Raw genomic sequence first — 45652 nt, forward strand, 5'->3', positions numbered from 1 at the left:
TGGTGTCCGCTCTGCCGGCCCATCGCTACCTGCACTATGCGGGGCATAGTGTTCATGATCTCGCCAACCTGGGGGCTGGGTGGGCTCTGTCTGCGTGACGGAGACCTGACAGGCCTGGAACTCGCCGCCTTGCGGCTGCCCGGCGCGTCAATGGCTAGCTCTCCTCCTGCGAGGGAGTCCTCGGCGGTACGGGCACCCCCGACGAACCCCTCACCATCGCCTTCGGGTTGCGTTCGGGCAGGTTCCGTCACGCTGTCGACGCCCCGTGGGCGGTCGACGATCAGTCCTCCGCCGAGGTCACCGAAGCGTTCTACCGAGAACTCACTGCCTCGGGCCACCAGGTCCCCGATCCCGAAAGGGCCGCGACGGCCCTCCACGCGATGCTCCTGAACCTACGGCGCGTCCGTCCTCCCGCGGGGTGGGCCCGCTTACATGCACCTGGGCGCATGAAGTCTACAACTAACCGAGCGGCTCTCGATCAATTGCATGCTGCGTGCACTGCTGAGGGTCGCTTAACTCTCTACTGCCTTTGTTCTCTATCTATATGGATGCTAAGAGGCTGAGTCGAGTTGATCGAATATCTCACGTCTGGTTTGTTCTGCTGCAGTTAGAAACCCGGTGAATGCTTCGGGGATCTGCTCGACCAGCGTTCGATAGATAGCGATCGCTTCATCTGCAGCGGTGGCAGCTTGGGCGAGGTCGATACCGTGTGCATTCCTGATCCATGCGCTAGCCCAGAGCGACATGGCCAAGTTGGAAAGGTGGGCGGCGGGCCCACCCTCCGCCAACCGTCGGCGGATCTCTACGGCCTCGCGGACCAGTTCCAACGCTGCGCTCACCTCCCCCACCTCCGCCAAGCTGATGCTGAGGTTATTCAGGGCGCTGGCGAGACCGGGAAGATAGGCGGCGGGCTCACCCTCCGCCAACCGTCGGCGGATCTCTACGGTTTCGCGGGCTGGCTCCAAAGCGGCCCGCTTCTCACCCCCCTCCGCTAGGCGGACTCCCAGATTGTTCAGACTCAGGGCGAGATCGGGGAGGTGGGCGGCGGGCTCAGCCTCGGCCAAGCTTCGGTAGATGCCCGTCGCCTCGCGGGTGACCTCCAACGCGGCACGCCTCTCACCCACCTCCGCAAGGCGGACGCCAAGGTTACTCAGGGTGCTAGCGAGACCGGGGAGGTGGGCGGCGGGCTCGACCTCGGCCAAGCTTCGGTAGATGTCTGTGGCTTCGCGGGTAGCCTCCAGCGCCGCTCTCACGTCCCCCACTCCCGCCAAGCTGTTGCCAAGGTTACTTAGGGCGCTGGCGAGACTCGGGAGATGGGCGGCGGGCTCGACCTCGGCCAAGCTCCGGTAGATATCTGTGGCTTCGCGGGTAGCCTCCAGCGCCGCTCTCACGTCCCCCACTCCCGCCAGGCGGACTCCGAGGTTGTTCAGACTCAGGGCGAGATCGGGGAGGTGGGCGGCGGGCTCGGCCTCGGCCATGCTCCGGTAGATGTCTGTGGCTTCGCGGGTGGCCTCCAGCGCCGCTCTCACGTCCCCCACTCGCGCCAGGCTGTTGCCGAGGTTGTTCAGACTCACGGCGAGATCAGGAAGGTGACTATGAGACCCAGCTTCGACCAGATTTCGATAAAGGTCTACCGCCTCCGTGCTCGCTTCAAGGGCCGACCGTACATCACCCGTTTTTGCCAGACGGACGCCTAGCTGATCTAGGGCAGTGGCGAGATCGATGCGCGTGGCCAGATCGTTACCAAGGCGATCCCGAAGGACGTGAATGTGTCGTTCTAGCTCACGATCATTCATCCGTACCTGACCCTTCGTCTGTACGGCTGGGTTCACCCGATCCATGAGCCGTTCTCAACCATTGATCAATATAGCCAGGCTGAAGTGCGACCTCATCACTGTAGATTTTGAAGTCTATTGTCCTACTTGGATCAGTTATCCTTACGTGTACGGCAGGCTTATCAGGCGCTCTAGAGTCTCGTGTTTGCTCTCCAGGATGGGTAAGCATCACTAAAAGGCCACTCATCAACGTCAGCACGACTACGGCACTCCATCTAAGGGTGCTTGCCTCAGTTGTTGCAAAGTTGATGGCCACATTCGTCGCAGTCGCCAAAACGGCCGCAAGGACGGCGGTGAAGATACCTCTTCGCAGGGACCTTCGAGTAGCCGTCACTGTCATGGACCTTACCCAAACGTGTTCTTGCCAGTGCCGCAACACGCTTCGTGGCTTTGATCCCTAGATCCCTGGCCAGGGTATACCGGCTTCCCTCGTCCGCACGCACGTAGCACCCTCCGCACAGATCTGGAGGGTGCATTCGCGCGAACGGCGCGAAACCCGTGACAGACCGTCTCGCGCGAATGTGCCCTCCGGACCAAGGAGGGGTCTGGGGAACCACGGGGTTCCCCGTTCACCCCATGATCAACCGGCATCACGGATGCAGAACGCAGGCATTACGGGTCGGTGGTACCGGTCCGTAGTGTCCTGCGGCGGGTTGAGCGTGTTGCCCGTGTCGGGGGACGGATGCGGCAGAAGATGCTCTGCCGTCGGGCTGAGAGCGCATCTTGGGGTGTTGACCGAGGTCTTCACCCCGGAACTGGTGGACAGCGCGATCGCCCAGCACGATCCGGGGTGAGCGGCAGTGCAGGCTGCTGCCATCTCGGCTGGTGGTCTACTTCGTGCTCGCGTTGTGCCTGTCCGCCCGCGAGTCGTACGAGGAGATCCTGCAGTTGCTCACCGGAGGTCTGCCCGGGAGTACGGCTCTGGTGAGGGCGAACCGGTCCTCATTGTTTCGGGCCAGGGCCCGGCTCGGGCCCGAAGTGCTGGAGACGCTGTTCCGTCAGGTCGCGGGACCGTTAGCCACCCCGCAAACGCCCGGGGCATGGTGGCTGCGGCTGCGGCTGCTGGCGCGTTGGACGGCACGCAGATCGACGTTCCCGACTCGGTCAGCAACGGCAAGACCTTCGACGGCCCGGCCACCATGCAGCACACACCGCTGGGATTCCCGCAGGTGAGGGCCGTGGTGCTGGGAGAGGTCGCAGTCGTAGAGATTGTCCAGTCGTCGGTTACCTCGACGCGCCCGATCTTTCTCCAGGTATCGACGGCCTTGTTAACAAGCATGCTGAAGAGCCACCGGTGCTGGCTCTCTGGCCGCATCGAACCGACGGTCTCCCACTGAGCGCAAGCGTCGGTGAACGCATCGTGTACGAGATCTTCTGCCTGGTGGCAGTCGCCTTGGGCGAGAATCTTGGCGCGGATCAACAGCGAAGGGCTGGTAGCTCTGCAAAGAACGTCCACGTCCAGCCGAGAACTGCATCTGTCACCTGGCCCCCTTCCTAGTGTCGGCGGCGGCGGCCTGCTGGTCACTGCGCGCCGACCGGTTCGGCGCCCCGTGGCTGGCCGGGTCGGTGAGGGTGGCGATGATGCTGTGTTCGCGGCCCTTCTCATCGATGCCGACACCGTAGTTCGGACTCTTGCAGTCTGGGAAGCGGGTTGGTGGGGGTCGCGGTGATCGGCGTTCGGCCAGCCCGTCGGCCATAGCGCGCGCCACACCGTAGGCGCCTGTACCGAGATCGCTGCGGGCCGTGCACCTTGAACGTCGGCACCGTGTCGCCTAGCCCGCCCAGATACCCGGGGTAGGTGCCGTGGCTCTTCGACCACCGATGACGGCTCATATACGGCCACAGCAGCTCGATGCAGGCGGCGACACCACTGAAATCCCACTCACGTCCAGGCGGGCGAACATGACCCTCGGTGTTCAACTGGTCCGCGAGACACTCCATATCATCGCCGGTCTCGCGGTTGAGCTGAGCGAGCCGGCGTACGGCCGTCCGGTGGTATCCGGCGGCTTCAGCGGCGGCGAAGTCAGCCATCCGCAACGCCGCGGACACCCGTTCCTGCGCCAGCCGTTCGCGTTCGGCGCGGACGCGTAGCGCTTCACGTTCCTCAGCGCTCCTGGCCCAGGGCCCGACCGCCGGGCCCCCAACCACTCGTCGCGGCATGGTCGCCATATTGCCCCAGATCGACGCTCGAAGGCCGTGGGCCGCTGATGACCACCCGCACGCCAAGATACGGCCCCGAGTTCACGGGACACGGTCTAGTTGTGGATGACTGTTGAGGCGGGCGGCTGGCAGGCAAGGGTTGGCATGGACATGAGCTGGGTGAAGGCACCGGATGTCGACAGCAGTGGCACCCAATCAGGCAGAGGGCAGCTGGTGGTGTTAAGGAGAACATGGCCGTCGGCCGAGATGTTTGCGGACGGGCCCGGCCCGGGCGATGTGGTGACGATCGTGAGGTCGCCTCGGTGGTGGGCTGAGGATCTGCGGAACTCTTCGACCTCGTCGGTGCAACTGACGAGGACGTTCTGAGACGAAGCGTGGCGAGCTAGGAGATTGCGCGTGTGTTCAGAGTCGTCCGTGAGGGCGAGCCCAGGAATTCGTTCCTCCCGCAGGGTGTCGGCATCGATGCCGAAGAGTCGCCGGGCGTCGGACCGGCTGAGTACGACGCGATTTCTTCGGCTGGTCAGGGCATCAATGGCCAGGTGGCGGACGGCGTTTTCGGCTCCCGGGCCTGTGAGGGAGATCCCCGTTGCGCTGAGCAAGGTCTCTTGGCGTGCGGCGAGAGCTGCGGGGCCGGCCCGGGTTGCGAGCCCTGGCGTCGCCTCGTGCTTCATGCGGTTGAGCATGGACAGCACCGCCGGGGTGAGGGTTCGCCGTCTTCTGCACGCGTGAATGGCACCGCCGATCAGGGCGAGGAGTGTTGCCGCTCCGCCGCCCGAGACAGCCAGCCACGGTGCGCCGTCATCTGGCTCGCGACGCGGCTTTGGGGGATGTTCGTCTTTGTGCTGGGGTGGTTTCGCCGTCTGTGCTGTGGCGGGAATCCATTCCGGTGAAGGGGAATGGCCATCACCTCGGGCTGCGGGTTGGTCGAGTCCCGAGGTGGGCGGAGTCGGGTTCGCGTGGCGCTTCTTGGTGTGATGCCCCGGACTTTTTGAAGGCCGATGGCGTCGCGGAGGCTTCGACGCCCTCGGAATGGAGTCGCGGATGACGTCGTCCCAGTCCGGGTCGCGACCGCTTCTGATGCTCCGCAGTACCTCTTTGCGGGCGCGGCGGCAGGCTTTGTCTCTGTCGACGTACCTCTTGGCGACTGGGCCGATAGGGCCACATGCTGCGACGTTCTGAATGCTCGGCGGATCGGCGTTCTCGTGGGGAAGGTGGCTGAGGGTGACGACTGCGACCATGAGGAAGGCGCTGTTCACGGATAGCGCCAGCCAGTGTGGACGACGAGTGGGCCGGGGTTGTGGCTTCTCCAGGTTGCCAGGCACTTCAGCGGTCGGTGTACTAGGCACCCGGGCCCCGTCCGTAAATGTGGCTCTCGTGATTGGCGCGGTGTTCTGCGGGGCGGCGTTGGAGGGACGTCGGGCGCGGAGCTGGGTTGCGGCGGGGCCATCGGATGGCGAGGAAGAGCGCGATGGGCCAGCCGAAGACGGTGGTGCAGCAGATCGCATTGAACAGCATGATGATGGCGATGTCGTCGACGCCGCGGGCTAGGGCGATGAGCGTGGGTAGTACCGCCAGGAAGGCGAGAAGGCCGATCAGCGCGAGCCAGAAGTAGATGCTGTTCTGGAGGGCGGACATCATCCTGCTCCTTCCGCTCGATTAGAGGTTGCGTCGTCGGTTGCGGTCGGGGACCTGGGGCTGTGTTCGCCGGGCGCGCGAGACTTCGATGGGCTGTTCTGCGGACATCTCGAGTGCCTCGTCGATGGAGTACGGGAAGTCTTCGGCCGCCTTGGCTACGTCTGCGCTTCGGTCGGGGTACGAATGCGGGGCTTCCGGGACGGCCTTGGCGATGATGTGGTCTGGCAGGTTTGTGGTGGTTTCCAGGACTGTTCGCAGCTCGGCGGCGTGGGGCTCGCGCCCCTGGAATTCGAGCTTGGCGCGTAGCTCGTCGGCGAGCTGGCTCGCGCGCTGCTCGAGCCGGGCCTGTTCCCACTCGTCGCGGTCCGGGCCATGGACGCGTGCGGCCCATTCGGCGCCGGTACCTTCGGGGAGTTCTCCGCGTTGGGGTGCCGGACCGCCGGTGCGGACGTTCGGGTCTCGGATGAAGAACGGCGCGGCGCGGGCCATGGCGCCGAGTGGATCCTTGCCTTCACCGCGGAGCCGGTCGTAGTGGCTCATCCCGTGTGGGTGCAGGCGGCGCAGTTGCTCCTCGCATTGGCGGACGGCGAGGGCCGCGGAAGCGTTCTCGGCAGCGTAGGGGACGGCCGCCCCCCACGCTTCGGCGACGTCGACCAGGTTCGCCTTGCGAAGCCACTTACCGTCGTGGGCACGGGCCCAGCGGGAGCGCGCTTCGGCCATGGCTGCTCGCTGTGCTTTGGCTTCTGCCCGTGCGACCTCTCGGTCCATGGCCTGCTGCGCAGCTTCTAACCGGTGCTTGCGCTGGGCGAGAAGTTGCTGTCCGGCTGCGGCGACGGACACGAGTTGCACGAGTCGTTGCCCGCCATGGTGGAGTCCTTCGGCGATCGGGTCTGGATGGTTCTGGGTCATGCCGTCCTCCGGGTGGTGGGCTTTGGCGAGGTGGCGCGAGGCGAATGCCTGGTGCCGGTTTCCTGCTGACCAGAGCTAAGGGGCGGGGGAGACGATGCGTCCGGGTCCGGGCTGATCACCGATGTGACGAGGGCGGTGATCTCAGCGGGCGGCATGCCGACTCTGGTGGCGACGCGGGCGACTTGCCGGGCGATCTGATCGTGCGGCAGCTCGGCGATCAGTTTGGCCGCGGACTGAGCGGCGGCAAATCGGGACTCGACGAACTCCAGCCGTCCCCCGGACCTGTGGATTCTCTCATCTATCACCAGGTCAGCAAGAGGAGTTACTGACAGTAATGCATCACGGACAGTCGATTGTCCCGTCGGGGAGAGTAGCTCTGCCGGGTCTCGGCCGTGGGGTAGGACGGCCGCCTCGATCCGGGCGGCGATGGGGTGGATGGCATGCCAGGCTCGGATCGCTCCGGCTCGTCCAGCAGGGTCACCGTCGAGCGCGATCACCAGGCCGGTGGTTCCGAGGTCGGCATGGGCACCGAGCGCGTTGACCTGGGCCGAAGTGACCGCCGTCCCGCACGGTGCGACCGCAGCGTATTCCTCCGGCAGGGTGGTGTTGACGGCGATCGCGTCGAGTGGGCCTTCGACGAGGAGAGGACGTGCCATGCTCGCGACCTGCGCGCGTGCCTCGTGGAGTCCGAACAGGATCTCGCCCTTGCGGAAGAGCTCTGTCTCGGGAGTGTTGAGATACTTCGGCCCTTGGGCATCGTCCCGGCGGCGGCCGATGAAGGCGACGATCTGTCCGTCCTGGTCTCGGAGTGGGAACAGGACACGGTCTCGGAGGAGGTCGAAGGGCTCTCCGCCGTCTTTCCGCTTCGCCAGGCCGGCATGGATCAGGGTCTCATCGCGGTGCCCCAGGGCGCGCAGGTGTTGCAGCAGGGCGCTATGGGAGCGCGGGGCGAAGCCGATCTCCCACTGCTCCTGCACCTCCGAGTTGAAACCACGACCCGCGAGGTAGCGGGCTCCCCAGCTTCCATTCAGTTGTCGTCTGTAGAAGCCGTGGGCGTCGGCTAGCACGGCGTGGAGTTGGGATGGACGTTCACCAAGCCGTCGTCGATGGGGGGCTGTGCTTTGGGACCGCAATGCCTGCCGAGGCTCGGTCTCTTGGGTTGGCGCACCGGTTGCTTGAGGCCCCGGGTCGGCTGCCTCGGCGAGGCTTCGCAGCTGACGCCGTAGTCGCGTGCTCGTACGGACGATCTGATCTCCCACCGCTCGGATGGCGGCGGGCGAGTCGGTGCGGCCATCCGTCCCCGCCCACTGCTGGGCTGGCGGAAAGGACAGATGCATGACCGGCAACCCCAGCTCCGCCAGGACGAGGTAGGCGACCGAATCCGCGAGGACGCGTCGGACGCCGTGACAGGGGGCGGCGTCTACGCCTGCTGTATCGAGATGCCCGCCGGGTCGCAGTGCGTGCGCGAGCTGGTGGACGAGCAGTGACGTTGCGGCGGTGTCGTCCAGTTCCGGAGGTATCGGGATACGACGGCCGGGCCGCCCAAGGTAGGTCCATCCTTGCCCGCGGTCGATGTAGAACCCGAGTTTGGCGGCGACCTGGGAGACCTGCCGCAGTCCCTCGGCCGGGGAGAGGGGCTGTTTCTCGATCGCGTCGCCATCGGTCTGTTCGATGTCGAAGACGGCGCGCGGTCTGCCACGGGTCGAGATGATCCGGATTCCAGTTTCGCCGCCGCGGACCTGCCGCCCCGCCTTCTGCCACGCGTCATAAGACCGGACGTCGGTCGCGGAGCGCCGCTGTGCCGGGATCAGCAGCGTGTTAGTGAATCCGTATCGTCCATGCCGGCTCGCATGAACCAGCCACGCGTCCCACTGGAGACGGCCGTCGGCCAGCTGGGCGACCACGTGATCGGCGATCCCTTGAAGGACGTCGAGCCGGCGTCGTTGCTGCTTCTCGTCGGGCGTCATCGTGAGTCCCTCTGGGCGGACTCTTCACGGACGGCGGCGATCATCTGCGTGAGCCGATGATTGGCGATGGTGAAACCCAGCTCGCGCAAGCGGCGGCCGAGCTGGTCCCGGCTGAGCAGGACACCTTCGCGTTCCATTTCTCGCTGAAGCTGCCGGGCGACGGCCATGAGGTGGTCGTCCTGCCGCGTCTCCTCGGTCGCGTCGTAGTCGGGAGCCGGACGTGGCGATTGCTGGGCGGCGGGCAACCTGTGGAGAGCGAGACGGTCGGCCAGCGGCGCTCTCCAACGCCATGACCATCTGCCGTAGTCCTGCTGGAGTTGAGAGACGGCCAGGAGGTGGCGGTGCTCCAGGTCGAGGCCCTGCCGATACTCGGTGATGTGCCAAAGGATCATGCGTCGCCACAGCAGCAGGCTGGACACCGGCGCGAGCAACCAGCGAGTGGTCGGGATCCTTTCGATCCTGCTGGCTGAGGTGAGTCCGACCCACCGGCGGATGAGATGCCGGACGCCTTCGACGACCGTGATGAACAGCACGGGCATCGCCGCGTTCATCACGCTGCCGGCCAGGCTCCCGCGCGCGGCGGACACGTTCACTAGGACGGTACCGGCGATGTAGATCCAGGCGACCCAGCGCAGCATTGGCCAGGGCAGATCCAGGTACTCCATCAGGAGATCCCAGGCCAGAAGGGTCAAGATGCCGACATCCATGCCGACCGGCACGATCCACGCCAGCCCACCGAAGTGCGGCTCGGCCATCTCCCGGATGGTGGTGAACGACCCGAGTCCACCGAGGACGGCCAATGCCACGATCAGCGGAGCGACTCCGATGGTCACCCATTTGACGACTGCGGGTTGTGTCCTCCGCGCCCCGCCCCTCGGCGAGTCCGCGGCCCGGAACTGCTGGACGGTCGTCACCGTGTGCGCCTCTCCAGCATCCAGAACAGCAGCCGCGCGACGTACCGGGCCTCATCGGCGGTGCCGAGCAGCCGACCGTGAGCGGTCACGTAGGCGTACGCGCCCTCGGCCCCGGCGCACAGGACGGTCTCGGACCACCCGTCGTGGCGGATCCGCAAGCGCCAACGCCCGTTGCGCGGTTTGCGCACTCGGACGCTGACGCCGATGTGCTGCAGCTCGTAGCGAAGCCGCAGGAGGCGGGCACGCCGTTCCGCCAGCTCATCCTGTGTGGTGGTCGCCTGCGACTCCATCGTTCCCCCCGGTGATGTCAGCCGATGAACCGACCCGGCCATCAACTAAAGTCTTTGATCAAGAACATGCATCACACTTCGGGGATGGTCAATTACAGAGTGCGAGTCGGCGTGTTGTTGCCTAAGAAGGTCGTCGGCCGCGGTGACGGTCTCCCGATGGGTGCTGCGAAGTGGGCGGCGTTCTGACCGGGACAGCGCCGAGAACGGGAGCCCAACGGCTGGGGAATCCGGCGATGGCCAACTGTGCCTGCGAACGCGCTGGGAGTTCGTCCCACCGAGTCCTTCGGTGACCCTCAGCGGCGGTTTGCGCTCGCTCAAGATGGCGGTACGCATGACGCGCAGCGGCGGCCTGCGCCTGGCGCTGCTGGAGCCTGCGGATCTGCGCGACGGTCTCCAGCAATGTGATCAGACGCCCCACCAGCGCAAGGACAGACAGCGTCATGCGGTCCTGGACACCGGCCAGCGTCAGCAGCCGAGCGGAAGTGCGCAGGGCGTTCCCTTCAGATGTTGGGCGCGGGATGCGGCCGTACGGTGCTCGGGCCGCTCGGTCATAGGTGTCGGCAGCACGGCGAAGGTGACGATTTCCGGTGACCTCGGCGGCCACATGCAGCACATCGGACGCGGCCCAGCAGGCGTCTTCGGCGGCAAGAGGGTTGGTCACCAGATGCCGCCGAACATGGGACGTGGCGTAGGCAGCGGCGCGGGCCGCATCGTCGTAGAACGCCTGACGCTCCTCGTGAGTCAGGTTGTCTGCCGGCAACGTTTCGTTGCCTGCCGGGTCATCCCATCCTCGCCGGAGGCGCGGCAATGTGAGGTCGTCGGCGAGCCGGCCGCCGCTGTACCAGACGGGTTCATCGGAGTCAGCGAGCGCGACGGCATAGCCGGTGATCTGCTCCGGATCGGTCTTGCTGTACCGAAGCCGGACGAGCAACCCTTGCTGTTCGAGTCGGCGGACGAACTCATTGGTCGTCTGGGATTCGCCCGCCGCGCGGCGGACGGCCGTCCGCAACACCCCGCGCACCGTCCGCGCCGACAAGAGCGGTCCGGACGGCGACCGAGGCCCTGGACGATCAGCACCCTCCGGCGCCCATCGACGCCGCAACTTGGGCAGGGTCAGATCAGCGGCCAGCCTTCCGCCGCCGAACCAAACCGGCCGTCCGGACGCTTCGACGTCATCGACCAATGCGACGGCGTAGCCGGTGACGCCGTCAGCGGCCCGCGTGCTGTAACGCTTGCGGACCAGAACACCCTCGGCCCCTAATGCGCCGAAGAATTCAGCCTCCGTCCGCGCTCCCGCCGCAGCAACTGAGACATGCCGCCGCAGGACACCGCGAGCCGGCTCTACACGCCCGACCCGCGCGGCCTTCTCGGTCTCGGCGCGCTTGGGTCGCCGCGCCGCCGTCCGGTCCGCCGGCGCCGTCCGCCGCAGCCCGAACCGCCGCTCCATCTCCCGGCACGCGTCCCGAATCCGGTACCCGTCATTCCACACTTCCGGTCGGACACCGTCCGCGCGCGCCAAAGTGGCCACGATGTGCACGTGGTCATCGGCATGCCGGACGGCGATCCAGCGGACGGCATCCTCGTCCCCATCCCCGGCCAATCCGGTACGGGACATCATCTCTTGCGCGACCTCGGCCCACTGCCGATCACTCAGAATCGGGTCTTCCGGCGCCGCCCGCGCTGACAGATGCCACACCGGCTTGCGGTAATTCCGCTCACCCAGCAAAGCCAGAGGCTGAGTGAGCAGACCGTCCAGCCGCCGAAAATCACGCCTGCCATCCGCACGCAGCGCCGGCTCCAACTCAGCCGGGCTCCGAAACCCCGCCACGATGTGCGGATCGTGATGCTCTCCGCACCGGCCAGGCCCGTACAGATACCGGATCAGCCCCTGCACCCGCTTGCCCCGCAACACCTTCCCGATCAACGTTCGCCGACCACGCTAAGGAAGACGCCTGCGCAGCTCGTCAGCCAGGTCATCAAGATTCCGGACAGTCCGCGCCGCCGCTTCGGCATACCACCGCAGCTGCGGCTGCGGCTCCCCCGAATGCAGCGCCGCAACCGCCTGGTTGAGGTTCACCCCGATACGCCGAGCCTGCCCGGCAGCGTGCATCACCGTCGCCAGCGTCTCCCGCAGCAACGCATACTGCGGTTGGACGCTGCCCCGCGCCGCCACCAGCACCGCCTGCGCCGCGTACGCCCCGACCGCCAGCCGCTCGCCCCTGGCAGCCGAGACCACCAGCGCATGCTCCTCATCCGATAGCGAGAACCTCACCGACCGCCCTCGACGCGGCCTCCGATGCGCCCGCCGATTCAGCCGCGCCGCCCTCACCCCTTGCTGTGCCCCGTCTTCTTCGGCTACGGCTCCCACCTCCCCCGGATCGCGCTCGATCCTCCTTGCCAGACAGGACCGCGCCCGGTCCTGTCGCCATAAGTGCACGATTTCCATTTCTTGCCCCGCGCCAACGGAGCCCTCCGGCCAAAGAACCCGCAGGCGGGACGAGCCGTCCGTGAACCCACCGCACTCTCGGCACTCGGATGGCAGTGGCCGGATGGTGTCCAGACGAAGCTCAGGCTCCGCGGCTAGGCGTGGCACAGAATCTCAACATGATCGACCTGACCGACGAGTTCCTCACGACCATGCCCGCCACGCTCTGCTACTGGCCGGCCGACCTTGCCAGCCCAACCGGCGTACACCCGAGATCGTTGGGAGTTAGTCGGCGGGCACCGAGCCCAGGACCGATCTTTCCCAAGCTCGCTGCCCGGGGCCGGGCGAGCGCTCGCAGCCGCCGGATAGAGGACCCGTGAACAACTCGCCCAGGCCAGAGAGACCGACCTCGCGGCACTACACGGGATGGGCCCGATTGCGATACGAATTTCGCGCCAGGCCTTTTCCGAACACGGCCTGTACTTCCACATCGATGATGGCGGCGCCTGACTCAGCCAGGCCTGCCCCGGGGCCGCACTTGGCTCACCGACCACGGCGCGGATGCGGCGGATGTGGTGGCGAGCGAAGCTCCGGAGTCGCGTCCGTGGCAGGATCCGGGCTCGGCAGTACGTCGCCGATCGCTTTGGGGAAGTCCTCGCTCGCCTGCCCCTTCTGAGCGTTCTCCCCCTCTGCCAGTTTCGTCGCTGCTTGCTGCTCGGAGGGTGGTTCTTTGCCGGCATCCCAAGCTTGGATGGGGGCAAGCGCGCCTGCCGCACGCCGGAAGCTCTCACCGAGATCAGCCGCCTGCTCGGCCACTCGCCCGAGCGCATCGTGCGCGGCCGCCACGGCGGGAACGGGATCGTCACCGTGGCTATGTCCGAGCCTGCCGGCATCGAGTTCGCGGGTCAGGAACATGTCGATCTGCTCGGCCGTCCGCCCCAGACGGAAGGACGTCTGGGCCAGATTTCCCAGGACCGTGTAGGCAGCGGCTGGCTCGGACAGCCCCGGATCTTGTGTCAGATGATTGAGGGCTCGGACACGCTCATGCAGCTCGCCGGCAAGCCGCGCGATGTCCTCGTCGGTACGGGTTTCGTGATCGTCCATGTGGGGTGCGCTCCAATGTCGAAGGGGGTCCGACCATCCAGCACTCCTCTCTCTAGGCAACGAATGACAGACTCTGACGCCTACTCAAGGCAAGTCAGGCCGTTTGCGCTCCATACTCTCCGAAGATCATCGATGTGACCAACACGTCCAGACGGCGTGTCGCCCCCACAGTGGCTTCCACCATCCACACGCTGCCCGACTTGTTCCGAGGCGGGGGCCAGCGGGAACCGGACCAAAGCGGTTCGAGACGAGAAGTGGCCCCATCTTCGAATGAGTTCTGGCTCCAGTTCGCGGCCTTGGCGGCCTCGATCACGAATGGGGGCCGCCCCCTCCGAGCGTCGTAGCCGGAGTCATCGTGCCTGCTCCACCGTGCCTCGTACACGAGAGTGTTGGAGTCGATGGTTCGGTCAGGACAGCAGTTACGCCACGCGCCTGGGGCGGCGCGCTGCCAGAGCTCGCGGCAGCCGGTGGGCGGTTGCAGGTGCCATGCGGGCGGTGGCGGTGTCGAGTGGCAGGAAGGCGTACTCGCCGATCTCGTCTTCCTGCACGGTGATGGCGGGAGCGCCGGTGATGGCTCCGCCGTCGAAGACCAGGTGGATCATCGAGCGGAGCCGGGCGCCGCTGGCGGCGACGAAATCGACGCCGAGCAGACTACCAACGGGGACGGTCCAGGCCCAGTTCCTCGTTGATCTCCGGGCGACACGCCAGGCGCGGGGTTCACCTTCATCCGCGACGCCACCGGGCCGCCCCCAGTCGTCGCAGTAGCGGGTCTTGACCAGGAGCACCCGTCCATGGGGATCGGTGAGCAGCATGCCGGTCGCCAGGTGACAGGTCGGCAGGCTCGCGTACCAGGCCACCGGGTCGACACGCCACCAGACGGATGCTAACCGCGCTCGTCCCGGGCATCGGACGCGATGACGGGAGCAGGAATGGCGCCTCGTACGGTCGCGCGCTGGCCGGGCGCGGTCGGCTATTCGACCAGGCCTTGGTGGACGGCTACGGCTCCGAGCGCGAAGCGGTGCTGGACCCCGAGGGCTTCGCGGATGGCGATGACGTGGCGACCGACCGTCGTGACGCTCACACCCACGCGTTCTGCGACAGCGTTGTCGGAAAGCCCTTGAACAAGGAGACGCAGAATCTTCATCTGGATCGGAAGCAGAGGTCCCTTCTCTACGTCGGGTGCACCGTACGGCGTCGCGCGCTCCCAGAGAAGTTCGAAGTACTGCCTCAGCGCCCCCACGATCACAGACGACTGGATGAGCAAAGCGCCCGCTGACATCCTCTCCGCCAGCGGCAGAAGCGCGATGGCTTCATCGGCGAGCCGCATGTTCATACTGACCCTCGGGAGGAGCCGCACCGTGCCACCGGCTCGGATGAAGGCTTCCACATTCTCGCGTTCAGCGGCCGACTCGACGCACTGAGTCTCGTAGATCGCTCTGCACTTCGCCCGGGTGGACGTGACGTTAGCCCCGCCCACGGCCATGCGTGCGCCAAGGATCAACCAGTCGCGCTGCGCAGACCTGGTCAACGTTGAGGTCAGCTCGGCGAGCCTTTCGTGGTCGGTGAGGACTTGGGCCAACTGGTCCATCACGCCGCTCTCCGTCGTATCCGCCAAGGCCTGGGCGGCACGAAGGCGTTCCTGCCCATCCAGCAGCGTCCGGTGTTCGACCGCGAGGTCGTCGGCCATCCTGGCCAGGGCATGTTGCAACACAAGGTCCGGTGAGGCCGGAACCAGGGCAGAGCCCTCGTGGAGGTAGGCCAACCCACCATGGACAAGGGCGTCTATGTTCGCGGCTCCACCGAGAAATTCAGAGGCGTCATCCCTCGAGAGGCGCCCATGTACGAGCAATGAGATGTAACCGGACAACAGCTCGCCCGGGACCATGCCGTCCAGAAGCCGCTCCGCCCGTGAAGCCACAGAACCGTCACCCACATCGTGCACATTCACTGAGAGTAGTGACCCGCGCGCTCACTTCAAGGATTGACCTGCGTGCCTGGCGCGCGACCCGCATCGACCGCCTCAGTCCGGACGGCGTGAGGACGATGGGATCACCTCCGGCACGGTTGCGGCGGTGCAGGCCCGCGCACCCAAACGCGGACCCCGCTAACCCGGAGCGACATCCTGGCCAGTCACCGAACCCGACTCACGAAAGATCGAGGCTAAGCGGGCGGCCAAACACCACGACAGCGGCATAAGCGGGCGAGGTGCCTGTCAGGATGGCACCTGGCGCGGGTCGGCCTACTTGTGAGCAAGGTGTTCGGAGAGGTGGGGTGGCATGCAATACCTGCAAGACGAGGGCGGTCCGGGGTGACCGCGATTCCTTGGACAGTCGTAGACCCCGACACGATTGAACGGATGATCGCCGTCGGTCTGTGCCACCGGCACAGGCACGCCCGACGTATCAAGCCTTCACAGGGCGATGGGGGTCTGGACGTCCTGGTCCCGGTACCTGGTCAGTCCCAGCTGCAGGTCGAGAACTACCAGGTTAAGAAGTTCGCGGACGGTCTCGGCGATTCGCGCGAGCGTCAGATCAAGAAGTCTCTGGCCAGAGCCATCGCCACTCACAATGAGACGACCTTCGGTTACAGGATCTCCAAGTGGTACCTGGCTCTGCCCATGGATCTCACGCGTGAACAGGAGAAATGGCTCTTCGACCTCGCCTCCGAGCTAAGGACGCCGTTCCCGGTCGAGGTGTTCGGCCTGACTTCGATCGAGGAGCTGCTGCTGGAGGCGCCCAACATCCGTGACTACTACCTCGGTGACGGCCTTGAACGAGTCCGCGAGGCGTTGGCCCAGATGAACAACCTGGCAGGCTTGCAGGGCCTCACCGCCGACCCGACAAAGCTAAATCCGGCCAATGCGACCGACTCCCTTGCCGAGCTCCATCGCCGCCTCAACGCCGCGGATCCTCACTTCAACTACGACCACCAGGTGACCATGGACCTCCCTCGCATCGCGCCTGGTTCGGACCATATCGCAAGCGTCATCGGGCGAGCAGGCCGGGATTCACCGTACGTCACCTGGCATGTCTATACCAAGTACGACACGGCGCTGGAGGACCGCCCCATCCCCGGGGGCTTCACGATCTATCCCGAGCGAATGAGTCTCGAGCAGCGCAAGGCCTGGGAGCGGTGGCGCGACTACGGGACGCCAATGGTCCTGGAAGGCGACGTCGTCGAGGACCTCACTGTGGATATGCCAGGGGGTCTTTGGGGGCCGCTGCCTACCGGGGAGCGTATGTTGAAGGTCAGTCCGGCTCTCGGGGAGCTCAAGAACGAGCCGACGACGCGGTCCTTGTGGGTCATCGAGGACGCTGAAGGTGCCAGGCTCGCTGAGAGGATGTTCTGGTTCCGTCTGGAAGGACGCGGGCTGGCTGGAGGTGAGCACCGTCATGGCGTCGACGCTGACGGGTATATCACCGTCGACCTCTACGCGATGCCCACAGGAGCGACTACCGGCTCAATGAATGTGAGTCTCAATCTGCTCGGCGACCGGTGGACCAGTGAACCGGTGCAACGCGTCCTGCCAATGCTCCGCTTCTGTGCCGCCTGGGGAAACGACAACCTGCTGCGACCACGGGACGAGTTCGGCTTCACCGTCGCCAAGGAGGCGTGCACCCTAAGCGGCGAGTCCCCTATCCCTCCGGTCCTGGTGGCCGCCGTCGAAGACCTGGTTCGCATCAGTGCCGCAACGAAGCATCCCATTGGGCTGCCGCAGAACATCGGGGCGCTGGCAGACCAGAAGGGAATTGGTCTGCGTATGATCGCGGACACTGTCTCCGGGCTCGACCCCGAGGTTGGCATTGGTGAGTTGGTATTGTGGTATGAGAATGATCCATCAGCCTACGCCGACCTGGCTGCGCGTGCCGAGGCGGGGTCATTGGTTGTGCCCTGGTCCATTCCGTTCCCTCTGCTGGGCGACGGCTTCGAGTTCGCGTTCAACCTTGAGATCTCTGGCGATGTGACGCTGGAGCCCGAAGAGACCACCGCCGAGCAGGCGAAAACAAAGAGGGCGGTTCGCGTGATCCCGGCCGAATCGGCCCGTGGGCGTCTTCGCTGGGACGCCGATCCGACCTCTGGTCGGGTCGAAGGCTGACGAGACCGGCGGGCAGCCCAAGCGCAGCGTCAGCGCCTACTGCCCCGCTGGTTCCGAGCCATCCGGTCATCGGCACAAGCGAACCTGATTGGACGATCAAGACAGTCGGCGGCCGACCGTGCGGTCAGCGGCATGAGCGGACGTCTGCAGGCTGGGTTCACCCACTGCGAGAACTTTCTGGCCCCACCACCCGATTATCAGCGCAGTTGGTTCGCGACCACCACCTCTCCGTCCGCCAGATAGGGTCGCCCAGACACGCCCGTGCGATCCTTTAAGGGAGACCCCTCGACTCTGACCAGTTCTGCAACTTCGCTGCGCAGCACTCGGCGGTTGAGGCTTGCCGAAATAACCCGGCGACGATTGGTCTTCTGGCCGCGTACTGTGCTGCAGCATGACGATCCTGCGATCGCGCCGGCTGGAGCTCCTGCTTGGCACTGAGATCAGCAACCGAGACCTCGCGTGGGAGCACCTGGAGCGCCTACGCGATGCTCAGGTAGCCGAGGCCGCCGATCTGGACTACAAGGTTTCCTACGGAACTCAGCGCAGTGACCGGCACAAGCCCGGGAGCGATGTCGCCGCGATGGCCAACACTCAAGGCGGGCTCATCATCGTGGGTGCCGACGAAAAAGACACCCAACTCACCTCGCTGCCTGGCATCGATCTATCCGAGAGGGAACACACGCGGCTTCTCAGCTTGATTGGCGATCATGTTCATCCCTACACCGAGTTCGAGATCATTCCCGTCCCGAACCCGCATCAGGACGGCAGGGGCTGCTATGTCATCGCGATACCTCGCAGTCCGCGCTTCCCACACGGCGTTCTGATCAACGAGGCGTACCGATGGCCGCGCCGCGTCGGACACCGCACCTTCCACATGTCCGAAGCCGAACTCGCCTCCGCCTATCGGATTCGCTTCGCCCGCGAGAAGGATCAGGCCAGTCGGGCAGACACGATTGAGCGGACCGCCCAGCAGCGCCTCTTCGGCGACCGGGACGGGGCTTGGATCCTGGTGTCGCTTGTCCCTGATCTCCCCGGCGACATGGTGGTCAATTGGGACACCTTCACCGCTTTCTCCCTCGCGCACGAACGCACCGACCCCGTGCTGCTCTCCAACGGCAGCAACGCCTGGAAGCGCATCATGCCTGGACCGCGGTGCCTGCTGCTGGATCGCACCGTCCAGGTTGAGCTCGGCGAGATGGCCGAAGGCGTCGCCGCAGAACTCCACACAGACGGTGCCGGGGTTTTTGCCTTGTGGGTGCCGGATCTCAACCGGGAGCTCCGCGGGGAGACTGGCAGGGATCTGCCCTGCCGAATCGCCGAACTCTGGCTGATGGTGACAGTTCTGTCCGGCCTGCGGTTCCTCGCCGAATACGCCCGGGACTACGCCTACGCCGGCGGTGATGCGCTGATCCGCGCCGCTATCTGCAACTCTTTCCAGGGTCGCCGTGTTGAGCTCAGCACGGACGGAGCGATGGGGCCCTCTCGGCTCGGCACGTTGACGCGCGCCGTCCCGATTCCCATCGCGGAACGGGCTGCCCCGTTGGACGGCCTCGCTAGCGATGGCCCCCCGCTCATCTCGGCGGCCGCGTACCTGGTCGGTGACCTGATGCGCACCTTCGGTCATCCTGACGTCCTGCACATCACCACCGAAGGGCAGATTGCTACAACTCGGTGGTGGGGTCACGCAGACGCGATCAAGCAATGGGCGATTGAATCTGGTGTAGAGACCCTTTAACTAGCGCGTAATGGTTCAGTACGACCTCGGCAAGGAAGACGAGGTATTGAACCCAGCCGTTTAAGTTCTGCGGCAGATGGGTTTCGGCAGACCCTGTCGCCGATGGCTCCTTTTTAGTCTCTAATGGAATGGTCTGCCGTGGCGGCCTGACGGACACTTCGGCGAGCATCCTCTTGGAGAAGCCTCTTGAGGTTCTTCTCCTCGGGGCTGAGAGAGATTCTTTTGGCAAGGGATGCTGCAGTCTCTCGCCGAACAGAGCCCGCACCGTCTGTTGCTAGTTCATGAACCGTCTCAAGTGAGAGCGAAACGCCTTCACTTCGCCACCGATAGGCTGCAATAATCCGCATTATGGGGAATGGATGCGATGCCAGAAAGTTCGGGTCGAACCGTGAAAGGTGAGCGGGAAGTTGAGATAGTACGTGGCCCATAGCCCGACTCTCTGATTCGCCCTTTATTTTGAGGCTCTTCAGAACGATCTGCTCGATCTCCGCTGTCTGCTGCTCATTGGGTTGGAAAGCAGCAGCGCATGCCAGGGCCTCGTTAGGGACACTGGTGTGGTCGAAGCGGTGAGAGATGCCTGCGCCATGAAGCCCGCGAGCAAGCTCCAGGAGCCGCAGACGACAGCGGGCTTGGGTTTCGGAGTCCAGATGCCGAGCAAGATTGAACAGACCTCGAAGATCGTTGCTGCGTTCCATGGGTGCGAAGCCTTGATCGAGCGCGCGGTCAAGAAGGATTGACGCGAAGCGTTGGCGGGTTTCTATGTCCAGGATCGAGGCAAGGATAGCGTCTCCCGGGGCGTACCATTGGGCAGTCGCTGGGGAGTCATCGCCGTTGGAGGTCCATTGCCGTTCGAGTGTCGCCTCGGCATACGGGCGAAGGGGCTCGGGGTCCGCACCAACTCGTATGAGCGCTCCGCAGACACGTGGATTGGTCGCTGCGAGCGGCCCAAGCAACCCGACCAGCTCAGTAATGTGCCTCTTCGCCTTCGGGATCTCCGCGTAGACGACATCACCCATGAGCTCGTCACTCACCAGAGGGCCGACCAAGAGGGGTAGTGCCTCCGAATAACCTGCATGGGCCAGAGCGACAAGAATGCGGACTGTGGTTCGGTCAACTCGACGAAAGTAAGGCTTCGGATGATCGAGCAGGGTCTGAGCTACGACGAGGAAGCGTTCCACCTGCCCTTGATCCAAGACTCCCGCGACCGCTTTGAGTAGCTGGAATGCCTGCACGCAAGGTGAGGGTTCAATAGCCCATCTATGGCTTTCATCCTTGGCCACTTCTTCGAGCGCCCAGTCGGCCCAGGTACGGGCGTCGTCGTCGCTGAGAAGGTCTGCGGTCTTTATCGTGAAGGCGAAGGCGGCGGCGTGCTGAACAGGCGGCGCGTTACGTCGAAGCGGCGGAAGGAGGACTCGTTCCTCAGGTAGCCTTTTCGCCAATGACGAGATGTACTTCGATGCACCAGCCCTTACCAGCGAATCTCTGGCCTCTGCCAGGTCCCCTCTTCTCTGGAGGAGCCGCCCCAGTTTCTCTTGGGCATCGATCTCATCGGTGAGCTGCGCGCGGAGTACCGCCTGCCAGCGCCAGCGAAGTGTTCTCTGAATCGCTGTTTCAGTCTTGTCGTCATCGAGCGCGGACGAGTAGGCGTGTTGCTGGAGATAGGGCGAACCCGGCAGACGGCTGGTCCGGGCCAAGGGGCGCAGGGTCTGCGCGACCGAGTGCTCGTCCTCCACGTCTTCCCCGTCGTGGTACCAGAAGCGCACCGTCCTCAGGGCGTAGAGCCAGTCAGCTGCCTCGTCGAACATCGACGCCGGAACGGCGCGCTCGATCGCTGACAGGTAGGCCTGCTCGGAGCCCAGGCCGTTTCCGTGGAGCGCCAGATACCGACCGTGCCTGGCATCCAACCACGCGAGTGTCTGCGGCGGGTGCAGCAGACGCACCGTCCTCATGAGCTCATCCCAGGTTCCGGTTGCATCAGCCAGACACATTTGAGCTCGGAGGACCGACCGCTTTGTTTCATCACCGTTACTGGCTTGAGGTTCCTCCAAGATCCGTTGAAGTGCCTCAAGCCGTTCAACGACAAGTTCTGGCCGGGCTGCTGCGATCGCTTCCTCACACAGGAAAACAGCCGCGCGAAGGCTGTGAGGATCACCTGGCTCAAGCTCGTCAAATGATTCGAGGAAACCGGAGAGCCCGGCCCCCTTAGTCACCCAAATTGCTTCGTCCGCCGCTCTGGAAGCACGATGCAACTCGATCGGCCAGTCAATGCCGTCGCGGCGCCTACCGGAGCCGGCCAAGGCCGCATGCGCGTCCCAGGGCTGTGCTCTGTCCAGATGGTCCCAGGCCAGGCCGATACTCAGCTCGACGGCCTCGGCAAGGCTCCCAGCCGCCAGCAATGCAGATGCTTGGGCGCTCCGCATGCGATGGACATGAGGCATGAAGCCCTCAACATGTAGCGCTTCGGCAAGCTTGGCGAATGCCTCCGGCGCACGCGCGTCGTTGTCCTTAAAAAGGCTCCTCGCGATGGCAAGCTCCCCATCGATTCTCAATGCCTTGAACGGACCCCTGAGAACGGCATCCACGCTGATGACGTCAGACACCTTCCGGGAGGACCGAACGCTGCTGGCTCTCCCCCGAAGGCGCTTCAAGTAGCGGTTCACCATGTCGGCGTTGATCGTTCCTGCGTGCAGGCCAACTGTCTGGGCATAAGCCAGCAAGTCGTTGAAGACCTGCTGTGGTGTCAACGACAGGGACTCAGCGATTGGCTTCAACATGTGCAAACTTCGGAGATGGTCGTCACCTCCGTCCACTACGGAAACACACCAGACTTGAAGGCGACGGAGAAATGCGTACGTCGTCTCCTCGACGCCGCCCAGATCCGGAGCGCCCCGGTTGATTGCGACCACGACCGCCTCTTTGACGTGATCCAGGCGGGTGCGATAGCGCTCCTTCACCGCATGCTTCTCGATGGTCTCGAAGAACAGGCGAGTGCCCAAGTGGCAGTACGCCCTGTCCGCAAGCCATCGGAGTTCGCTCAGATTTCGCTGCGCTCCCCCGGCGGCGACTCCGAGATCCCGGTCCCCACACTCGACCTCAAAGTGGCGATCCGCAAGAACGTGTAGTGCCTGCTCAACCACGTCAACGAAGGGTCGATCATTCTCCGTGACCCGCAGGTACTTCTTGACCTGGAATTCAGTGGCCAAGCCATCAAGTGAGTCATCGCCCGAAATGATGATGTCGTCGAGACGATGACCACGGACCTGCTGCTGCAAACCAATAGAACGTACAGAAACCGGCAGACCATGCGGTGACGCCTCACACACCATATGAGCAAGCAAAACAGCGGCGACACGGTATTCGAACAGCGTGCCACCGCCACCTGTCGCCTCGGCGGAAACCACCCGCTTCTCTGCCATCGCCCTCCGACGATAGCGTCAAACGCTCGTCGCAAGCCGCAGTTGCCGAGAACATGATGAGCGGATCGAGGAAGGTCAACCAGGACACCATCACCACGGTCACCCGCCTGCTTCGCCCCCTGCCAGACCAAGGAGCACCACTGGGGCACAAGAGGTATGCGGAACCATGACCGGCCAGGATGCCCCATCCGGGATCCATCCGGCGGAGAACCCAATCATTCGCCACTAACGGACATCCGCATACCCGCTCATCGGCAGATCAGTGCGTTTGGAGCGTGTGCGGCGTTGTTCAGTACACCTCCGTCGGGGGTAGCCCTTATACAGGGGCTGTGGGTGTGGTCAGCCCGTGGGGGCCTTGTTGCTTCGGGAGGCTGAGGCAGTCGTCGTGCTCGGCGGTAGGGGGAGTTTCAGTGGGGGGCGGGCTGTGGAGGTGAGGCGTAGGGCGATCAGTGTGGCGGCCGTTGCCGTGATGGCGGCTGCGGCGGCGGTGAGGACGATTGGTTGTGGACCGAAGGTGGCTACCAGTGGTCCTGATAGCAGGACGATGAGCGGCATGATCATGTAGCTGGTGATGATGTTCCAGCTGTTCACGCGTACAAGTACGTCGTGGGGGATGCGGTTTTGCAGGGCGGTCGTCCAGAAGACGTAGTAGACGGCTTGCAGGGCGCCTGGGATTACGGCCGCCAGGGCGATGAGGTGCCACGATGCTCCGCCGCCCATTAGCAGCATGGGGAGCGACACCGAGGTGGGCAAGGTCGCGGTGATGAGCAGGTGGTGGGACGGGCACCAGCGGGCGCCGATGAGGGCGCCTGCGAGGGCGCCGAGGGGTTGGGCGGCGCTGATGAGGCCCCATGCCCACGCGCCGCCGTGGCCGTTCTGGGTGTAGAGGGGGCCGGCGATCTTCATGTAGCAGACGAGGGCTGTGGTGATCGCCGTGTAGTGCAGGGTCATGATCCAGACCCACGGGCGGACGGTGAATTCGCGCCAGCCTTGCCGTAGGTCGTGGAGGAGAGTTGAGGTGGTTCGGCTGGGGTGGTGGGTTGCGAGGCGGGTGAGTAGAACAGCGCTGATGCCGCACAGGGTGCCTCGTGTTCCGGCTGCCCAGGCGGGGCCGACCAGGGTGACTGTCGCGCCCGATGAGACGAAGCCGATCAGGTGGCCGATTGATTCGGTTTGGTTGATCAGGGCGTTTCCTGCGGCGCGCTTGTCGCCGCTGAGGAGGTCGGCGATGACTCCGCGGATGGTCGGCAGGAAGATCGCCGTTGCGACGCCGCCGAGGCCGGCGAGTGAGCAGAGCAGGGGGAGCGGGGCCTGGTCCAGGGTGAAGGACGCCCCCACCGCCAACCATGCGAGGCAGGCGGTCAATTCTGCTCCTATGAGTACGTGGTGGCGCCGGAAGCGGTCGCCGATGATGCCGCCGCAGAGGATGAGCAGGGCGGGGAAGGCGTTGCAGGCCAGGACGAGTGACAGTTCGCGTGCGCCGTAGCCCATGTTCATGACGCCCCAGGCAAGGGCGAGGTGGCCCATTCCCACGCTGGTGCTAGAGATCACGCGGGAGACGAACAGGGGCCGGACGGAGGCGTCTTTGAACAAGGTGAGCGGAGAAAGGAGTCCCGGCATTGGTGGATGCCCTACTTGCCTAGCAGGTGAGTGATGACGAACTCCGCTACGTCTCCGTAGGCCTTGATCTCGTTGTCGCGGTTGACGAACCCGTGGCCCTCGTCCGGATAGATGTCGTAGCGAACGTTGACGCCGCGGGCGCGGAGGCGGGTGACGATCTGGTCGGACTCGGCTTGCGGGACGCGGGGATCGCGGGCGCCCTGGACGACGAAGAGTGGTGCGTCGATGGCGTCGGAGTAGGTGACGGGCGAACGCTGGAGGAGGTGTTCGGCGTCGGTGTCTGGGTCGCCGAGCACGCTGGCGACCAAAGGCTTCCAGGTCGGTGGCGATGCTTGCGCGAGGGTGAGCAGGTTGGTGGGGCCGCAGATCGAGACTCCGGCCGTCCAGGGGTGGTGGAGGCGGGACAGGCAGGATAGTGCGGCGAATCCGCCGTAGGAGGCGCCCATCACGGCCGTGCGGTCGGTATCGATGTCGGGCTGGGACCGCAGGTAGTGGAGGGCGTGGTCGAGGTCGTCCAAGTCGACGCCGCCCCAGTCGCGGTAGATCAGCATCCGGTGGGCGAGGCCGTAGCCGGTGGAGCCGGCGATGTTCGGGGCGAAGATGGCGACACCGTGGGTCAGGAGGTGTTGGTAGAGGCCTGCGTAGGCGTATCGGGGACGTTCCTGGGCTTCGGGGCCGCCATGGATCGACATTAGGAGGGGGTGCGGTCCGGGGCTGTTCGGCCGGTAAAGCAGGGCGTGTACCTGGCGTCCGTTGCCTGCGGGATAGGTCACCATGTCGGGCTCGACGGCGGCGACGGACGTGCGCAGTGCGGGCGGGCGTGTGTCGGTGAGGTATCGGAAGCCGGTCGCGGGGTCGAGGACTCCGATGTCCTTGGGCCGGGCGGCTGAGTCGATCTGAAGGACGAGCCGGCTTGCGGCGGGAGCCAGTTCGTCGACTACCCCGGAAGGGATCTGCGGGAGCTGGACGGTGCTGCCGTTCGCGGCTGCGTGGATGGTCGATCGTCCGTTCTCGTTCACCTCCCACAGCAGCGTGTCGCCGGTGGCTTCGATCAGCTCGACGTCCCATTCGTCGGTGGTGATCTGCATCAGTGCTGCGTCGCGGAGGGAGTACAGGCCGATTGCGTTGAACTCTCCCCATAGGTCGGTGAGCAGGTAGAAGGCGGAGGAGTCCGGTTTCCATGGGCCGGGTGCGAAGAAGCCGTTTTCATGCTCGACGGTGAGGCACACGAGGTCGGAATGGTCGTCGGCCAGGTCGATCAGGTACGCGGCGACGTCGGTGTTCGAGCGGCTTCCAGCGGCCGTCAGCCAACGGCCGTTGGGAGAGATGCGCGCGGGGGTGAAGATGACGCCGGAGGGTGGGCGGATGCGGCGTTCGGAGTTGTCGGAGAGGTCTCGGATGAGGATGTCCTGGACGGTCGCATCGCGGTCGTTGGCCGCGTAGACGAAGTAGCGTCCGTTCGCATCGAAGGGATCGTCGGCGAGAATGCGCTGGCAGTCGGGGCCGGAGCTGAGTTCGGTCAGGCCTTCGCCGGTCGCGGCGATCGTGTAGATGCGGTATTGCTCGTCGCCTCCCTGGTCGGCGGTGAACACCATGCTCTTACCGTCCGGGGCATAGGCGATCTGCGACACCGCCCGATTCGTCATGTGCGTGAGCTGGCGTCGTCGACCTCCTTCGATGGGGATCGTCCAGAGGTCGAAGGTCCCGCCTGCATTGCTGGAGAACGCGACGGTCGTCCCGTCCGGGCTGACGGCCAGGGCTGGACGGAAGCGTTCCCGGGGGACGAAGTCGAGGTACTCGGGCACGGGATTCTCCACTCTCGGGGGCGCTATTTGATCCAGCCGCGGCGAGCGGCGGCGGCGCCGGCGGCCAGTCGGTTCACGGCGCCCAGCTCGTTGCGGATGGCAGCGATGTGCCGTCGCACGCTGTTGGCGTTCAGACCGATCTGGCGCGCGATGCGTTCGTCCGTCATGTCCTGGGCGAGCAGTTGCAGGATCTTTTGCTGGACGGTACTCAGCGGCGACTCGGGCTCTACGGCACCAATCGGGATCGCCCGCTCCCAGAGCAGCTCGAAGTACTGCCGCAGGGCTCCGACTATGAGGGGCGAGCGCACCAGCAGCGCGCCGGAAACGCCGGTGGGCATGAGCGGCAGCAATGCCACTGCCTCATCGGCGAGCTTCATCTTCATGCCGATCCGCGGGACGATACGAGCCTCCTCGCCGCCATTCATGTGGATCTCGATGATGCGTGCGCCTACCGGCGTTTCAGCGCAGGACGCTTGATAGATGCAGCGGCATTTGACCTCGCCCTCGAAGGTGGGCAGCGGCGGCATCGCGACCAGTTCTTCCAGCGGCCGTTCCATGACGAAGTTCTCGAGGGTCAGCCAGTGGTGGCGGGCGGTGCTGAGAAGTGCGCGGGAGACGTCGCTGATTTCCGCTCGGTTGGTCAGGATCCGGACCAGCCGGTTCTCGACGGCCTCAAGCGCTCCGGGGAAGGGGTGCGCGTCGGCCATCCGGCGGTGCCCTTCCAGGAGCCGCTCCTGCCGCGCGACAAGTCTGCGTGACAGCGCGGCAAGGCTGCTCTGCAGGGCAAGGTCGGGCGGGATGGCCACGAAGCGCGGTTCGAGCGCCAGACCAGCGGGCTCCACGTAGGCCATCCCCGCCTCGGTGAGCGTCGCAACCATCTGCGGGCCCCCAAGGAGGTCGGCGGCTTCGCGGTTCGGGCAGCCGCCGCGCGCTAGCAGCTCCCTGTACGAGCCGAGGACGTCGTCGTCGACGATGCCCTTCAGAAGCTTCATCGCCGTCTCTCCCGCCTCAGGACTCACCACCCACCTCCAATCACAGAGAGTAATGTTTCTTGCTGTCTGCGTCACCGGCCGGGCAGTGTTTCGCACTTGGAGCGCAGGTCTCCGGGGGAGCGTGTCGTCCCGCCGACGGTCACGACGTGAGCTTGGAGAGGGCTGGACTCACTGCCGGTTCCGTGGCTTACGGCAGTAACGTGACAGGCGGCTCCCAACCTGGAGTTGGGAGCCGCCTGTCTTCGGGATCCGGAGCTTAACTGGAGAAGATCTTCGCCACCGCAGTGTCGGTGCGGGTAACGGCCTCGTTCAGTGCGTCCGCTCGGCCGGTCAGGTAGGCACGCTGGACTCGATCTTCCTCACGGCCAGCCTGAGACCGTGCCCGCTTCGCCTCCTCAGCCAGAGCATCACGGGAGAGCGCGAAGGCAAGCCCGACCCCCTCCACGAGTTGGAGTCCGGTCATCTCGTCGGGAACGATGAGCGCGAGCGGCAGCGGAACTGCATCGGGGCGCTGGGCGAGCTTGCGGAGCTTCAGGTGTCGCCTCACGAAGCGTCGCTCCGGTCGAGGCCCCACGAAGCCCAGACGACCTTGCCGGGTTTCGGCGACGTGACCGGATACCAGCCCCATTTACTGGCTAGCAGCGTCGCCAGCCGCAGACCGCGCCCGCCTTCGTCGTTGAGGTCGGAGTCGGGGATCAGCGGACGGCCGTCCCCGGTGTCGCGGACTTCCACGACGAGATGCCCGGCCGAGATCCGGAGCTGGATGAGGATCATCGCCAGATCGTCGAGGGCGAGCAGGTTTCCGGAGACCGGCCCACCGGAGATGTCGAACGCGTTGGTGACGAGCTCGGAAAGCACCTGCTGGCACTCCCACCCGTGTGCGCCGTCCAGCCCCCAGGCCGACAGCTTCGCCCGTGCGAACGAGCGCACCAACGGAACCGCGGTGGGAAGGGCGGCCAGACCCACACATTCCCTGTGGCCGCCGTCGTGCTCCGGAGGCCTCGCACCGAGGCAGGGCTCATCGCGCTGCGGGAGCGCGGTCGGTTGCACAGACATGGTTGGTCACTCCTGACTGTGGCCTGCAGACGGACGACAGTCGGCTCACGTACAACCCCGTGCGAGATGTGCTCAGGGGCGCGTAGACGAACGTCGAGCTGGACTGTCCTTGCTCTGTGACTGTCAGAAGTATGTGACTGTCACCACCTTCTGGCAAGGGATTCGATGACATTCCGCACAGACTCAGTCACTCAGACATACAAAATGGGGTCGAAGCGCGACACTTCGACCCCTCCGCTCAGCTGATCGATTACAGCAAACGGTGCCCGCCTTCCCGGACTTCCATCAAGAACGCCGCCCACACGTCCGCCTCGAACTCCAGCACTGGGCCTGCACTTCCGGACGCCGTGTCTCGCACGCCGACGACCCGACGCTCCTCGGCTCGTCCGGCCTCCACACAGTTGTTGCCCGTTCCGCTGTACGAGGACTTGCGCCATCCCATGTACCGCTGACGACTGGTCATAATGATCTTCCTATTGCGACGGGAGGGACTCTGCGACGTCCGCCAGCATCTCGCGCGAACGCTCGACCGAGAGGGCCGCACGGACGAGACCGCCGTACACCATCTCGAACTGCGCGGTCTGCTCCGGATCGGTGAGGACGAGGTCGGTGGTCACCGCCTCCAGCGCCACCACACCCGGGTCACCGCTGTCGGGATAGGTATACATCGAGAACGAACATTCAGGGATGTTGTACCCGGGGATCTCAGCATCCACAGGCAGAACCCGGACCGTCACCTGCTCATCCCGCCCGGACACGTCAACGATGTGCCCGAGCTGGCGCCCGAACACCTCGGCGGGGGCCGAACGACGGCGCAGCACCACCTCGTCCAGGATCACTTCATAAGACGGACCGTTCGACCGGTGCAACATCCGCTGACGCCCGACCCGCCCCTTCAGCACCCCGCTGACCTCGGCGTCGGGCGGCAACGGCAACTCGGTGTCGGCCAGCCGCGTCGAGATGAACTCCTCGGTCTGCAGCAGCCCCGGGATCAAGTTCTGCTGGTACTCGCGAATGACACTCGCGCCGGCCTCCAGGTTGGCGAACCTTGCCTGACGCTCACCGATCCCCGACGACTCCCACCAGCCGTGCGAGGCCGCCTCCGCGGTGATCTGCACGAGCTGCGTCCATTTATCGCCCTCGACACCGAGGACGTCCAGCAGCCTTTGCACATCCTCCTGGCTCGGTGCGACGTGCGCGTTCTCCAGCTTGCTGATCATCTGCCGGTACACCCCGGACCGCTTGGCCAGGTCCTGCGCCGAGACCCCGGCCCGCTCCCGCAGATCACGCAACTCCGCCGCAAGCCGCAGCCGCCGCACATACGGACTGATCAACGCCCCACCCCGCGTCATAGAACGACGACTGTTACGTCTGTAGAACATGAAGCGTATCCACGTCCCCGGGTCCCCGGGTCCGGCTTTCGCCGGTCCCACGAGCACGTCCAAGGACGCAAACCGCATCCCGGATGCAGCACCCACCACCCAAGATCGCCGTCACATCCGCGAACGCGGCCCAGCGCCCAGGTGACGGTAAGTGCTCAATGAATGAAAATCACCACCCCCGGCCCCTGGGCCTCCAATCGGCTCGCCGCGCGGTCGATCACGCTCTTCGGTCCCCTCCACGACGGCCGCCGGAGGTGACCAGTTCTCACCACCACGAGTTTCGATCACAAGAGCAACCCAGCCCGCTCCGGTTTCATCGTGGCCCGTCACTCGAACCGACTCGGGAGGTCATCCCTTGAACGTCCCCACCCGCACCTGCCCCTGCGAAAACCGAACGACTCCAGAGCAGCGGACCAGCATCAGCCTCCGTGCCAACCTCGCCCACCTGCACAGCCTCGCCCGTCTGAGAACGCTGCTTCACTGCCGTGCCGCCAACCGACCCCAGAGCTCTAACACACCCCAAGAACCGGCCGAACCGCTTGCCCGCGTCTTCGGCCACCCGCAGGGCGCCGGCTTCATCGGCCCCGGCGCCGACGGCCTCCTACGCACCATCCTCACCCAAGCCCTCACCAGCAAGATCGGCGTCTCCTGGATCATCGCAACCCGACACGACCTCAACGCACTCTGGGCCGACGCCCTCAACGACACCGTCCTCACCAGGTTCTCCGCACGCCTCCACCTAGCCGAGTCCCTGGAGGACGTCATCGAGCGCCTGGAATTCGAGGCCGACGCCATCGCAGCACTCAGCATCGACCACCGACCGCCGACCAACCCCGCCATCCTCTGGCTCACATCACCTGGACCGGACGCCGACGTCGTCCACCAAACGCTCCAGCACTGGCCCAACGACAACCTCATCGCGCTCATCGCCGGCGGCTGGCCCCACGGCCCCACCCACCTCATCGGCCACGACGGACCCCAGGCATTCCCACCTCGACCAATCAACCTCCTGACCGCCCACCAAGCGGCCAAACAACTCCGCTCCTCAACGGCGCAGACCTAGAGCAGCAAAGCCAGATGTCCGGGTGTGGTGCGGGGAGGCGCGTTCCTCCCCACCACACCACCCCAAGCCGCTCAAGCACACACGCGTCACGCCCCTGCAACCAGCTCATGATCTGTGCACAGCCCCATGCCCTTGCCGGGGACCTTGATGACGTTGCGATCCTCGCCCGCCGGTAAAGGCGGGCGCCACCCGGTGAAGGGCGGGCGCCACGGCAGCTGACCTCGCACTACCACGCACAGTCAGAGTCGGGCCACCCACGTGAACTACAAAGCAACACACAAAATACTCCAGACCTCCTTCGGAACCCCCAGGGTTCCGAAGGAGGTCTGGGTGTTCCGAGGAAACTCCGGGGCCGAAGACATCAACGACGCTTCCTCGACCTCCCACGCCCTCCACACAGGCCAGCCCACTCTGTAACACGCGGAAGAGATTCACGCAGAACTGTATTAGAGACGCAGACATAAGCGCCCTCGTCATGTAAGCCGCACCGCACCTGGAGCCAGGCAAGCAGAACGAGACGGAATCCAAGTCCATAGACTTCTGGTCAGCAGAACTGGCCGATATTCAGCGCCATCATCCAGCGCCTGCGAACTCCCGAGGGTCGACCCCGCAGCGACGATCAAGACCATCCAGGCACCGAATCCAGCCCGCTACCGCCTCGACCTACCCTGCCCCGACACCCACGCCGAGGACACGTCGGTTCGGTGGTCACGGTTTGGTGGTCGCGTGGAAGAACTCGACCTGCAGAGTGCTGGTGAAGGCTTGGGTGGCCTTGTCGAGCGCGCTCCACACGGCCTATCGACTGCACGACGTCCGACCGCTGCGGTGCCGGCCGCGGTGGACTCGGATTCTCGGTCGGCGTGAACGATCCCCGTCAACGTCCCTGCCCAGCTGGTGTGTCCGCATCTGCTGCGACGCCACCAGTGCCGCGTCGTGATGCTCGCTCATCACGGGCCCCCTCCATCCGGCGCGTGAACAGTCCTCAACCGTCGCCATGTCCGAACAGAGGCTTGACCATCCCACACGGCGGGTAGTTACCCTGTGGCGTAGCGTGCTAGGTTGGCGGGGAACACAATCCGCTTATCGGCTTCTCGCTCGTGAGCGACCTGGGTTTTCGCAGGTCAGTACAGCGCTCAGGCGTTGTGACCTGAAAAGCGGAAGGTCGGCGGTTCGACCCCGCCCCTGCCCACTCTCTTGACCAGCCAAAAGGCCCGGAACCATTCTCGGTTCCGGGCCTTTTGACGGCAACCCTGACGGCAACGCCCCTAGCCGAGCGCATCCCCCCAGCTTCCGCAGCGCCGCCCGTTTGTCATCGAGCGAGGTGTGAGCGTAAATCGTCATGGTCACCTCAATGTCACTGTGCCCCACAATTTCGCGGACGACATTCGGCGCGATGCCCAGGTGAAGCAGGAGCGAGACGCAGGTGTGGCGCATGTCGTGAAAGCGCATCGACTCCAGGCCCGCCGCCGCCCGGACGCGTCCCCAACTCCGGCGTAGGTTGTCCGGCTCCATGGGCGTCCCACGTCGGGACGGGAACACGAGGCCGTTGTCCTCCCAGTCGTTCCAAGCGTCCGCCCGTTCGGCCGTCTGTTTCACCTTGTGCTCGCACAGAGCGGTGATGCAGACGGGAGGCAGCGGAATGGTTCGCTCGGAGTCGTCAGTCTTGGGACGGACGAACCGCAGCGCTCCCCCGACCCGTTGGAGCGTCTGAACGACTTCGAGCGTGGCGCTTTCGATGCCGCTTCCGGCGCAGGTCTGGCACTCTGCGCCGTCGACCTCGCCGCCCTCCCCGGCGCAGGCGCGGCACGACACGAGAGTGACGTCCTCCCAGCGCAGGCCGAGCAGTTCCCCGCGGCGCAGGCCGAGGCAGAGAGCGAGGACGTAGAGCGCGTAGAGCCGTTCGTTCTGCGCCGCTTTGAGGACGTGGCGCGCCTGGTCGACCGTGAGCCCCCGGTTCACCTTGTACTTGGGTGCGCCGACCTTGACGAGCTTGGCCACGTTGCGCGGGATGACCTCCTCACGGACGGCCGACTCCAGCGCGTTGCGCAGCACGGCGTGAATCGACTGGACCATGCGCACCGACGGGTGCGACTCGCAGCACTGCCCGCCCTTGGGGGCACAGCACCGGGGCACGTCACGGGACGCGTCCAGCCCGTGCTTGCAGCAAAGGCACTGCGCCCGGACACGGTTGATGAAGGCCCGGACGTCACGCACGGCCAGCTTGCCGAGCCGCTTCTTTCCCAGTTCCGGGACGAGGTAGAGGCGGATGACGCCCTCGTACCCCTGCGCCGTCCGAGGCTTGCGCTCCGGCCGAACGACGTTGTCCAGCCAGTACGTGAGGTATTGCTCTACGGTCCAGCTCTCGGCCGACACGGGGATACCCTGGTCGGCTTGCTCCAAGAGCTTGGTCAGCTTGCGCCGCACGTCGTCACGCGTCCGGCCGTAGAGGCGAACGCGCTTGAATGTGCCAGCGGTGGTCGGGACGAAGGCCGCGCCCTCGTACCGCCCGTCCTTTCGCTGGTAGATCGTCCCTTCCCCATTAGCCCGCTTGCGCGAGCGGCTCTTGCGAGGCTTGGAGCCCGGCGTCTCTTCGGGTTCGTCCGGGACAGCGATCAACGTGACAGTCATCAGGCAGCCACCTCCGTGAGCTGGTCGAGGCATTCGGCGAGGGCGTTGGCGGGAACGAGACGGCGACGGCCGATCTTGACCGTCCGGAGCTGGTTGGAGCGGATGAGCTTGTAGAGCGTCCAGCGGCTCACCCGGAGCCGTTCAGCCGCTTCATCGACGGTCAGGACCAGGTCGGTCACGCAGGGCTCCTTGAGGAAAGGGCGGACGGGCCGAGGGACGGCAAGGGTTTGCCGGTGGGGGCAGCGGTCAGGAGCGCTTCGCCGGGCGTCAGTCCCTGGCCGAGGTAGCGCCAGTGGGCGATCACTAGGACCTGGTCGTCGTCGAACGGAAGGCGGCCGGTGGTGACCTCGCCGTGTTCGCGGCGGTTGTGCTCGATCCGGTCGGTGCGGAGGCGGCCGAGGGTGACCGAGTAGCGGCGGGATTTGGTGGAGAAGTGGCCGCGGAAGCCGAGCATGTGCGCCCACTCGGCCAGCCGCAGGCCCGCGTATTCGTCGAGCGCACTCAAGCGGAGGCATTCGGTGATGAGCCGCCGCGCGTGCCCGCTCACGGGTAGGTCGGCCGGGTTGTCGGTGGGGCGTATGCGGCGGTCGAGGGTGCCGACGCACTCCGCCGCCTTTGTGGCGTACTTGGCGATGTAGCCCGCCACGGCGGTATCGGTCAGGTCTCCGGTGGTGGTGATCGGTCGGACGTCGATCTGTGCGCCCCACACATGCTCTTTGGCCGGGACATCGCCCGCCGCCGGAGTCGACACCGTCACTGCTCCGGCCGCATGGTCCACGCCCGCGTTGAGCAGGTTGAGGGTGGCCCAGGAGGGTGGGGCGGCGGTCGGGCCGCCGGGTCCGTCGAAGCGGATGACGGCGTGAAAGTGGACCAGGCCGCGGCGCTGGTACTCGGCGACTTTGGCGAACGAGACGGTGAGGACCTCGCGCAGGTCTGAGACGCGCAGGCCTGCGGAACGTGCGACGTAGCGGCGGAACGCCATGGTGAACCGGCGCCATAGTTCGGGGGCGTGCGCGTTCCACAGCACGGCCCCGGCGTAGTCGAAGCAGTCCGGGCAGATCGGCTGTCCGAGGCGCGCGTCAGCGGTCGAGTGCCGGGCGGTGCAGGACACGGGCCGTCCGTGCGGGCAGGTGCCGCCGCCGCGTCGGGGACGGCATGCCACCACGGCGCCGGTCTTTCCGGTGCGGCGGGTGTGCACGGGGCCGAAGGAGGGTGCGGTGAGGGTGACGAAGGCGGCCGGGTGGGTGGTGACGGTCGCGGGGACGCCTTTGCCGCCGACCAGTCCGGCGCGGATGAGTTGGTAGGTGTCGGCGCGGTAGGTCTCGGCGCAGGCCGGGCAGCGGGACGCCCGGCGGGTCTTGCACGCCACGCGCAGCACTCCGCCCGGTTCCCGCGCGGTCGAGTAGTGGTGCAGGATCTGGCCGGTGGCCGGGTCCAGGTGGGTGATGCGGCCGCGCAGGTGGACGGGTTGGGCGCAGCCGCCGGTGGTGTGCGCGCGGCGTGCCCAGGCGCGGAAGTCGGGCCGGTTGTACCGAGCCGCCATGTCCCGGGCAGCAACCTCGGTGACGGGTGGAGCGGTGACGGGTGGGGCAGGGTGAGGCACGATGAACGGGTCTCCCTATCCGTGGATGCGGGTAGCGGGATGGGCCCGGCGTGGCCGCGTGTGCTTGCCGGCGACTGCGGCCACGCCGGGTGTCAGAAGGCGGAGGTGAACCGGGCAAGTGCGTCAGCGACCAGGGCCAGGCCGCCGATGAGGGCACGGGTGGCGTGTGCGGCGCGTTCGGGCTGGCGCACCAGGAACAGGCCCAGGAGGAGCCAGAAGCAGGCGAAAGCGCAGCGGCGCAGGAACATCAGTGGGTCTCCTGTCAGGTGTGGCCGTGGCCGTTGCAGTCGGGGCAGGTGGAGCCGTCGGAGGCGACGCCGCCCCCGCCGCAGGTGCCGCAGACCCAGCCCACGAGGAGCCCGACGAGCCGGACGGGTATGCGCGGCGGGTGCGGGTGCTGGTCGGTGGTCATCAGGCCGCCCGACCGGTGTTCTCGCCGTCGTCCTGGCCGGTGTCGACGACGACGTTGGTCCGGTAGCTGTCGCGGGCGTCGTACTCGTGCATCTGCCGTTCGGGGATGTGCACGATGCGGTAGGTGATGCGGCCGAAGGTGCGAGTAGCGATGTAGTGCCTGCCGCGGTCGCGGTCGTCGGTGACGTCGACGCCCAGTAGTGCGGCGGTTCGGTCGACCAGCGCCACGGCCGAGGCGTCGTCGCTGGTCCGGGCGCTGAAGTGGAAGTCGTGGCCGTACTCGTTGACCGGCACGCCGGGGTTGGCTTCTAGGAAGTCGGCCAGGGCGCGCAGGCCGGTGATGGTCTGGTGGCGGGCGAACAGGTCACCGGGCACGATCGGCGCGGTCTGGCCGGTCGGGTTGGTGGGCGCGGTCATGGTGGTTCCTCCAGTGGTCAGGCGATGGACGCGGTTTCGGTGCGGATTTCGCGGAGCAGGTCAGAGGCGAGTTGGTTGGACACGCCGAGGCGGGCGCGGAGCGCGTCACGGGTGATCGGCCGTCCGTGTTCGGTGTGGTGTTCGGTGGCGACACGGCGCGCGAAGTCGACCAGCGGCCCCGCCGCAGCCGCCGAGGACGAGGAGTGCGCGGTCGGTTGCTGGACGGGGACGGGGATGGCGGTCTGTCCGGCCTTCGCGTCCGTGCCCTGGTCCTGGTCGGTGCCGTCCTGTGTGGCCGGGGCGGCAGCGGTGACCGTGGGACGGTCGTCCTCCCACACCACCCACGGGGACGGGGACGGGGGGAGGTCCGGGCGGCCGAAGGAGTCCGGGACTGGCGAGGGCCGCGCCGCCGTCGGGGTGCCGGCTTTTCGGCGTTCGAGCATGGAGACGGCGACTAGGAACGCGCCCGCCGGTGTCCCGGCGGTGATCCAGCCCCACACCGACGGGTCGGCTTGTGCGAGGTTGGCGGCCAGCGAGAGCAGGATGCCGCCGACCAGGACGAGAGTCGGCCAGGTCAGCCGTCCCGTGTGGCGTCCGGTGCGCTTGTCGCGCTGGCGCTCCCCCGCGGCCATGACGCAGGTCAGGTCGATGCAGACCGCGATGGCCCAGGCCATCCAGCCGTGTTGGCCGTGTTCGGTGGCGGTGTCGCGGATGTGGGTGAACGACCCCGCCGCCGCGATCGCGGCCAGCACCACGACCGGCCCGGAGTCGGCCACCGCTGCGAAGACTCGGCGACTCATGCGGCCCGCCGGTCGGTGACGAGCGCGAGCAGCGCGGCCAGTTCGGCGTCACACCGGTGCGTGTCGGCCCAGTCGTCAACTTCGGCCGCCCGGGACGAGGCGAACGAGTCCGCGCAGCGCTGGCACCGCGCGAGGTGCAGTGAACCGAACTCGTCCCACTCGACGCCGACCGGCCACACGTCCCAGGACGAGACCGGGGACGGCCGGGACGAGTCCGAGGACGACGGCGAGGACGAGCCGGACGAGACGACGACGACGAACCGAGGACGGGGACGGGGACGAAGAGCGAGGACGCGGACGGCCATCGGGAGCCTCCAGAGTCGGTTTCGGGCATGGGTCGGGTAGGGACGTGGCGCGATCAGGGCTCACGCCGAGCCAAAGGGGAGGGAAGAGGAGCCGGGCTACGCGGTCGGGACCGAGCCGATCAGCGCGTCCCAGTCGGGGGTCAGGTGAGCGTGGTCACGGGCGGCTTGCTCGGCGGCGGATTCGGGGACGTAGACCGATCGGGCCCGGTGCCAGGAGCCGTCTTGACCGGCGACCACGCACACCCCCGGAGTCTCGGCCGGGATCGCGCGGGCCGCGTCTTCGGCGGCCGGGTCCAGGTCCCCGAGCGTCATGTTCGCCGTCTCGGGGTCGTTGACCCGGTGGCACACCCGCCCCGACAACTGCGCCCGCAGCGCGGTCACACCGGGACCCAGGTCCGAACCGATGCGTTGTCCGCAGACCACCAGGTAGACCGCGAAGGCCCGGCCGAGCTGGGCGAGGCGCAGCAGCGCGGTAGCGGTCCGCGCCACCTGGTCTTTCTCGGACTTGTCGGCCATCAGGAACAGTTCGGCGACCTCGTCCACCAGGACCACGACCGGCACCGGCCGCAGCTGCTCGGGGAGCGTCCAGACGTTGCGGGCACCGTGTGTGCGGCACAGCGCCATGCGGTTCTCGACCTCGCCGACCAGGTCGGCCAGCAGGTCAACCGACTCTTTGCGGGTGGTGGCCAGCGCCGACAGGCGAGGCGCGTAGGGGGTGAACTCCACGCCGCCCTTGAGGTCGAACCCGACGAGCGCGACCGGTTGCGGCGCCAGGCCCTTGATCAGGGCGTTGGCGAGGTTGGACTTGCCGGACTGGGTCGCCCCGGCGTTGATCCAGTGCGGCACGGTGCGGAAGTCGATCACCCAGTCGTGCCCGTTCTCCAGCTTGCCGGGACGCACCGTCAGGTTCACCGGTCTCCGGCTCGGCGACCACGTCCACCAGCGGGTCACGCATGGTCGCCCACAGCGTGACGAACCCGGGCCGCACGTCGACCACCCGCACCGAATGCACCCGCCAGGCGTGCGCGATCCCTTCCGCCGCCTTCTCGTAGTCGGCCGGGACTTGCCCGTCATGCAGCCGCAGCCGCATCCGCCAGCCCAGCCGGGTAGGCCGCAGCAGACCCAGCCGCGGAGCGCGCTCGACATCGACACGCCGCACCCGCCGCCTCTGCTCGACCACGGTCGCCGCGTTACGGCTTGCCGGGCCCACCACGGGGACGGCGTCCAGGGTGAGCCGGAACCGCCGCCGGTTGCGCGTGAGCTTGCAGCCCGAGGCGACGTGATGCCAGGTCAGATACACCAGAACCGCCCGGGCCGGAAACCCTGCGCCGTACCAGAACGAGACCGGGTGCCACCGGCGCCAGGCCCAGAGTCCGACCGCCGTGACGGCGGCCAGGACCCCGAGCACCAGGACCATGTCAGTCATGATCGGGCCGCCGTTCAGGCCACGTCCGCCGCAGCGGACCCCGACGCTGACGAGGGCGAGGTGGGACCGGTCGAGGAGACCGGGGCGACCCGCTCAGCGCGGAAGGCCACGCCGAACCGCTTCTCACCACCCAGAACGGCCTCCCACGGGAACGCCACCAGCCCGACCGGCGTGACGATCTCGCCGATGGTCACTGGCTGTTCGCCAGGCACCGAGACGTTGAGCAGGTCCACCCTGCCCGTGGCGTCGGCGGCGGACAGGCCCACGGTGAACACCGTCTGTCCGTTGCGGTCGACCTTGACTTCGCCCGTGTCCTGGTCGAGGAGTTTGGGACGCGGAGCCGAGACGCACACGAACGTCAGCGCCGACACGTCCACCGGAATGTTGCGCACGAGAACCTCCGAGGTTCGTTGTCTACTTAGACAACATAGTCTACTTGGTCGTCCAAGCTGTCAAGGACGCCATGGTTTTCTTGGCCGGTCGGTTGTGCTGAACTTGAGGCAGGCCCCCGATGGAAGGCGGACGATGGTCAAGAGGACCGGACGGCCCGGATATCTCCAGATAGCCGATGACCTGCGGCAACAGATCGGCGACGGACGACTGCCCCCGGGACGGTCCTTGCCGTCGACGGCTCGACTCCGCGACGAGTACGAGGTGTCCGCCGGAGTCGTGAAGGCCGCCATCAGCGTGTTGCGGACCGAAGGTCTCGTGATCGGCCAGCAGGGCAAGGGCGTATTCGTCCGCGACAAAGCAGACGCCCGCGCAGCCGCCCAGGCCACGCCGTCCACCGTTGAGGGCGACGCCACAACGAGGCAACTCACGGAAGTACTGGCCGCTGTCCGCGACCTCGGCGAACGCGTCGCCCGGATTGAGCGGAGCGTGTTTCCAGAGCCTCCGCCAACTGATCGACCCGGCAAGTAAGGTCGTCCAACTCGGCAAGGATCTCGCCCAGCAGTTCCCGAGGTGTTCGCCCATGCTCGCCGTCCGCCGCCATCGGTGACCGCCTCCCGTCTTGATCCGTTCTCTCGTTCGGCACACCGATATTTCAGTTCAGGAGGCGCGCAGAGCCCATCACTAATGCGTCATCGGGTTCTTACACGTCCGTTTATACGCCCGCTTCACGTCCCCCAAGCAGACAACGCGCCTGCCCGACATGGGCCGATATCTGCGCGAGCGAAAGGCCGGAAGTTGACCACAACAAGGCAGCGAAAAGGTTGGCAGCCGCACAGGCTCCGTGAGCGCCGGGAGAGCCACGGTTTGACTCTTGAGGCCGCAGGCGACAAGTTGCGCCAAGTCGCCGACCGAGGAGGGCTCAGAGTCGCGGCGAACTTCCAAACGCTATGGGGCCACGAGAGCGGCACCATGTACCCAGGCCCCCACTATCGCCGCGCCTACTGCCTCCTGTACGAGACCACTGAGCCCGAGCTTGGCTTTCGCCCCCCTCTCCCTGCCGAAGAAACTGGAGACCTCACCCTCCCGTTGCCCAGCCCACTAACCCCCGCAGCCACCGAGGACGCTGCCAACACGATCACCCAGGGCCTGAACCGGGTCTCCGACCAGACCCAGGGCCAGGACCCCACCGCCGGCGACGCGCTCAAAGCGCGAATGGTCAGCGCATGGCGAGGCCGAGCCATGAGCGGCAGCCTCGCGACAACGACTCTCGCCCTGGTCGGCGGCTACGCCGGATCAGGCAAAACAGAATTCGCGCGCTTCCTAGGCGACGTCTCAGGCTGGGCATTTCTCGACAAGGACTCGCTAACCCGACGACTCACTGAACGCCTGTTGATTTCCATGGACGGCGACCCCCATGACCGCCACACCGACCTCTATCTGAACGAGGTCAGGCCACTCGAATACAAGTGCCTCATGGACACCGCAAACGACAACATCGACTGCGGCATATCCACGATCCTCGCCGCCCCATTCATCGCCGAGTTGAAAAACGAAGCCTGGTTGAGCCGCCTCACCAACCGATGCAAGGCCAAGGGCGTGGACGTCGCCGTGATCTGGGTCCGGTGCGACGTCGACTCCATGCGCGAGTACATCGAGTTCCGGGACGCCCCTCGCGACGCCTGGAAACTCGCCAACTGGGACGAGTACGCCAGCACTCTCGACACTCAGGCCAGCCCGCCCGGCGTTCACCTCACTGTCGACAACCGCCTAGGCGCAGCAATCAGCATCGCCGACCAGACCAGGGAAGCGCTGCGTAGAGTCCTCCCATGACCAGCCCCGGCGTGATCCTCTACGGCCCGCCAGCCAGCGGCAAGGACACCATCACCGCCGAGCTGGCGCGCCTGGACGGCCGGTACACCCTCCAGCCCAAGCTGAAAGTCGGCACCGGCCGCAACATCGGCTACCGCTACGTGACGTCCGCGGACCTTGAGAACCTCCGCACCACCGGCCGCCTGGTGGTCGAGACCCACCGCTACGGCAACGTCTACGCCATCGACCGCGACGACATTGCCGCCCTGGTCGAGGCCGACAAGATCCCCGTCGTCCACATGGGCAACCTCGCCGACCTGCAACGCCTGCGCGCCGCCGTCCCATTCGACTGGACGGCCGTCCTTCTCTGGATTCCCCGAGCCGTCTGCGCCGACCGTTCCAAGCACCGCGGCGACGCCGACACCCCCAACCGCCTCCAGGCATGGGACGAGACACGCAACGACCTCCACACCACCACCGACCCAGTCTTCAACCTGCTCATCCGCACCGACCAGACCGACCCCGCCGACACGGCCCGCCGTATCCTCGCCACCGTGACCACCGGCCCCGAACACCCCATCACCATCCCGCCCGACCTCGAATAGCGATGACCGCGCGGCAGGTACCGGCCCCACCACTACCCGCCGCGCGGTCATCTGGGCCACGGCCACCCGTCAGGATGCGTGATAGCCGTGGCCAGCTCTCGGACTGACACCGCCTCCACCAGCCGCCACCCACCGCCCCCATACACCAGCGCCCAATACGTCCGGGTGTAACGGCCGAGCCAGCACAGGACCCCGTAGCGCTCCGCTACCTCATCCAGGGCCGCCCCGGCATCCATCAGCCCTCGCCCGTCCTCCCGGAGGAGCCCGCCGCCGACACCCACGGCCCGAGCAGAGCCGAAACCTCCGACACCGCCAGGTCGACATCCGAGCACGGCGCAAGCAGTTGCCCGGTGCTCGACCGGAACCACCACCCGCCATCACCCCGGACAACGGCGATGCTGTCCCGGATGCTGGGCGTGTCCGCGGAGCAGACTCGCAGCAGTCGGATGGTCTCGCCGTATCGGCGTTCCGCCACCCACCCCTCACGCCGCAGCGCCCGCCCAAGCCGGTTGAGCAGCAGACGCGCCATGAGCGGCCGAGGCAGCGCGGCCGGTGCATCCGGGGGAACAAGCACCCGCCGCGCCGCCTCAACCTCCCCCGGGGCCGCACCGCGCCCAGACGCGGCCCCATCCGGTGACGGTGGGGGAGTCCACGCCACCATCACCAGGCCCTCTTCGTCTCACACCCCGCGCGCCGCCCCTCCTGGACCAGCGCCTCACGCAACTCCGCCGAGTTCGGGCGCATCACCGTGGCGTCGACACCGGCGGCAGGGTCGAGCAGGGTCGCGACCCATTCGCCAGGACCCCCGTCCCACCGCCGAGACCGCCATATCCGGTGTCCGGTGAACTCCTCCCGGAGCCGGCGGAGCACCGGGTCATCAGTCTGCGCACGCGTTTCCATCGCGGGATTCCTCATGGGGTTCGTCTTCGAGCCGGAGCGGCCCGCGCGGCATGTCGTCAACCGCCCCGCCAGCGTCTCGCCGCCCCGCGATTTACAAAGGAGCCTGACAGGGGGCCAGCCGGGGGCCACACTTGGTGACGGGAGGTAGTCGCCCATGACCACCGAGGCACGACAAGCATTCGGCGCGTACCTGGCCCGCCTACGCGGCAGCAGAAGCCAACGCGCCTTAGCCGCCCAACTCTGCGACCTCGCCGGTACTGACACACTCACCCGACACGAGGTGTCCCGCTGGGAACGCGGCCTACGCATCCCTGACGACTGGTTGCCCTACCTCGCCCGCGCGCACAACGTCCCGCTGCTCGTCCTAGAACGCATGGCCGCCCAAGCCCACGGCCACACGCCCGACCAGGACGGCACCCCGTTCGACCTCTCAACCTTCTTCCCGGGAGCCGAACCACTCAAGGCCCGCGTCGCCAACGCCTGGCACGGCCGAGCCGTCGCCAACGCCGGAGGCAACCCCATCCTGATCCTGGTCGGCGGCTACGCCGGATCCGGCAAGACCGAGTTCGCCCGCTTCCTCTCCGACCTCACAGGCTGGGCCATCCTGGACAAGGACGCGCTCACTCGCCGCATGACCGAACGCCTGCTCATCTCACTCGGAGCCGACCAACACGACCGCCACACCGACCTCTACCGCGCCGAGGTCCGCCCCCACGAGTACCGCTCCCTGATGAACGTCGCCTACGGCAACATCGACTGCGGCGTATCCATCATCCTGGCCGCCCCGTTCGTCGCCGAACTCAACAACCCGAGTTGGCTCCCACGCCTCACCCACCGCTGCCAAGCCAAGGGCGTAGACGTCACCTCCATCTGGGTCCACAGCGACCTAGACACCATGCACGAGTACATCGAACTCCGCGACGCCCCACGCGACGCCTGGAAACTCGCCAACTGGGACGAGTACACCAACACCCTCAACCCCGACGACCCACCCGACGCCGCACACCTCACCATCGACAACCGCCTAGGCGCAGCCGTAAGCCTCGCCGACCAAACCCGCCGAACCCTCACCAGACTCATGACATAACCCCAGGTCAGCGACGCCCACCCCGCGCCCGATGAGAACTTTCTCTACGTCTTCAAGGGCGCCCGCTACGCGGCCGCCGCCGGTCGGTCCGGGCCGGGCATGCGGCCTCTCCGGGCCGACCCACCCCGGACCGCCCGGCCTGTTGTGGTCTTTCGTGGCGTTTCTGAGCAATGGCTCTGTGTGATCTTGGTCCGGGATGGATGATGGGCGCATGGCAATTTCCAGGTCGGGCCGATGGGCTGGGGTGCTGGCCGGTGGTGTGCTGCTGGCCGGTGTCGGGGTTGTTTTCGTCGTGGTCGGATTGGACAGGGCCGACAAGATTGCCAGTAGTGCGGGATTCTTTGTTGGTGTGGCCGGGCTGGTGGTCGCGGTGTACGGGGTGATACTGGCTCGTAGAGCCACGCCCCCACCACCGCCACAGTCTCCCGAGCCGACGCCGCCTAAACCGTCTGCCCCAGGACAGGCGCCCGCGTCAGGCGAACGATCGGTCGCGATCAAGGGCGACAACTCGGCGCCGATCGTGACAGGGGACAACAACGAGGTCCAATGACGGCCACACCACCCGCCTCCCAGCAACCGGACGGACAGCCCCGCACCGGAAACCGCTCCGCCACAGTCGAACGCGACAACCAGGCGCCGATCGTGACAGGGGACCACAACCAGGTCACCACTGTGCAGGCAGCACCGCCGGTGCTGTTTCCGGCGCCGGTTGAGGTCGAGGTACCGGGACGGGTGGCGGAGGTGCCGCGGGATCCAACTCCGGTGTTCGTCGGCCGCGCCGAGCAGCTTGAGCGCCTTGATGCCATGGTGGGACAGCCGGGGGCGAGTGATGTGGTGATCTCGCAAGCGGTGCATGGGCTGGGTGGGGTGGGCAAGTCGGAGCTGGCGTTGCAGTACGTGCATCGGCGCCGGGATCGCTTCCCGGTGGTGTGGTGGATCGGTGCCGATGATGCTGAGGCGGTCGAGGCGGGTTTGGCGACTCTGGCGCGCAAGCTGGTGCCCGCGGCGGCGCGGGAGGCCCTGCCTCAGGAGGCCGCGCGGTGGGCGGTGGACTGGCTAAACTGCCATCCTGGTTGGCTGCTGGTCTTCGACAACGTGACCGCCCCCGCGCACATCGAGCGGTGGCTGGCGGTACTGGCGGGCGGGCATGTGCTAATCACCAGCCGACGCGATGTCCGCTGGCCCGGTACCACGACCACACTGCGTCTGGACGTGCTGGACGAAGGCGCGGCGGTGTTGTTGCTGACGCAGGTCAGCGGCCACACCGACCCCGTAGAGCACGACCTGGCGGCGCAGATTGCCGAGGAGTTGGGTTATCTGCCGCTGGCGCTGGACCAGGCGGCCGCCTTCGTCCAGCAGACCAGCACGCCGCTTGAGCGATATTTGCGGTTACTGCGGGACCAACCCATCCGGGTTTACGAGGCGGCCGCAGACGGAGACAAGTCGCAGGCGACCATTGCCCGGCTGTGGGACCTCAGCTTGACGGCGCTGGCTGAGACTACGCCGGATGCTGTTGTGCTGATCCGAATGCTGGCCTGCTACCACCCCGACGACATCCCGCGCCTGCTGGCCTACTCCTCGGTGGGTCGTAACGAGGTGGCGATCGATCGGGCGCTGGGGGTTCTGGCGTCCCACAGCATGATCACACTGACAAGCGACCTGATCAGCATGCATCGTCTCACCCAGGCCGTCATCCTCCACGCCACCCCAGGCCCGGAGCCTAGGGATGCAGCTCTGGCCGCTCTTCTGGCTGTACTGCCCTCCGGTCCACAGTCCAATATTGACGGCTGGCCGCGTTGGCGGGCTCTGCTCCCGCACGTTGAACCGACCGCCAGCCGGTACCCCGTTGGGGAGGAGCCCGCCGACCTGGGAGCGCTGCTCAACCAAACTGCGCTCTTCTATCTTGTCCAGGGCCAAGCCCTGCAGGCACAACGGCTGCTCACCACCGCCGTTGCGATAGCCGAGGCCGCCTACGGTCCCGACCACCCCAACGTCGCCGCCAGTCTGGGGAACCTCGCCGCCACCTACCGCGACCTGGGGCAGCCCGGTGAGGCCAAGCCGCTGGAAGAGCGAGCGTTGGCGATTGCCGAGGCCGCCTACGGTCCCGACCACCCCGACGTCGCCACCAGACTGGGGAACCTCGCCGCTATCTACAGCGACCTGGGGCAGCCCGGTGAGGCCAAGCCGCTGGAAGAGCGAGCGTTGGCGATTGCCGAGGCCGCCTACGGTCCCGACCACCCCGACGTCGCCACCAGACTGGGGAACCTCGCCAGCACCTACCGCGACCTGGGCCAGCCCGATCAGGCCAAACCGCTGGAAGAGCGAGCATTGGCGATAACCGAGGCCGCCTACGGTCCCGACCACCCCACCGCCGCCACCATTCTGGGGAACCTCGCCGCCACCTACCGCGACCTGGGCCAGCCCGATCAGGCCAAACCGCTGGAAGAGCGAGCATTGGCGATTACCGAGGCCGCCTACGGTCCCCACCACCCCACCGCCGCCACCATTCTGGGGAACCTCGCCGCCACCTACCGCGACCTGGGCCAGCCCGATCAGGCCAAACCGCTGGAAGAGCGAGCATTGGCGATTACCGAGGCCGCCTACGGTCCCCACCACCCCACCGCCGCCACCATTCTGGGGAACCTCGCCGCCACCTACCGCGACCTGGGCCAGCCCGATCAGGCCAAACCGCTGGAAGAGCGAGCATTGGCGATTACCGAGGCCGCCTACGGTCCCCACCACCCCACCGCCGCCACCATTCTGGGGAACCTCGCCGCCACCTACCGCGACCTGGGCCAGCCCGATCAGGCCAAACCGCTGGAAGAGCGAGCATTGGCGATTACCGAGGCCGCCTACGGTCCCCA

The 45652-nt window shown here is 66.3% G+C and carries 43 protein-coding genes; 12 read left to right on the forward strand and 31 right to left on the reverse strand.

All coding sequences use genetic code 11. From position 1 onward, the window contains the following. Positions 1 to 551 precede the first annotated feature (551 nt). Complete coding sequence (locus ACH34T_RS39630) at positions 552 to 1574, reverse strand: tetratricopeptide repeat protein (protein WP_396026146.1); 1023 nt, start codon at positions 1572 to 1574, stop codon at positions 552 to 554. Positions 1575 to 2618: 1044 nt separating this feature from the next. Here ACH34T_RS39630 and ACH34T_RS39635 point away from each other — a divergent pair. The 3 genes from ACH34T_RS39635 (at position 2619) to ACH34T_RS39645 (ending at position 3926) form a co-directional block, all read left to right on the forward strand. Beyond that, positions 2619 to 3008, forward strand: coding sequence for a transposase domain-containing protein (locus ACH34T_RS39635; protein ID WP_396026189.1), 390 nt, complete (start codon positions 2619 to 2621; stop codon positions 3006 to 3008). After that, complete coding sequence (locus ACH34T_RS39640; RefSeq protein WP_396026147.1) at positions 2906 to 3172, forward strand: hypothetical protein; 267 nt, start codon at positions 2906 to 2908, stop codon at positions 3170 to 3172. The genes ACH34T_RS39635 and ACH34T_RS39640 overlap by 103 nt, the downstream gene beginning before the upstream one ends. Positions 3173 to 3737: 565 nt before the next feature. Continuing rightward, complete coding sequence (locus ACH34T_RS39645) at positions 3738 to 3926, forward strand: hypothetical protein (RefSeq protein WP_396026148.1); 189 nt, start codon at positions 3738 to 3740, stop codon at positions 3924 to 3926. Between the two features lie 164 nt (positions 3927 to 4090). Here ACH34T_RS39645 and ACH34T_RS39650 read toward each other — a convergent pair whose 3' ends face one another. The 11 genes from ACH34T_RS39650 to ACH34T_RS39700 all read right to left on the reverse strand — a co-directional run bounded on the left by ACH34T_RS39650 (position 4091) and on the right by ACH34T_RS39700 (position 15181). Further along, positions 4091 to 4666, reverse strand: coding sequence for a hypothetical protein (locus ACH34T_RS39650; protein ID WP_396026149.1), 576 nt, complete (start codon positions 4664 to 4666; stop codon positions 4091 to 4093). A 667-nt stretch (positions 4667 to 5333) separates the two neighbouring features. Continuing rightward, positions 5334 to 5630, reverse strand: coding sequence for a superinfection immunity protein (locus ACH34T_RS39655; RefSeq protein ID WP_396026150.1), 297 nt, complete (start codon positions 5628 to 5630; stop codon positions 5334 to 5336). 21 nt (positions 5631 to 5651) lie between these two features. Further along, positions 5652 to 6539: a hypothetical protein gene (locus ACH34T_RS39660; RefSeq protein WP_396026151.1), complete on the reverse strand. Its 888-nt coding sequence runs from the start codon at positions 6537 to 6539 to the stop codon at positions 5652 to 5654. Further along, positions 6536 to 8506, reverse strand: a complete 1971-nt coding sequence (locus ACH34T_RS39665) for a toprim domain-containing protein (RefSeq protein ID WP_396026152.1) — start codon at positions 8504 to 8506, stop codon at positions 6536 to 6538. The genes ACH34T_RS39660 and ACH34T_RS39665 overlap by 4 nt, the downstream gene beginning before the upstream one ends. Then, a complete protein-coding gene (locus ACH34T_RS39670) occupies positions 8503 to 9420 on the reverse strand; it encodes a DUF2637 domain-containing protein (RefSeq protein WP_396026153.1) in 918 nt (305 codons plus the stop codon). The genes ACH34T_RS39665 and ACH34T_RS39670 overlap by 4 nt, the downstream gene beginning before the upstream one ends. Continuing rightward, entirely contained in the window at positions 9417 to 9710 is a 294-nt protein-coding gene (locus ACH34T_RS39675; RefSeq protein ID WP_396026154.1) for a hypothetical protein, read from the reverse strand. The genes ACH34T_RS39670 and ACH34T_RS39675 overlap by 4 nt, the downstream gene beginning before the upstream one ends. Before the next feature lie 121 nt (positions 9711 to 9831). Next, positions 9832 to 11634, reverse strand: a complete 1803-nt coding sequence (locus tag ACH34T_RS39680) for a relaxase/mobilization nuclease domain-containing protein (protein ID WP_396026155.1) — start codon at positions 11632 to 11634, stop codon at positions 9832 to 9834. 15 nt (positions 11635 to 11649) lie between these two features. Next, positions 11650 to 11982 carry a hypothetical protein gene (locus ACH34T_RS39685; RefSeq protein WP_396026156.1) on the reverse strand — a complete coding sequence of 111 codons (333 nt, stop codon included), beginning with the start codon at positions 11980 to 11982 and terminating at the stop codon, positions 11650 to 11652. Between the two features lie 696 nt (positions 11983 to 12678). Further along, a complete protein-coding gene (locus ACH34T_RS39690) occupies positions 12679 to 13239 on the reverse strand; it encodes a hypothetical protein (RefSeq protein WP_396026157.1) in 561 nt (186 codons plus the stop codon). Positions 13240 to 13658: 419 nt separating this feature from the next. Then, a complete protein-coding gene (locus ACH34T_RS39695; protein WP_396026158.1) occupies positions 13659 to 14096 on the reverse strand; it encodes an NUDIX domain-containing protein in 438 nt (145 codons plus the stop codon). A 113-nt stretch (positions 14097 to 14209) separates the two neighbouring features. Continuing rightward, on the reverse strand, positions 14210 to 15181 hold the full coding sequence (locus ACH34T_RS39700; RefSeq protein WP_396026159.1) for a LuxR C-terminal-related transcriptional regulator: 972 nt from the start codon (positions 15179 to 15181) through the stop codon (positions 14210 to 14212). Between the two features lie 414 nt (positions 15182 to 15595). Here ACH34T_RS39700 and ACH34T_RS39705 point away from each other — a divergent pair, with 414 nt between their 5' ends. Next, complete coding sequence (locus tag ACH34T_RS39705) at positions 15596 to 17335, forward strand: hypothetical protein (protein ID WP_396026160.1); 1740 nt, start codon at positions 15596 to 15598, stop codon at positions 17333 to 17335. A gap of 391 nt (positions 17336 to 17726) precedes the next feature. Further along, on the forward strand, positions 17727 to 19070 hold the full coding sequence (locus ACH34T_RS39710) for a helix-turn-helix domain-containing protein (protein WP_396026161.1): 1344 nt from the start codon (positions 17727 to 17729) through the stop codon (positions 19068 to 19070). 113 nt (positions 19071 to 19183) lie between these two features. Here the strand turns inward: ACH34T_RS39710 and ACH34T_RS39715 are convergent, their stop codons facing one another. The 8 genes from ACH34T_RS39715 to ACH34T_RS39750 form a co-directional block, all read right to left on the reverse strand. Continuing rightward, positions 19184 to 22486, reverse strand: coding sequence for a hypothetical protein (locus ACH34T_RS39715; RefSeq protein ID WP_396026162.1), 3303 nt, complete (start codon positions 22484 to 22486; stop codon positions 19184 to 19186). A 339-nt stretch (positions 22487 to 22825) separates the two neighbouring features. Next, complete coding sequence (locus ACH34T_RS39720) at positions 22826 to 24106, reverse strand: MFS transporter (RefSeq protein WP_396026163.1); 1281 nt, start codon at positions 24104 to 24106, stop codon at positions 22826 to 22828. A gap of 11 nt (positions 24107 to 24117) precedes the next feature. Further along, positions 24118 to 25911 carry a S9 family peptidase gene (locus ACH34T_RS39725; protein WP_396026164.1) on the reverse strand — a complete coding sequence of 598 codons (1794 nt, stop codon included), beginning with the start codon at positions 25909 to 25911 and terminating at the stop codon, positions 24118 to 24120. 23 nt (positions 25912 to 25934) lie between these two features. Next, positions 25935 to 26903, reverse strand: a complete 969-nt coding sequence (locus tag ACH34T_RS39730) for a LuxR C-terminal-related transcriptional regulator (RefSeq protein ID WP_396026165.1) — start codon at positions 26901 to 26903, stop codon at positions 25935 to 25937. 256 nt (positions 26904 to 27159) lie between these two features. After that, a complete protein-coding gene (locus ACH34T_RS39735) occupies positions 27160 to 27450 on the reverse strand; it encodes a hypothetical protein (protein WP_396026166.1) in 291 nt (96 codons plus the stop codon). After that, positions 27447 to 27959 carry an ATP-binding protein gene (locus ACH34T_RS39740; RefSeq protein WP_396026167.1) on the reverse strand — a complete coding sequence of 171 codons (513 nt, stop codon included), beginning with the start codon at positions 27957 to 27959 and terminating at the stop codon, positions 27447 to 27449. The genes ACH34T_RS39735 and ACH34T_RS39740 overlap by 4 nt, the downstream gene beginning before the upstream one ends. A 250-nt stretch (positions 27960 to 28209) precedes the next feature. Then, positions 28210 to 28422: a DUF397 domain-containing protein gene (locus ACH34T_RS39745; protein WP_396026168.1), complete on the reverse strand. Its 213-nt coding sequence runs from the start codon at positions 28420 to 28422 to the stop codon at positions 28210 to 28212. 10 nt (positions 28423 to 28432) lie between these two features. Continuing rightward, positions 28433 to 29293, reverse strand: a complete 861-nt coding sequence (locus ACH34T_RS39750) for a helix-turn-helix transcriptional regulator (protein WP_396026169.1) — start codon at positions 29291 to 29293, stop codon at positions 28433 to 28435. Between the two features lie 403 nt (positions 29294 to 29696). Here ACH34T_RS39750 and ACH34T_RS39755 point away from each other — a divergent pair, with 403 nt between their 5' ends. Then, a complete protein-coding gene (locus ACH34T_RS39755; RefSeq protein ID WP_396026170.1) occupies positions 29697 to 30404 on the forward strand; it encodes a hypothetical protein in 708 nt (235 codons plus the stop codon). Between the two features lie 1080 nt (positions 30405 to 31484). Here ACH34T_RS39755 and ACH34T_RS39760 read toward each other — a convergent pair. The 10 genes from ACH34T_RS39760 to ACH34T_RS39805 all read right to left on the reverse strand — a co-directional run bounded on the left by ACH34T_RS39760 (position 31485) and on the right by ACH34T_RS39805 (position 38386). Next, on the reverse strand, positions 31485 to 33032 hold the full coding sequence (locus tag ACH34T_RS39760; protein WP_396026171.1) for a tyrosine-type recombinase/integrase: 1548 nt from the start codon (positions 33030 to 33032) through the stop codon (positions 31485 to 31487). Further along, positions 33032 to 33211 (reverse strand): helix-turn-helix domain-containing protein, encoded by a 180-nt coding sequence (locus tag ACH34T_RS39765; protein ID WP_396026172.1) that lies wholly within the window; start codon positions 33209 to 33211, stop codon positions 33032 to 33034. The genes ACH34T_RS39760 and ACH34T_RS39765 overlap by 1 nt, the downstream gene beginning before the upstream one ends. Next, positions 33208 to 34575, reverse strand: coding sequence for a replication initiator (locus ACH34T_RS39770; protein ID WP_396026173.1), 1368 nt, complete (start codon positions 34573 to 34575; stop codon positions 33208 to 33210). The genes ACH34T_RS39765 and ACH34T_RS39770 overlap by 4 nt, the downstream gene beginning before the upstream one ends. 152 nt (positions 34576 to 34727) lie before the next feature. Continuing rightward, positions 34728 to 34883 (reverse strand): hypothetical protein, encoded by a 156-nt coding sequence (locus ACH34T_RS39775; protein ID WP_396026174.1) that lies wholly within the window; start codon positions 34881 to 34883, stop codon positions 34728 to 34730. Between the two features lie 14 nt (positions 34884 to 34897). Next, entirely contained in the window at positions 34898 to 35047 is a 150-nt protein-coding gene (locus tag ACH34T_RS39780) for a hypothetical protein (protein WP_395991284.1), read from the reverse strand. Next, positions 35047 to 35463, reverse strand: a complete 417-nt coding sequence (locus ACH34T_RS39785) for a hypothetical protein (protein ID WP_396026175.1) — start codon at positions 35461 to 35463, stop codon at positions 35047 to 35049. Before ACH34T_RS39785 ends, ACH34T_RS39780 begins: the two co-directional genes overlap by 1 nt. Positions 35464 to 35480: 17 nt before the next feature. Beyond that, on the reverse strand, positions 35481 to 36263 hold the full coding sequence (locus ACH34T_RS39790) for a DUF2637 domain-containing protein (protein ID WP_396026176.1): 783 nt from the start codon (positions 36261 to 36263) through the stop codon (positions 35481 to 35483). Then, on the reverse strand, positions 36260 to 36568 hold the full coding sequence (locus tag ACH34T_RS39795) for a hypothetical protein (protein WP_396026177.1): 309 nt from the start codon (positions 36566 to 36568) through the stop codon (positions 36260 to 36262). The genes ACH34T_RS39790 and ACH34T_RS39795 overlap by 4 nt, the downstream gene beginning before the upstream one ends. Positions 36569 to 36664: 96 nt before the next feature. Then, positions 36665 to 37480, reverse strand: a complete 816-nt coding sequence (locus ACH34T_RS39800; RefSeq protein ID WP_396026178.1) for an FtsK/SpoIIIE domain-containing protein — start codon at positions 37478 to 37480, stop codon at positions 36665 to 36667. Positions 37481 to 38008: 528 nt separating this feature from the next. Further along, the gene (locus tag ACH34T_RS39805; RefSeq protein ID WP_396026179.1) at positions 38009 to 38386 is read right to left on the reverse strand and encodes a hypothetical protein; all 378 of its coding nucleotides are present in this window, start codon (positions 38384 to 38386) and stop codon (positions 38009 to 38011) included. A gap of 133 nt (positions 38387 to 38519) precedes the next feature. Here ACH34T_RS39805 and ACH34T_RS39810 point away from each other — a divergent pair, with 133 nt between their 5' ends. From ACH34T_RS39810 to ACH34T_RS39820, 3 genes are all read left to right on the forward strand, one after another. Continuing rightward, positions 38520 to 38915: a winged helix-turn-helix domain-containing protein gene (locus tag ACH34T_RS39810; protein ID WP_396026180.1), complete on the forward strand. Its 396-nt coding sequence runs from the start codon at positions 38520 to 38522 to the stop codon at positions 38913 to 38915. Between the two features lie 336 nt (positions 38916 to 39251). Next, entirely contained in the window at positions 39252 to 40217 is a 966-nt protein-coding gene (locus tag ACH34T_RS39815) for an AAA family ATPase (protein ID WP_396026181.1), read from the forward strand. Beyond that, positions 40214 to 40801 (forward strand): guanylate kinase, encoded by a 588-nt coding sequence (locus ACH34T_RS39820; RefSeq protein ID WP_396026182.1) that lies wholly within the window; start codon positions 40214 to 40216, stop codon positions 40799 to 40801. The genes ACH34T_RS39815 and ACH34T_RS39820 overlap by 4 nt, the downstream gene beginning before the upstream one ends. Positions 40802 to 41461: 660 nt before the next feature. Here ACH34T_RS39820 and ACH34T_RS39825 read toward each other — a convergent pair. Further along, positions 41462 to 41701 (reverse strand): hypothetical protein, encoded by a 240-nt coding sequence (locus ACH34T_RS39825; protein ID WP_396026183.1) that lies wholly within the window; start codon positions 41699 to 41701, stop codon positions 41462 to 41464. Positions 41702 to 41855: 154 nt separating this feature from the next. Here ACH34T_RS39825 and ACH34T_RS39830 point away from each other — a divergent pair, with 154 nt between their 5' ends. The 3 genes from ACH34T_RS39830 to fxsT form a co-directional block, all read left to right on the forward strand. Continuing rightward, the gene (locus tag ACH34T_RS39830; protein WP_396026184.1) at positions 41856 to 42788 is read left to right on the forward strand and encodes an AAA family ATPase; all 933 of its coding nucleotides are present in this window, start codon (positions 41856 to 41858) and stop codon (positions 42786 to 42788) included. A 211-nt stretch (positions 42789 to 42999) separates the two neighbouring features. After that, on the forward strand, positions 43000 to 43338 hold the full coding sequence (locus ACH34T_RS39835; RefSeq protein ID WP_396026185.1) for a hypothetical protein: 339 nt from the start codon (positions 43000 to 43002) through the stop codon (positions 43336 to 43338). Further along, the coding region (fxsT, locus tag ACH34T_RS39840; RefSeq protein WP_396026186.1) for an FxSxx-COOH system tetratricopeptide repeat protein at positions 43335 to 45652 on the forward strand (2318 nt) is incomplete at its 3' end. The genes ACH34T_RS39835 and fxsT, both read left to right, overlap by 4 nt.

It is taken from the genome of Actinomadura sp. 9N215 (assembly GCF_044326345.1).
Taxonomy (GTDB): domain Bacteria; phylum Actinomycetota; class Actinomycetes; order Streptosporangiales; family Streptosporangiaceae; genus Spirillospora.

Bases quoted from the DNA above. Each gene is read 5' to 3' on its own strand.
- ACH34T_RS39825 (WP_396026183.1), bottom strand. From the start codon at position 41,701: ATGGAAACGCGTGCGCAGACTGATGACCCGGTGCTCCGCCGGCTCCGG.
- ACH34T_RS39720 (WP_396026163.1), bottom strand. From the start codon at position 24,106: ATGCCGGGACTCCTTTCTCCGCTCACCTTGTTCAAAGACGCCTCCGTC.
- ACH34T_RS39710 (WP_396026161.1), top strand. From the start codon at position 17,727: ATGACGATCCTGCGATCGCGCCGGCTGGAGCTCCTGCTTGGCACTGAG.
- ACH34T_RS39660 (WP_396026151.1), bottom strand. From the start codon at position 6,539: ATGACCCAGAACCATCCAGACCCGATCGCCGAAGGACTCCACCATGGC.
- ACH34T_RS39730 (WP_396026165.1), bottom strand. From the start codon at position 26,903: ATGAAGCTTCTGAAGGGCATCGTCGACGACGACGTCCTCGGCTCGTAC.
- ACH34T_RS39655 (WP_396026150.1), bottom strand. From the start codon at position 5,630: ATGTCCGCCCTCCAGAACAGCATCTACTTCTGGCTCGCGCTGATCGGC.
- ACH34T_RS39715 (WP_396026162.1), bottom strand. From the start codon at position 22,486: ATGGCAGAGAAGCGGGTGGTTTCCGCCGAGGCGACAGGTGGCGGTGGC.
- ACH34T_RS39675 (WP_396026154.1), bottom strand. From the start codon at position 9,710: ATGGAGTCGCAGGCGACCACCACACAGGATGAGCTGGCGGAACGGCGT.
- ACH34T_RS39820 (WP_396026182.1), top strand. From the start codon at position 40,214: ATGACCAGCCCCGGCGTGATCCTCTACGGCCCGCCAGCCAGCGGCAAG.
- ACH34T_RS39705 (WP_396026160.1), top strand. From the start codon at position 15,596: ATGATCGCCGTCGGTCTGTGCCACCGGCACAGGCACGCCCGACGTATC.
- ACH34T_RS39830 (WP_396026184.1), top strand. From the start codon at position 41,856: ATGACCACCGAGGCACGACAAGCATTCGGCGCGTACCTGGCCCGCCTA.
- ACH34T_RS39770 (WP_396026173.1), bottom strand. From the start codon at position 34,575: ATGGCGGCTCGGTACAACCGGCCCGACTTCCGCGCCTGGGCACGCCGC.
- ACH34T_RS39665 (WP_396026152.1), bottom strand. From the start codon at position 8,506: ATGACGCCCGACGAGAAGCAGCAACGACGCCGGCTCGACGTCCTTCAA.
- ACH34T_RS39795 (WP_396026177.1), bottom strand. From the start codon at position 36,568: ATGGCCGTCCGCGTCCTCGCTCTTCGTCCCCGTCCCCGTCCTCGGTTC.
- ACH34T_RS39775 (WP_396026174.1), bottom strand. From the start codon at position 34,883: ATGTTCCTGCGCCGCTGCGCTTTCGCCTGCTTCTGGCTCCTCCTGGGC.
- ACH34T_RS39645 (WP_396026148.1), top strand. From the start codon at position 3,738: ATGACCCTCGGTGTTCAACTGGTCCGCGAGACACTCCATATCATCGCC.
- ACH34T_RS39760 (WP_396026171.1), bottom strand. From the start codon at position 33,032: ATGACTGTCACGTTGATCGCTGTCCCGGACGAACCCGAAGAGACGCCG.
- ACH34T_RS39780 (WP_395991284.1), bottom strand. From the start codon at position 35,047: ATGACCACCGACCAGCACCCGCACCCGCCGCGCATACCCGTCCGGCTC.
- ACH34T_RS39785 (WP_396026175.1), bottom strand. From the start codon at position 35,463: ATGACCGCGCCCACCAACCCGACCGGCCAGACCGCGCCGATCGTGCCC.
- ACH34T_RS39650 (WP_396026149.1), bottom strand. From the start codon at position 4,666: ATGAAGCACGAGGCGACGCCAGGGCTCGCAACCCGGGCCGGCCCCGCA.
- ACH34T_RS39790 (WP_396026176.1), bottom strand. From the start codon at position 36,263: ATGAGTCGCCGAGTCTTCGCAGCGGTGGCCGACTCCGGGCCGGTCGTG.
- ACH34T_RS39690 (WP_396026157.1), bottom strand. From the start codon at position 13,239: ATGGACGATCACGAAACCCGTACCGACGAGGACATCGCGCGGCTTGCC.
- ACH34T_RS39740 (WP_396026167.1), bottom strand. From the start codon at position 27,959: ATGTCTGTGCAACCGACCGCGCTCCCGCAGCGCGATGAGCCCTGCCTC.
- ACH34T_RS39810 (WP_396026180.1), top strand. From the start codon at position 38,520: ATGGTCAAGAGGACCGGACGGCCCGGATATCTCCAGATAGCCGATGAC.
- ACH34T_RS39745 (WP_396026168.1), bottom strand. From the start codon at position 28,422: ATGACCAGTCGTCAGCGGTACATGGGATGGCGCAAGTCCTCGTACAGC.
- ACH34T_RS39835 (WP_396026185.1), top strand. From the start codon at position 43,000: ATGGCAATTTCCAGGTCGGGCCGATGGGCTGGGGTGCTGGCCGGTGGT.